The 57086-nt window shown below is 60.1% G+C and carries 51 protein-coding genes and 2 pseudogenes; 30 read left to right on the forward strand and 23 right to left on the reverse strand.

What is annotated here, in order from left to right:
• A pseudogene (locus tag AC1DM5_RS16010) lies at positions 1-637 on the forward strand (DUF5054 domain-containing protein); the annotation flags it as partial.
• Here AC1DM5_RS16010 and AC1DM5_RS16015 read toward each other — a convergent pair.
• Together AC1DM5_RS16015 and AC1DM5_RS16020 are read right to left on the reverse strand one after the other, a co-directional pair.
• Positions 634-879, reverse strand: coding sequence for a DUF2934 domain-containing protein (locus AC1DM5_RS16015; RefSeq protein ID WP_477823312.1), 246 nt, complete (start codon positions 877-879; stop codon positions 634-636). The pseudogene AC1DM5_RS16010 and the gene AC1DM5_RS16015 overlap by 4 nt on opposite strands.
• 239 nt (positions 880-1118) lie before the next feature.
• Positions 1119-1325 carry a hypothetical protein gene (locus AC1DM5_RS16020; protein WP_477823313.1) on the reverse strand — a complete coding sequence of 69 codons (207 nt, stop codon included), beginning with the start codon at positions 1323-1325 and terminating at the stop codon, positions 1119-1121.
• A gap of 321 nt (positions 1326-1646) precedes the next feature.
• Between AC1DM5_RS16020 and AC1DM5_RS16025 the strand changes: the two genes are divergently transcribed.
• Entirely contained in the window at positions 1647-2030 is a 384-nt protein-coding gene (locus AC1DM5_RS16025; protein WP_037099761.1) for a BRA0787 family protein, read from the forward strand.
• Positions 2031-2126: 96 nt separating this feature from the next.
• Positions 2127-2534 carry a DUF4174 domain-containing protein gene (locus AC1DM5_RS16030; RefSeq protein WP_477823314.1) on the forward strand — a complete coding sequence of 136 codons (408 nt, stop codon included), beginning with the start codon at positions 2127-2129 and terminating at the stop codon, positions 2532-2534.
• Positions 2535-2538: 4 nt separating this feature from the next.
• Here the strand turns inward: AC1DM5_RS16030 and AC1DM5_RS16035 are convergent, their stop codons facing one another.
• Entirely contained in the window at positions 2539-3249 is a 711-nt protein-coding gene (locus AC1DM5_RS16035; RefSeq protein ID WP_477823315.1) for a GntR family transcriptional regulator, read from the reverse strand.
• Positions 3250-3516: 267 nt separating this feature from the next.
• Between AC1DM5_RS16035 and AC1DM5_RS16040 the strand changes: the two genes are divergently transcribed.
• The 7 genes from AC1DM5_RS16040 to AC1DM5_RS16070 all read left to right on the forward strand — a co-directional run bounded on the left by AC1DM5_RS16040 (position 3517) and on the right by AC1DM5_RS16070 (position 9922).
• Positions 3517-4605 (forward strand): ABC transporter ATP-binding protein, encoded by a 1089-nt coding sequence (locus AC1DM5_RS16040; protein ID WP_477823316.1) that lies wholly within the window; start codon positions 3517-3519, stop codon positions 4603-4605.
• A gap of 29 nt (positions 4606-4634) precedes the next feature.
• The gene (locus AC1DM5_RS16045) at positions 4635-5933 is read left to right on the forward strand and encodes an ABC transporter substrate-binding protein (RefSeq protein ID WP_477823317.1); all 1299 of its coding nucleotides are present in this window, start codon (positions 4635-4637) and stop codon (positions 5931-5933) included.
• Between the two features lie 163 nt (positions 5934-6096).
• On the forward strand, positions 6097-7008 hold the full coding sequence (locus tag AC1DM5_RS16050) for an ABC transporter permease (RefSeq protein WP_477823318.1): 912 nt from the start codon (positions 6097-6099) through the stop codon (positions 7006-7008).
• A gap of 1 nt (position 7009) precedes the next feature.
• The gene (locus AC1DM5_RS16055) at positions 7010-7831 is read left to right on the forward strand and encodes an ABC transporter permease (protein ID WP_477823319.1); all 822 of its coding nucleotides are present in this window, start codon (positions 7010-7012) and stop codon (positions 7829-7831) included.
• Between the two features lies 1 nt (position 7832).
• Entirely contained in the window at positions 7833-8576 is a 744-nt protein-coding gene (locus AC1DM5_RS16060) for an aspartate/glutamate racemase family protein (RefSeq protein WP_477823320.1), read from the forward strand.
• Between the two features lie 110 nt (positions 8577-8686).
• On the forward strand, positions 8687-9175 hold the full coding sequence (locus tag AC1DM5_RS16065) for a heme-degrading domain-containing protein (protein WP_477823321.1): 489 nt from the start codon (positions 8687-8689) through the stop codon (positions 9173-9175).
• Between the two features lie 123 nt (positions 9176-9298).
• A complete protein-coding gene (locus AC1DM5_RS16070) occupies positions 9299-9922 on the forward strand; it encodes a DUF2799 domain-containing protein (protein ID WP_477823322.1) in 624 nt (207 codons plus the stop codon).
• Between the two features lie 10 nt (positions 9923-9932).
• Here the strand turns inward: AC1DM5_RS16070 and AC1DM5_RS16075 are convergent, their stop codons facing one another.
• Positions 9933-11177: an AGE family epimerase/isomerase gene (locus tag AC1DM5_RS16075; RefSeq protein ID WP_477975253.1), complete on the reverse strand. Its 1245-nt coding sequence runs from the start codon at positions 11175-11177 to the stop codon at positions 9933-9935.
• Positions 11178-11350: 173 nt separating this feature from the next.
• Between AC1DM5_RS16075 and metH the strand changes: the two genes are divergently transcribed.
• Positions 11351-15124, forward strand: a complete 3774-nt coding sequence (metH, locus tag AC1DM5_RS16080; RefSeq protein WP_477823324.1) for a methionine synthase — start codon at positions 11351-11353, stop codon at positions 15122-15124.
• A gap of 115 nt (positions 15125-15239) precedes the next feature.
• Here metH and AC1DM5_RS16085 read toward each other — a convergent pair whose 3' ends face one another.
• Together AC1DM5_RS16085 and AC1DM5_RS16090 are read right to left on the reverse strand one after the other, a co-directional pair.
• Positions 15240-16004, reverse strand: a complete 765-nt coding sequence (locus AC1DM5_RS16085) for a GntR family transcriptional regulator (RefSeq protein WP_477823325.1) — start codon at positions 16002-16004, stop codon at positions 15240-15242.
• A complete protein-coding gene (locus tag AC1DM5_RS16090) occupies positions 16001-16885 on the reverse strand; it encodes a glucosamine kinase nucleotide-binding domain-containing protein (RefSeq protein ID WP_477823326.1) in 885 nt (294 codons plus the stop codon). The genes AC1DM5_RS16085 and AC1DM5_RS16090 overlap by 4 nt, the downstream gene beginning before the upstream one ends.
• A gap of 530 nt (positions 16886-17415) precedes the next feature.
• Between AC1DM5_RS16090 and AC1DM5_RS16095 the strand changes: the two genes are divergently transcribed.
• From AC1DM5_RS16095 to AC1DM5_RS16115, 5 genes are all read left to right on the forward strand, one after another.
• Positions 17416-18675 carry an ABC transporter substrate-binding protein gene (locus tag AC1DM5_RS16095; RefSeq protein WP_477823327.1) on the forward strand — a complete coding sequence of 420 codons (1260 nt, stop codon included), beginning with the start codon at positions 17416-17418 and terminating at the stop codon, positions 18673-18675.
• A gap of 215 nt (positions 18676-18890) precedes the next feature.
• Positions 18891-19838, forward strand: coding sequence for a carbohydrate ABC transporter permease (locus AC1DM5_RS16100; RefSeq protein WP_477823328.1), 948 nt, complete (start codon positions 18891-18893; stop codon positions 19836-19838).
• A 14-nt stretch (positions 19839-19852) separates the two neighbouring features.
• Positions 19853-20695, forward strand: a complete 843-nt coding sequence (locus AC1DM5_RS16105) for a carbohydrate ABC transporter permease (RefSeq protein ID WP_477823329.1) — start codon at positions 19853-19855, stop codon at positions 20693-20695.
• Positions 20692-21759 carry a Gfo/Idh/MocA family protein gene (locus AC1DM5_RS16110; protein WP_477823330.1) on the forward strand — a complete coding sequence of 356 codons (1068 nt, stop codon included), beginning with the start codon at positions 20692-20694 and terminating at the stop codon, positions 21757-21759. Before AC1DM5_RS16105 ends, AC1DM5_RS16110 begins: the two co-directional genes overlap by 4 nt.
• Positions 21760-21769: 10 nt before the next feature.
• Positions 21770-22771, forward strand: coding sequence for an ABC transporter ATP-binding protein (locus tag AC1DM5_RS16115; RefSeq protein ID WP_477823331.1), 1002 nt, complete (start codon positions 21770-21772; stop codon positions 22769-22771).
• A gap of 69 nt (positions 22772-22840) precedes the next feature.
• Here AC1DM5_RS16115 and AC1DM5_RS16120 read toward each other — a convergent pair.
• The 7 genes and pseudogenes from AC1DM5_RS16120 to AC1DM5_RS16150 form a co-directional block, all read right to left on the reverse strand.
• Positions 22841-23716, reverse strand: a pseudogene (locus tag AC1DM5_RS16120) (DMT family transporter); the annotation flags it as partial.
• Between the two features lie 184 nt (positions 23717-23900).
• Positions 23901-24206 (reverse strand): NIPSNAP family protein, encoded by a 306-nt coding sequence (locus tag AC1DM5_RS16125; protein ID WP_439015962.1) that lies wholly within the window; start codon positions 24204-24206, stop codon positions 23901-23903.
• Positions 24207-24431: 225 nt separating this feature from the next.
• On the reverse strand, positions 24432-25493 hold the full coding sequence (locus AC1DM5_RS16130) for an ABC transporter ATP-binding protein (protein ID WP_477823332.1): 1062 nt from the start codon (positions 25491-25493) through the stop codon (positions 24432-24434).
• Between the two features lie 12 nt (positions 25494-25505).
• Entirely contained in the window at positions 25506-26294 is a 789-nt protein-coding gene (locus tag AC1DM5_RS16135) for an ABC transporter permease (protein ID WP_113324551.1), read from the reverse strand.
• Positions 26291-27184: an ABC transporter permease gene (locus AC1DM5_RS16140; protein ID WP_310389255.1), complete on the reverse strand. Its 894-nt coding sequence runs from the start codon at positions 27182-27184 to the stop codon at positions 26291-26293. The genes AC1DM5_RS16135 and AC1DM5_RS16140 overlap by 4 nt, the downstream gene beginning before the upstream one ends.
• Positions 27185-27258: 74 nt before the next feature.
• Positions 27259-28362 (reverse strand): ABC transporter substrate-binding protein, encoded by a 1104-nt coding sequence (locus tag AC1DM5_RS16145; protein ID WP_477975255.1) that lies wholly within the window; start codon positions 28360-28362, stop codon positions 27259-27261.
• A 188-nt stretch (positions 28363-28550) separates the two neighbouring features.
• Positions 28551-29423 (reverse strand): MurR/RpiR family transcriptional regulator, encoded by an 873-nt coding sequence (locus tag AC1DM5_RS16150; protein ID WP_113324548.1) that lies wholly within the window; start codon positions 29421-29423, stop codon positions 28551-28553.
• A gap of 177 nt (positions 29424-29600) precedes the next feature.
• Here AC1DM5_RS16150 and AC1DM5_RS16155 point away from each other — a divergent pair, with 177 nt between their 5' ends.
• The 7 genes from AC1DM5_RS16155 to AC1DM5_RS16185 all read left to right on the forward strand — a co-directional run bounded on the left by AC1DM5_RS16155 (position 29601) and on the right by AC1DM5_RS16185 (position 38390).
• Complete coding sequence (locus AC1DM5_RS16155; protein WP_477824119.1) at positions 29601-30371, forward strand: N-formylglutamate amidohydrolase; 771 nt, start codon at positions 29601-29603, stop codon at positions 30369-30371.
• Positions 30372-30492: 121 nt separating this feature from the next.
• Positions 30493-32040 carry an amino acid permease gene (locus tag AC1DM5_RS16160; RefSeq protein ID WP_477824120.1) on the forward strand — a complete coding sequence of 516 codons (1548 nt, stop codon included), beginning with the start codon at positions 30493-30495 and terminating at the stop codon, positions 32038-32040.
• A 146-nt stretch (positions 32041-32186) separates the two neighbouring features.
• On the forward strand, positions 32187-33551 hold the full coding sequence (locus AC1DM5_RS16165; protein ID WP_477824121.1) for a glutamine synthetase family protein: 1365 nt from the start codon (positions 32187-32189) through the stop codon (positions 33549-33551).
• A gap of 100 nt (positions 33552-33651) precedes the next feature.
• Entirely contained in the window at positions 33652-35037 is a 1386-nt protein-coding gene (locus AC1DM5_RS16170) for an aldehyde dehydrogenase family protein (protein WP_477824122.1), read from the forward strand.
• Positions 35034-36188, forward strand: coding sequence for an iron-containing alcohol dehydrogenase (locus AC1DM5_RS16175; protein WP_477824123.1), 1155 nt, complete (start codon positions 35034-35036; stop codon positions 36186-36188). The genes AC1DM5_RS16170 and AC1DM5_RS16175 overlap by 4 nt, the downstream gene beginning before the upstream one ends.
• A gap of 246 nt (positions 36189-36434) precedes the next feature.
• The gene (locus AC1DM5_RS16180; RefSeq protein WP_007824085.1) at positions 36435-37145 is read left to right on the forward strand and encodes a ParA family protein; all 711 of its coding nucleotides are present in this window, start codon (positions 36435-36437) and stop codon (positions 37143-37145) included.
• 129 nt (positions 37146-37274) lie between these two features.
• Positions 37275-38390 carry a helix-turn-helix transcriptional regulator gene (locus AC1DM5_RS16185; RefSeq protein WP_477975257.1) on the forward strand — a complete coding sequence of 372 codons (1116 nt, stop codon included), beginning with the start codon at positions 37275-37277 and terminating at the stop codon, positions 38388-38390.
• Positions 38391-38396: 6 nt separating this feature from the next.
• On the opposite strand, the gene AC1DM5_RS16190 is transcribed toward AC1DM5_RS16185, so the two are convergent.
• The gene (locus AC1DM5_RS16190) at positions 38397-39782 is read right to left on the reverse strand and encodes a L,D-transpeptidase (protein WP_477975259.1); all 1386 of its coding nucleotides are present in this window, start codon (positions 39780-39782) and stop codon (positions 38397-38399) included.
• 255 nt (positions 39783-40037) lie between these two features.
• On the opposite strand from AC1DM5_RS16190, the gene AC1DM5_RS16195 reads away from it, so the two are divergent.
• The 3 genes from AC1DM5_RS16195 to AC1DM5_RS16205 all read left to right on the forward strand — a co-directional run bounded on the left by AC1DM5_RS16195 (position 40038) and on the right by AC1DM5_RS16205 (position 41718).
• Entirely contained in the window at positions 40038-40877 is an 840-nt protein-coding gene (locus AC1DM5_RS16195; RefSeq protein WP_477975261.1) for a DUF4432 family protein, read from the forward strand.
• An 82-nt stretch (positions 40878-40959) separates the two neighbouring features.
• The gene (locus tag AC1DM5_RS16200; protein ID WP_477824127.1) at positions 40960-41298 is read left to right on the forward strand and encodes a protein tyrosine phosphatase family protein; all 339 of its coding nucleotides are present in this window, start codon (positions 40960-40962) and stop codon (positions 41296-41298) included.
• 75 nt (positions 41299-41373) lie between these two features.
• Positions 41374-41718 (forward strand): RidA family protein, encoded by a 345-nt coding sequence (locus AC1DM5_RS16205; RefSeq protein WP_477824128.1) that lies wholly within the window; start codon positions 41374-41376, stop codon positions 41716-41718.
• 59 nt (positions 41719-41777) lie between these two features.
• Here AC1DM5_RS16205 and AC1DM5_RS16210 read toward each other — a convergent pair whose 3' ends face one another.
• Genes AC1DM5_RS16210 through AC1DM5_RS16225 form a run of 4 tightly spaced genes read right to left on the reverse strand, consistent with a single transcriptional unit; the run spans position 41778 to position 46610 of the window.
• Positions 41778-43436, reverse strand: coding sequence for a thiamine pyrophosphate-binding protein (locus tag AC1DM5_RS16210; RefSeq protein ID WP_477824129.1), 1659 nt, complete (start codon positions 43434-43436; stop codon positions 41778-41780).
• 13 nt (positions 43437-43449) lie between these two features.
• Entirely contained in the window at positions 43450-44649 is a 1200-nt protein-coding gene (caiB, locus tag AC1DM5_RS16215) for a succinate--glutarate CoA-transferase (RefSeq protein ID WP_477824130.1), read from the reverse strand.
• A 58-nt stretch (positions 44650-44707) separates the two neighbouring features.
• Positions 44708-45664 (reverse strand): DMT family transporter, encoded by a 957-nt coding sequence (locus AC1DM5_RS16220; protein ID WP_477824131.1) that lies wholly within the window; start codon positions 45662-45664, stop codon positions 44708-44710.
• Between the two features lies 1 nt (position 45665).
• A complete protein-coding gene (locus AC1DM5_RS16225) occupies positions 45666-46610 on the reverse strand; it encodes an alpha/beta fold hydrolase (RefSeq protein ID WP_477824132.1) in 945 nt (314 codons plus the stop codon).
• A gap of 170 nt (positions 46611-46780) precedes the next feature.
• Here AC1DM5_RS16225 and AC1DM5_RS16230 point away from each other — a divergent pair, with 170 nt between their 5' ends.
• The 4 genes from AC1DM5_RS16230 (at position 46781) to metF (ending at position 51363) form a co-directional block, all read left to right on the forward strand.
• Entirely contained in the window at positions 46781-47518 is a 738-nt protein-coding gene (locus tag AC1DM5_RS16230; protein WP_477824133.1) for a ribonuclease T2 family protein, read from the forward strand.
• A gap of 108 nt (positions 47519-47626) precedes the next feature.
• Positions 47627-49276 carry an energy-dependent translational throttle protein EttA gene (gene ettA, locus AC1DM5_RS16235; protein WP_113322247.1) on the forward strand — a complete coding sequence of 550 codons (1650 nt, stop codon included), beginning with the start codon at positions 47627-47629 and terminating at the stop codon, positions 49274-49276.
• A gap of 158 nt (positions 49277-49434) precedes the next feature.
• Positions 49435-50460 carry an ArsR/SmtB family transcription factor gene (locus AC1DM5_RS16240; protein ID WP_477823735.1) on the forward strand — a complete coding sequence of 342 codons (1026 nt, stop codon included), beginning with the start codon at positions 49435-49437 and terminating at the stop codon, positions 50458-50460.
• The gene (metF, locus tag AC1DM5_RS16245; RefSeq protein ID WP_477823734.1) at positions 50461-51363 is read left to right on the forward strand and encodes a methylenetetrahydrofolate reductase [NAD(P)H]; all 903 of its coding nucleotides are present in this window, start codon (positions 50461-50463) and stop codon (positions 51361-51363) included.
• Positions 51364-51791: 428 nt separating this feature from the next.
• Here metF and AC1DM5_RS16250 read toward each other — a convergent pair whose 3' ends face one another.
• The 5 genes from AC1DM5_RS16250 to AC1DM5_RS16270 form a co-directional block, all read right to left on the reverse strand.
• Positions 51792-52685 (reverse strand): DMT family transporter, encoded by an 894-nt coding sequence (locus AC1DM5_RS16250; RefSeq protein WP_477975263.1) that lies wholly within the window; start codon positions 52683-52685, stop codon positions 51792-51794.
• Positions 52686-52792: 107 nt separating this feature from the next.
• Positions 52793-54019 carry a lytic murein transglycosylase gene (locus tag AC1DM5_RS16255; protein WP_477823732.1) on the reverse strand — a complete coding sequence of 409 codons (1227 nt, stop codon included), beginning with the start codon at positions 54017-54019 and terminating at the stop codon, positions 52793-52795.
• Positions 54020-54102: 83 nt separating this feature from the next.
• Positions 54103-54900 carry a glycoside hydrolase family 25 protein gene (locus AC1DM5_RS16260; RefSeq protein ID WP_477823731.1) on the reverse strand — a complete coding sequence of 266 codons (798 nt, stop codon included), beginning with the start codon at positions 54898-54900 and terminating at the stop codon, positions 54103-54105.
• A 121-nt stretch (positions 54901-55021) separates the two neighbouring features.
• Positions 55022-55675 carry a class I SAM-dependent methyltransferase gene (locus AC1DM5_RS16265; protein ID WP_477823737.1) on the reverse strand — a complete coding sequence of 218 codons (654 nt, stop codon included), beginning with the start codon at positions 55673-55675 and terminating at the stop codon, positions 55022-55024.
• A gap of 14 nt (positions 55676-55689) precedes the next feature.
• Positions 55690-56934: a BtaA family protein gene (locus AC1DM5_RS16270; protein ID WP_025669489.1), complete on the reverse strand. Its 1245-nt coding sequence runs from the start codon at positions 56932-56934 to the stop codon at positions 55690-55692.
• Positions 56935-57086 lie beyond the last annotated feature (152 nt).

A 57086-nucleotide genomic window follows, 5' to 3' on the forward strand; every position in this document is an offset into this window, starting at 1 on the left:
CTACGACGCTGCCGACGTCAACAGGCATATGGATAGCTATCTGACGCATCGGCAGGAATGGGCAGTTCTCGATCACGACAAGCCCGGGCTTGGCCGTTCGGGTGCTGCACTTTCGAAGGTTTTTGTGCCGAGCCTGGAAGGTGCGCGCGAGGGTGAGGTTCTCTTGTCCATGCCGCCCGAAGCGGTCGAGCGGTTTGGGGCGCCACGCCAGCTCGCCGTGGAGTTCTCGGCTGATGACAGTGCCCTGCAACTGCGGCTCTCAATGCGCGACAAGCCGGCCAATCGCATGCCGGAGGCGAGTTTCCTGTCGTTCACGCCTGATGGCGCAAAGGACTGGGTCTTCAGGAAGATGGGACTGTGGCACCGGTCCGGCAATTTCGCCAGGTCCGGAGGCGCGCAGCTACAGGCGGTCAACGCCGTCAGCGGCGTATCAGGGGACGCCGGAGCGCTCGTCATCGAGCCCTTGGATACGCCGCTGGTTGCGCCGCAGAGCTGGGATTTCATGTCCTTTTGCAAGGGTTTGCCGGATTTCGACGATGGAATCCGCTTCAACCTGCACAACAACAAGTGGGGAACCAACTTCCCTATGTGGTGGGAAGGTGATTTCTCCGCTCGTTTCAGGATTATTCTGGATTAACCGGCGCGCGACAGCCTCTGGTGTGGGGTGGCGGTAACTGCCGGGCCGGGTGCTTGGGGCGTTTTCGGGAATTTGACGAGGACTTCATTGCCATCCGTCGAGGCACGCGTACGTTCCAGCCGTTCGCGTTCGGCTGTTGCCTGGAGCCAATGTTCGGCATCGCGGCCATACGGCTTGCCTTCCATTTCCCAGATTGCGTAGGCTCGCTTGCATATCCACTCATGCGGGGAGGTGTTGCTCATCGTTCCGTCCTTCTTGCGCCGATCTTTTCCCTCCAATCGATTCCACACGGATGGCCTCCGCCGAAGCGGTACCTCAAGCTCATCTTGTAGAAGGGGTCGGCAATCTGCCGGCATTTTCGATGGGGGCGGCATGGCGTTTTGCCATGCCTACCGGAAGAACGATTTCACCTGACATGTGTTCCCGACACATTTTGTGAAATTTTGTCGCAGAGCGCGGAGACGATTGTCTGGGCCTCGCCTCATTCGCTGATGTGATCTGGCAACATTGGTGGACGGCGTTTGGCGGCCATCAGCAGGTCCAGTTCGACGGAGGAGGGGCCGAAGCGGGTGTACAGGCTTTCTGCCTGCTCGTTTCTCAAGCCATATTTGGCGGCGAATTCGTGAAGACTGTAGGGGCGTCCGCGCAGCGTCCGGCTGCGTCGTTCGGGTTGGCGAATTTGCGTCATTGCATTTCTCCCCAGGCTGATTGCCGAGGTAAAACCGACCAGCACGTTAAAGGTTCCAGATTTGGCCTTTCGGCAGGAGCCTACAGCTGAAAATGCCGGTTTTGCGCGCTGCGACTGCAAAAAAATGACTGTAAGTCTCAATGAATTTCAATCGGTTAGATGTTGCGGCCGGGTGGGGTGGGCAGAAATGGCTTTATCACACGTGTGTTACTCTATAAAATGAATCGTGTATCCGGTCCGAAGGAGGAGCCGAGCGTTGTTTCCGCGTCGATCCGGGCCGGATCTTGAGGAAGCTGGCTAAATCCATCAGAGGAGACAGACATGATGAATGCACTGCCGCCACTTCACAACGGACATGCACCGTTTACCCTGCAGCAGCTCTTCCGTGAGGCGCTTTACGCCTATGAGGAATGGGACAGCGAATTGACGGAGCCGATCGTCACCTATGAAGGTAGGGTCATCCCTATCAGCTTCGTTTTCGAAGCCATGCGCGAATGCACCGATATCGTCCCAGCCAATATCGTCAGCGCCGTCACGGAACGGCTGACCAAGCCCTGGGAAGGCGAGGGACCACTGGACCAGATGACCTTCTCCACGGCGGCGCGCGTCATGCGCGTTCTGGTGCGCAAGCGCCTTCTTGCCAATGGCACGCCTGATATCGTTGCGCTTTCGACGCGCGCATCCGAAGCGGAACCCCGCGAATAGGCCTTTCAGGATCGCGGCACTGGCCGCGATCCTATTCCTCGCGGGGAACCCTGCTCATTTCCAGCCGTTGAAACAGGCAGAGAAGGAATGAGCACCATGTTGAGATCCATTCTACACGAAATTATGGGAACGGGCGTTCGCGAGGCCCAGCTGCCGCGATCGCTGGAACAGTTTCTCGGTGAGAAGAACGTGCTGATCGTCTTTGCGGATGCCGAGGACGACAGGCCGATCGTTCAGGACGAATTCCTGCGCAAATCACAGATGCGGCTAATCGAAGATGATATCGAGGTCTTCACGATCGCCGGCGGCGGCGCATTCTCGCTTTTCGAGGATGGGGGCGACCTTGATGCCGACGAGCTGCGCGATGAGCTTCAGGGGCCGCTCAGCGGCGAATTCGGGCTCGTGCTGGTCGGTATTGACGGCAAAGTGAAGTTGCGCTCCAGCGAGCCGATGAGTGTGGAGGAGATCAGCCGCGCTGCAGCCATCGCTCCGCTGGGCCGCTAACCCCTCAGAGTTCGAATGCTTCCTTGAGGCCGAGGCTCTTGCGTTCGCGCAGATCGAGGTCCGCCTCGATATGAGCGATATGGTGAAGCATCAGATGGCAGGCACGGTCGAGTTCGTTGCTCTCGATTGCTTCGATGATGTCGCCATGTTCGGAATGGCCGCAGCTTGAGACCGTCGACTGGCCGTAGAGGGCAATCACCAGCGACGACCGGGCGACCAGTTCTTCCATGAAGCGCTGCATGATGGCATTGCCGGAGATCGCGGCGAGCGTCAGGTGGAAATCGCCTGATGCCTTGATTTCGGCCCGTCTGGCGGTCTGGCCGCGCTCGCTCATCAGCCGGCCTTCTTCCAGAAGCAATTGCTTGAGATGCTGGATATCCGAGGGAGTGATGCGGGCGGCCGCGTCCCGTAGGATGCCGGGCTCGACCAGACGGCGGGCGGCAAAAATCTGCCGGGCCTCTTCCGGTGAGGGATAGGCGACGAAGGCGCCGCGGTTTTTCTCGACGCTGACGAGACCTTCGTAGGAAAGTGCCTGCAAGGCGGCGCGCGCCAGCGTGCGGCTAACATTGAAGAGATTGCCGACATCGCTTTCCGACAGTTTCGTGCCGGGTGACAGGCGCCGTTCGACGATAGCCTCCCTGATTGCATCGCGGATCTGCGGGACGCCCGTTTCCTGGGTGTCGTCGTGGCTCATGGCGCTGGCGGCGGATTTCATGAAATCGGTTTCCTTGATGTCAGCAAACCATAGCCGCCTTCGTCTCAAAAGTTAAATAGAATGTGTTCTCATAACAGAGGTCAAATTGTATACGATTTTCTGCACGAATTGAGGACGAAAGCCCATTTTGTGTGCAGTGCGAAAAGTGCCCGAGATTTCGCCGATCGGTATGCTGTCATGAAAAGTTCATGATTTGCAAGGGTTTGAGATGCGGTGATCAAATTGGCACGGCAGATGCATCATCTTTCTCGAACAGGGGAAGACACGATGTCGAAAGCGGCAGAGATCGATATAGCATCCGTTTCCAAGGTCTATGGCGCGACCACTGCGGTACATGCCATCAGCCTTAAAATCCCGGCTGGCTCCTATTGCTGCTTCCTGGGTCCATCCGGTTGCGGCAAGACCTCGACGCTGCGCATGATCGCCGGCCACGAGAGCATTTCGTCCGGCGATATCCGTCTCGGCAATGTTGTCGTCACCGACTTTCCGCCGGCAAAGCGCGGCACGGCGATGATGTTCCAGTCCTACGCGCTTTTCCCGCATCTCGACCTTATCGACAACGTCGCCTTCAGCCTGAAGATGAAGGGTGTCGATAAGGATGAGCGCCGGGCCAAGGCGCTTGATATGCTGAGGCTGATGCAGATGGAGGCCTATGCCACCAGGCGTCCGGCACAGCTTTCCGGCGGTCAGCAGCAGCGGGTTGCGCTGGCGCGCGCCTTGATCACCGATCCGGACGCGCTGCTTCTCGACGAGCCGCTTTCCGCACTCGACCCGTTCTTGAAGATCCGCATGCGGGCGGAACTGAAGAAGCTGCAGAAGACGCTCGGCATCACCTTCGTGCATGTGACGCACAGCCAGGAAGAGGCGATGGCGCTCGCCGATATCATTGTCATCATGAATGACGGCAAGATCGAACAGGCGGCGTCACCGCGGCAAGTATTCGAAAAACCGGCAACCGCCTTCGTCGCCCGCTTCATGGGCGATCACAACGTGCTCTCCGGCCGCGTCACATCGAGCGAGAATGGCGTGATCGTGATGACGGTGCCGGAAGGGCAGAGCTTTTCCGTACGCGGGACGGGCAGGGAGGTCGGCGAGCCTGTTGATATCGGCATCCGCACCGACCGCGTACGCCTTCAGGTGGCGACCGAGTGGACCCTCGGCTTCAACGGCATCGTCTCCAATATCGAATATCGCGGCTCCTCGGTGAAGATCACCGTCTTCGGAGCTGGCAGCGACGATTTCACCGTCATCGCAAGCGACAGCGATTACTTCGCCAGCCCGGTCTCGGTCGGCGATGCGGTGGCTCTGAGTTGGGCTTTGGAGGATGCCGTCCTCCTTGGCCGCGTTTCCGCATGAACTTCAGTATCAAGAAAAGGGGAACTGCCATGACGACTGAAACGAAAACCACCAAGGCGGAAAAGGGAATTTCCCGCCGCTCGCTTCTGAAGACGGGTGCTGCCGCCGTCGGCGCCATTGCCGGCTCGGGCGCCATTACCGGCTTCCCGACCATCTGGGCGCAGTCCAACATCACGCTTCGCCAGTTCGGCACCGGCGTTTCGAACATCAATGCGATCGCCGAGAAGTGCAAGCAGGACCTCGGCATCACACTGGAGATGACCGCGACGGATTCCGACGCCGCCGCCCAGCGCGCTGTCACCCAGCCTGACAGCTACGACATTGCCGATATCGAATACTGGATCCTGAAAAAGGTCTATCCGGCCGGCGTCATCCAGCCGATGGATGTGAAGAAGCTGAAGCATTACGATCAGGTCGTGCCGCTCTTCAAGAACGGCAAGCTGAAGCCAGACAGCGTCATTGCCCAGGGCACAGCGCCGCACACCGTTGGCTATGTTGAAAGCAAGGATGCCAAGACTTTCGCCAAGGGGGAGACCGAGCTCTTCACCATGATGCCGACGATCTACAATGCCGATACGCTCGGCATTCGCCCCGACCTCGTCGGCCGCGAGATCACCACCTGGGCTGATATCATGGATCCGAAGTTCAAGGGCAAGACCTCGATCCTCAACATCCCGTCGATCGGCATCATGGACGCCGCGATGATCATGGAAGCTCTGGGCAACATCAAATATGCCGACAAGGGCAACATGACCAAGGCGGAGATCGACAAGACGATCGAGTTCCTGATCAAGGCAAAGCACGACGGCCAATTCCGCGCCTTCTGGAAGAGCTTCGACGAGTCGGTCAACCTGATGGCATCGGGCGAAGTCGTCATCCAGTCGATGTGGTCGCCGGCCGTCGCCGCCGTTCGCTCCAAGGGCATTGCCTGCAAATATCAACCGCTCAAGGAAGGCTATCGTTCATGGGGTGGCGGTCTCGGCCTCGCCGCGCACCTCAAGGGCGCGCAACTCGACGCCGCCTACGAGTATATCAATTGGTACACCTCTGGCTGGGTCGGTGGCTATCTCAACCGTCAGGGCTACTACTCCGCTTGCATGGATACGGCCAAGAACTTCATGACGGCAGACGAATGGGGCTACTGGATCGAAGGCAAGCCGGCACAGGGCGATATCCTCTCGCCGGAAGGCAAGGTCATGGAAAAGGCTGGCGCTGTTCGCGATGGTGGTTCGTTCGAAGAGCGCATGGGTCATGTGGCGTGCTGGAACTCCGTCATGGACGAGGACCGCTACATGGTCCGCCGCTGGAACGAGTTCATCGCGGCGTAAGGCTAAGTCGGCGTTTGCCGCTTTCCCCTCCATAACCCTCCCCACAAGGGGGAGGGAACGTGATGAGGGTGCGGCAGAAAAACTCCCTCCCCCCTTGTGGGGAGGGTTGGGGAGGGGTCTTTGCGACCTCTCCTTTCCACTTCGATGAAGGAAAGGACCAAGCATGGCCACGATCGCTTCAGAGCAGACGATATCGGCAGCGGAGGCGCCCAAACGCGCCTTACGGCTTGCGCCGTGGGCGATCTCCTATCTGCAGGCCACGCCGCTGATCGCCATTCTCGGCTTCTTCTTCATCCTGCCGATCCTGATGATCGCGGTCGTCAGTTTCTGGGATTATGACTTCGCCGGCCTCTATCCCGACTTCCTGACCATGAACTATACCGACACGCTTGGTTCATGGGTGACGTGGAAAACCTATCTCAACACCTTGAAATTCACCGTCATCGTCTTGGCGCTGACGCTCTTTATCGGCTTCTGGGTCGCCTATTTCCTGGCCTTTCATATCCGCAAGACTTCGACGCAGATGATCCTCTTCCTCGTCTGCACCGTGCCCTTCATGACATCGAACATCATCCGCATGATCTCGTGGATCCCGGTGCTCGGTCGCAATGGCCTCGTCAATTCGGCGCTGGTGGAGATGGGCATAGTGCCTCAGCCGGTGGAATGGTTGCTCTATTCGGATTTTGCCGTGGTGCTCGCCATGGTGCATCTCTACACGCTCTTCATGGTGACGCCGATCTTCAATACGCTGATGCGCATCGACCGTTCGCTCTTCGAAGCGGCGCGTGATGCCGGTGCTTCCGGCTGGCAGGTTTTGTGGAATGTGGTGATCCCGCTTGCCAAGCCCGGCATGGCGATTGGCACGATCTTCGTCGTCACGCTTGTCATGGCGGATTTTTCCACCGTGCAGGTCATGTCGGGCGGGCAGAGCGCTTCGGTGGCGCTGATGATGAAGAACCAGATGTCGTTGCTGCAATATCCGGCGGCTGCCGCCAATGCGGTCGTGCTGCTGGGAGTGGTGCTCACGATGGTCGCTGCGATCCTGCGCGTCGTCGATATCCGTAGGGAGCTCTGAGATGAACCGTGAAAAACGCTCCCTTGAATTCTATGTGCTGGCACTCTTCTTTGCCGTCTTCGTGTTCTTCCTTTACGGACCGCTTTCGGCGATCGTCATCCTCTCCTTCCAGGGGCCGGATGGCGGCCTGACTTTCCCGCTGAACGGCGTTTCGACGCACTGGTTCTTCAATCTCTTCGAGAAGCAGGCGGTCGGCGATTTCGGCGCTTCGTTCCAGCGCTCCTTCATTCTCGGCCTGATGGTGATGGTCGTCACCGTCGTGGTCTCGCTGATGGCAGGCCTTGCCTTCCGCCGGCGCTTTCGCGGCTCATCGGTGCTGTTTTATGCGACGGTCGCAAGCCTCGTCGTGCCCTCGATCATCATCTCGCTCGGTATTGGCGTCGTCTTCCAGCAGGGCGGTTTGCGGCCAGCCTGGTATTCCTCGGCCTTCGGTGCGCATCTGACCTGGACGCTGCCGTTCGGCGTGCTGATCATGTTTGCCGTCTTCAATCGCTTTTCTCCGGCCTATGAAGAGGCCGCGCGCGATCTCGGGGCGACTTCCTGGCAGACCTTTCGCCATGTCGTGTTGCCGATGATCGCGCCGAGCCTGATCGGCGTCGGACTATTCGGCTTTACGCTTTCCTATGACGAATTCGCCCGCACGCTGATGACGTCTGGCACCTACAATACGCTGCCGCTCGAAATCTACGGCATGACCACCAACGTCACGACGCCAGTGCTCTATGCACTCGGCACCGTCACGACACTCTTCTCCTTCACCATCATTCTCGTCGCGCTCGGCATCATGACGATGCTTGGCCGACGGCAGGCAAAGACCCGCTGACATGCGCATATTGATCGTTAATCCCAATACCACCGCTTCCATGACCGAGAAGGCGGCAACCGCCGCGCGCGCGGTCGCCGCTGCAGGCACGGAGATCATCGCCGCGACCTCGCGCATGGGACCTGTTTCCATCGAGGGGCACTACGACGGGGCTCTCGCCATCCCCGGCCTACTGACGGAGCTGAAAGAGCGGCAGGAGGCCGGCTACGATGCGGCGATCGTCGCCTGCTTCGATGACACGGGGCTCGACGCTGCGCGCACCTTCGCCGACGTGCCCGTTCTCGGGCTCTGCGAATCCGCTGTCGCTACCGCAGGCTTCCTTGCCCAGCGCTTTACGGTGGTGACGACGCTGGAGCGGTCCCGGGTGCTGATCGATAATCTCGTGCGCCGTTATGGCATGGGCAGTCGTGCGAAGGTGAGGGCATCGGATATTCCGGTGCTGGAGCTGGAAGACGCTGCATCTGGCGCGATCGGCAAGCTGAAGGCGGAAATCGAACGGGCGCTTTCGGAAGATGGTGCGGAGGCGATCGTGCTCGGCTGCGCTGGCATGACGGATCTGGCGCGCGAACTGCAGGCCATCTACCGCGTGCCCGTCATCGATGGGGTCGCAGCCGCCGTCAAGCAGGCGGAAGCGCTCGTGTCGCTCGGTCTTTCGACCAGCAAGCGCGGCTCCTACGCCTCACCGCTGCCTAAACATTTTGCTGGCGCGATGAGCGGTTTTGCGCCGATCCGGGTGGTCGGCTGAGCATCGCACCGATGCTCTTGACGGTGCATAGTGCCAAGTTTCTGCTTTACTTTTTCCCCTCGCGTGAGAATTGTCACAGCCGATCATCACGCTGAGAGGAGAGCCGTGCCATGTCGATCGACGAGGATCTGATCCGTATCGCGGAACAGGAAAAGGCACTGAGCTTCGATGCCTTCGATCTGACGACTGCGTGGCAGCTTGGCAAGCTCTTGCAGGAACTTGCTACCGAACGCGGCCTCGGGATTGCCATCGATATCACGCTGCATTCCATGCCGGTCTTCTATGCGGCCTTGCCGGGTGTGACGCCTGATAACGTCAATTGGGTCCGCCGTAAGCGCAACATGGTGTTCCGCTATTTCCGCAGCAGCTACGCTTCCGGCCTCAAGCTGCAGAAGGAGGGCAAGAAGGTGGAGGACAATGGGCTTTCTCCCGCCGATTATGCCCCGCATGGCGGCAGCTTCCCGATCAATGTCAGAGGCACAGGCTGCGTCGGTGCAGTCACCGTGTCAGGTCTGCCGCAGCGGGACGATCACAATCTTGCGGTCGAAGCCTTGGCGCTGATCCTGGCGAAGGATCTCGAAAGCCTGCGGCTTGCATGAGGCCTGCCGCATTTTTGACAAATAAAAGCCACGAAAACTGCAAGATCGCGATCCGTTCCCGGTGACGGTTATAATTCGTGACGATAAGGTGCGCCCGGTTTTGTGACTTGCTGCCGGGACATCATGTTACGTTTTCTCTTTGCCTTTGCTGCCATTGGTTTCAGCCTTTTCCTCGCCTCCTGCAATACGCTTTCGAAGGAAGAATGCGTCGCCGCCGACTGGCGGGTGATCGGTGAATCCGACGGGGCTGCCGGATACGAGCCGCAGGAGCGTTTTGCCGCGCATGCCAAATCCTGCGAGCGGGTGAAGATCGTGCCCGACCAGACGATCTGGTATCAGGGTTATCAGGCGGGTCTCGTGCGCTATTGCACGCCGATGAGCGGCCTGATGCACGGGCAGGCGGGTCACGGCTACTCCAATGTCTGCCCGCCGGAGACGGCGGCAGGCTTCCTGCGCGGCTATACGCTCGGGAACCGCCAGCATTCGCTGCAATCACGGCTAGACTCGCTGCAGAGCGATTACGGATCGAAAGAAGCCGAGATCGACGACCTGTCGCGCAAGCTCAAGGATGCGCCGGATGCTGACCGGCATGATATCCGCCGGCGGATGGACGATCTCGAAGACGATATGCGCCGCATCCGCAGAGAGCAGCGCGATGTGCAGGATGAACTCGACGATGCCAGCGCTGAGGTGCAGTGGTTCCAGCAGAACCCGAACGCAGCGCCGCCGGTGATGCCCGGCTACTGAGGCTTTCGCCTCAGAGCTTGCCGTCGGCTTCGATGATGCCCTTGGTCAGGCTGCCGGTTGCCGGGAAGAGCGGGATGAGGCAGGCCTGCAGGGCGTGGTAGATGTCGCCCTTGCCGGGGAAGAGCGAGTGTGAGGGCACGAGGTCTTCCGTCAGTTCCTCGTGCCAGCCGCCATTCTTATGGTCGATGAAGCAGCGCTCGATGACGTTCCAGATCTTGCGGTAGCTTTCCTCGTGGTAATCGCTCGGCAGATGCTCGTTGAGGAAGTGCGCCGCAGCAGCGCCCTCGCAGGCCGGCCACCAGAGCTTGTTGCGCTTGGCCGGTTTATCGGCCCAGTCGAGCGTATAGAAGAAGCCGCCCTTGTCGTTGTCCCAGCCGAGCACCATGGATTGCTCGAAGAGGGCCTTTGCCGCATCCGGCATCCATTCTATGCGCTTGCCGCCGAGCGCCCAGAGCTGAAGGATGAGGCGGGTCCATTCTAGCCAGTGGCCAGGCGTCGTGCCGGCCGGGCGGAACATTTCGTTCGGATGGTAGTAATCCTTGTCGAGGTTCCATTCGGCATCGAAATGTTCGGCGACGCGCCAGTCGACGGAGCCAGCCGAACGGCGGATGACGAGGTCGGCGATGCTTTCGGCCTTGGCGAGGTAATCTCGATCGCCAGTCGCTTCGAATGCGGCCATCAGCGCTTCGGTGAGGTGCATGTTGGAGTTCTGGCCACGATAGGTGCCGCCATCGAGCGGCTGCCAGTCGGCGGTGAATTCCTCTGCGATGGCACCGTGCTTGGCTTCCCAGAACCTCGTGTTCAGGACCTCGGTGATATCGGCGAGCATGCCGTCTGCCAGGGGATGGCCGATCGTCTTTGCCGAGGCGGCGGCGAGCAGCACGAAGGCGTGGCCGTAACCCTGCTTGTTGGAATCAACCGGGCCTTCATTGTTCAGCGACCAGAAGTAACCGCCATTCTTGCGGTCGCGGTGGTGGTTCCAGATGTAGTTCATGCCGTGATCGACCACATCGGCGGCACCCGGGCGGCCGAGAAGCGTGCCGATCGAGAAGCAGTGCACGGCGCGCGAGGCAATATGGAGCGGCCGCACCTGGCCTGCGGCATTGAGCGGCTTGCCGGCATCGTCGAGATCGTAGAAACCGCCCTTGGGATTGATGGAATTGTGCTGGAAGAAATCAAAGAGGCCGTTGGCCTGCGAAAGCAGCCAGCCGCGATGATAGGCGCGAGTGGACCAGTTGCCGAGTGCAGGTGCCATGATACTCCTCCGAATTCGTGCACAATGCCTTTAGGAAAACGCCTATATAGAGGTCGGGCGAGTCTGTCATCCGCCAAGGCTTGCAATGGCCTAAACCGATAGGCATATGTTGACATAAAGATATCTTTATGTGATTTGTCGTTTCCGATCTTATGACGTCAAGGAGCCTTCCCGTGTTTGATAACCTTTTTGGTCCCGAAGGGGGCAAGCGTGATGGCAGTGAAGTGTTTGCGGCGCTTAAGAAAGCAGCCAGCGAGCGCATCCTCGTTCTTGACGGCGCCATGGGCACGCAGATCCAGGGCCTGGGCTACGATGAAGACCATTTCCGCGGTGACCGCTTCATTGGCTGCGCCTGCCATCAGAAGGGCAATAACGACCTGCTGATCCTGTCGCAGCCGGATGCGATCGAGGARATCCATTACAAATATGCCAAGGCCGGCGCCGATATCCTCGAAACCAATACCTTCTCCTCGACCCGCATCGCGCAGGCCGATTACCAGATGGAAGGCGAGGTCTATGCGCTGAACAAGGAAGGTGCGGAGATCGTGCGCCGCGCCGCCCAGCGCGCCGAACGCGAGGACGGCAAGCGCCGCTTCGTCGCTGGCGCCATCGGCCCGACGAACCGCACCGCGTCGATCTCGCCCGACGTCAACAATCCGGGCTTCCGCGCCGTCACTTTCGACGATCTGCGCGATGCCTATGCCGAACAGATCGACGGCCTCATCGATGGCGGCGCCGATATCATCCTGATCGAGACGATCTTCGATACGCTGAATGCCAAGGCTGCGATCTTTGCCTGCGAGGAGCGCTTCGAGGCCAAGGGTATCCGCCTGCCGGTCATGATCTCTGGCACGATCACCGATCTCTCGGGCCGCACGCTCTCCGGCCAGACGCCGAGCGCCTTCTGGAACTCGGTGCGCCACGCCAACCCGTTCACGATCGGCCTCAACTGCGCGCTCGGCGCCAATGCGATGCGCCCGCATCTGCAGGAGCTTTCGGGCGTTGCCGATACCTTCATCTGCGCCTATCCGAATGCCGGCCTGCCGAATGAATTCGGCCAGTATGACGAGACGCCGGAACTGATGGCCGCGCAGATCGACAGCTTCGCACGCGAAGGCCTCGTCAACATCGTCGGCGGCTGCTGCGGCTCCACGCCCGAGCATATCAGGATGATTGCGGAGACGGTGGCCAAGTACAAGCCGCGCCCGATTCCCGAACATCGCCCCTTCATGTCGCTGTCGGGTCTTGAGCCCTTCGAGCTGACCAAGGATATTCCCTTCGTCAATGTCGGCGAGCGTACCAACGTCACCGGTTCGGCCCGCTTCCGCAAGCTCATCACCAATGCCGATTTCACCGCGGCACTCGATGTCGCCCGTGACCAGGTCGAGAACGGCGCGCAGGTGATCGACATCAACATGGACGAAGGCCTGATCGATTCCGAAAAGGCGATGGTCGAGTTCCTGAACCTGATCGCCGCCGAGCCGGATATCGCCCGCGTGCCTGTGATGATCGATAGCTCGAAGTTCTCGATCATCGAATCCGGCCTGAAGCGTGTTCAGGGCAAGGCGATCGTCAATTCGATCTCGCTGAAGGAAGGCGAGGAGAATTTCCTCGCCCAGGCGCGTCTGCTGCACAATTACGGTGCGGCTGTTGTCGTCATGGCCTTCGACGAGACGGGGCAGGCGGACAGCTACCAGCGCAAGGTGGACATCTGCACGCGCGCCTACAAGCTGTTGACCGAGAAGGTCGGCTTCCCGCCCGAAGACATCATCTTCGACCCGAACATTTTCGCTGTCGCGACCGGCATCGAGGAACACAACAACTACGGTGTTGATTTCATCGAGGCGACGCGCACGATCCGCAAGACCATGCCGCTCGTCCATATCTCCGGCGGTGTGTCGAACCTTTCCTTCTCCTTCCGCGGCAATGAGCCGGTGCGCGAGGCGATGCATGCCGTGTTCCTCTACCACGCCATTCAGGCGGGCATGGACATGGGCATCGTCAATGCCGGTCAGCTCGCCGTCTACGACCAGATCGATCCGGACCTGCGTGAAGCCTGCGAAGACGTGGTGCTGAACCGTCGTCCCGACGGAACCGAGCGGTTGCTGGAAGTGGCCGAGCGTTTCCGCGGAGCTGCCGGCAAGGAAGGCAAGGTACAGGACCTGTCCTGGCGCGAGTGGAGCGTGGCGAAGCGCCTCGAACATGCGCTGGTCAACGGCATTACCGAATATATCGAGGCCGATACCGAGGAAGCCCGCCAGGAGGCGGCTCGTCCGCTACACGTCATCGAAGGCCCGTTGATGGCCGGCATGAATGTGGTCGGCGATCTCTTCGGCTCGGGCAAGATGTTCCTGCCGCAGGTGGTGAAGTCCGCCCGCGTCATGAAGCAGGCCGTTGCCGTGCTTCTCCCCTACATGGAAGAGGAGAAGCGGCTGAATGGCGGCGAAGAACGCAAGTCTGCCGGAAAGATCCTGATGGCGACTGTCAAGGGTGACGTACACGATATCGGCAAGAACATTGTTGGTGTTGTGCTCGCCTGCAATAATTACGAGATCATCGATCTCGGCGTCATGGTGCCGGCAACGAAGATCCTCGAAACGGCTGTTGCCGAGAAGGTCGATGTCATCGGTCTCTCCGGACTGATCACACCGTCGCTCGACGAGATGGTGCATGTGGCGGCCGAAATGGAGCGGCAGGGTTTCGACATTCCGCTTCTGATCGGCGGAGCGACGACCAGCCGCGTGCATACGGCCGTCAAGATCCATCCGGGCTACAACAAGGGCCAGTCGATTTACGTGACGGATGCCAGCCGCGCCGTTGGCGTCGTGTCCTCGCTGCTCTCGCCGGAAAATCGCCAGGGCTATATCGACGACATCAGGGCCGAATATGCGAAGGTCGCCGCCGCTCATGCGCGCAGCGAAGCCGAAAAGGTGCGCCTGCCGCTTTCGCGCGCCCGCGAAAATGCGCAGAAGGTCGATTGGGCAGCCTATAAGCCGACCAAGCCGAGCTTCCTCGGAACCAAGGTATTCGAAGACTACGATCTGGCCGAGCTTGCAAAGTACATCGACTGGACACCGTTCTTCCAGACCTGGGAGTTGCGTGGCCGCTACCCGGCGATCCTCGAGGACGAGAAGCAGGGTGAAGCTGCGCGGGCGCTCTGGAACGACGCCCAGGCGATGCTGAAGAAGATCATCGACGAGAAGTGGTTCCGTCCGCGCGCCGTCATCGGCTTCTGGCCGGCTGGTACCGTCGGCGACGATATCCGCCTCTTCAAGGACAATGCGCGCAAGGAGGAGTTGGCGACGTTCTACACGCTTCGCCAGCAGCTTTCGAAGCGCGACGGGCGCCCGAACGTGGCGTTGTCGGACTTCGTGGCGCCGGTCGACAGCGGTGTGCAGGACTATGTCGGCGGCTTCGTAGTGACGGCCGGCTTCGAGGAGATCGCCATCGCCGAACGTTTCGAGCGTTCGAACGACGACTATTCCTCGATCCTCGTCAAGGCGCTCGCCGATCGCTTCGCCGAAGCCTTCGCCGAGCGTATGCATGAGCGTGTGCGCCGCGAATATTGGGGTTATGCCAAGGATGAGACGCTCTCCAAGGAGGATCTCATTACCGAAGCCTATGCCGGTATCCGCCCGGCGCCCGGCTATCCGGCTCAGCCCGACCACACCGAGAAGAAGACGCTGTTTTCTCTTCTCGACGCGGAAAATACCGCTGGCGTGAAGCTGACCGAGAGCTATGCGATGTGGCCAGGTTCGTCCGTGTCAGGCATCTATATTGGTCACCCGGACTCTTACTATTTCGGTGTTGCCAAGGTGGAGCGTGACCAAGTGGAAGACTATGCCAAGCGCAAGGGCATGGACGTGACCGAGGTCGAGCGCTGGCTCGGTCCGGTGCTCAACTACGTGCCGCGCAAGATCAATGAAGAGATCGAAGATGCGGCCTGAAACCTGAGTCTTTCCCGTCGCTTAAAGCGGCAGGCTCAGTGATCGATTCAATGAGTGGAAAAGCCGGGAAGTGATTCACTTTCCGGCTTTATCCTTCTGAATTGAAATGAAAAATTTAGCTCACTCCAATCGTCAGCTCGGCGACGAAGTCATAGGCGTCGCCACGATAGAGCGAGCGGGTGAATTCCACCGCGCGGCCGGAGCCGAGATAGGAAATACGCTCGATGGAGAGCCCGGCCTGGCCGACGGGCACGCCGAGCAGGTGGGCGTCGGCTTCCTTCATGTTGGTCGCGGAAATCCGCTGGACGGCGCGCACTGGGCGGACGCCGCGGCGTTCCAGCTCGGCATAGAGCGAATTGGTGACGGCAGAGGGATCGGGCAGGAATTCGCCTGACACGCTCGCATGTTCGATCGCCAAGGGCTCGTCGTCGGCTATGCGCAGGCGCGAGAGGCGCGAGACCTTGATGTCGGTGCCGAGGCCGAGGATCATCATCTCGTCGGGTGAGGGCGTGTGGATGCCCTTGTGCAGCCATTCGGAGCGGGCGGTCATGCCGCGCCGGGCCATGTCCTCGGTGAAGGAGGTGAGCTGCGACAGGCGCTGTTCGACTTTCGAAACCGGCTTTGCGACAAAGGTGCCGGAGCCGTGGCGGCGCACGAGCAGGCCGTCGGCCACGAGCTCGTCGATTGCCTTGCGTACGGTCACGCGGCTGACGGCGGCAAATTCGGCGATGTCGCGTTCGGGGGGCAGGGCATCGCCATGGGCGAGCGTGCCAGTACGCACGGCATCTTCGAGTGTGCGGCGCAGCTTCACGTAAAGTGGGCCGGTGCCGCCGGCCTGCAAGCGTTCGGGCGAAAGGATGGAGGCGAGATCGTCGGTCATGCCGCACCTCTCTGCCGTTCGCGCAGGAGCTTGACGGCAAGGTCGACGGCGCCCTGCAGCGCATCGGCCTTTGGCTCTACGAGGAGCGCCTTGTGCCGATCGGCGAGCCACGGATGGTAGGCTTTGGCCAGTCCGCCAAGCAGGCAGATGGACGGGCATTCCGCCCATGAGAGTGCATCGAGGCTTTCACCGATGGCGCGCGCTGCATCCTTGACGATCTCGATTGCAGTGACATCGCCGGCCTGAGCGCCTTCGAAGACCATGGGTGCATAACGGGCGAAGTCCGTCGGCCGGGCCGTATGGGCAAATTCGGCGATGCGTTCCGGATCGTTGCCGTATTCGGCCATGACCTCTTCCGTCAACGGTGAGGCAGGGCGAACTTTATCATAGGCAAGCAGGGATTTTTCCAGGAGATCGCGGCCAAGCCGGGCGCCGCTTGCCTGATCGCCGACGATCGAACCCCAGCCGCCGATCCCGTGCAGTTTGCCGTCCCGGCGGGCATTATAAACGGAGCCGGTTCCGAGAGCGCCGACAATGCCGTCGCCGTCACCGAGCGCGCCCTGCAGCGAAATCAGCGCATCGGTAACGACCTGGCCGTTTCTGAAGGGAAGAGCCTTTTCTATGCGCTTGCCGTAATCGCCGACATTGGCCCCGGCGACGCCGATGACTGCGGTGGCGGTGGAAACGGTTTCATTTTCAAATCCTGCATCACGCAGAGCCTGACGAGCGGATTCGACGATATTGACGAGAGAGTTTTCCAGATCGGAAAGGATGTTGGCAGGGCCGGCCTTGCCGCGGCCGATGACATTGCCCATTCTGTCCGCAACTGCTGCCCGGCAGCTTGTTCCACCACCATCTATACCGATTGCAAGTTCCGTCATCGGACCTCCGGATACGCCGTTCCCTTGTGTTTTTAATACAATACCAAAAAAATACCATTTACCAAGCAGAAATGATCGGGAAATTCCCCGTTTTTAACATATTGATTTTAAACAATAAAATTTTTTAATGAATTTTCTCTCGTCCATAAGTTAATTTCGGCTGGACAATTGGTATTTTTTTGGCCTTAATTCCGGAAAAGGGAACAGCGTATCGAGGCATGTGAAAACCGGCAAAGAAAAACAGCGCCGGCCAGGTTTCGAGAAAGGTGCAGGCAACGATCCGCAGGAGCCGACATGGCTCGCGGAAGCGCGGCATCTTTCCAGGTTTTCCCTTATTTTCTGGCGCCCGGTTCAGTGTATCGGGAGGGCGCATCGTCCGGCCGGGGGCTATCGTCTTCCGTGTCGACAGAGCTTCGGAGCCGGCAATCTTGGCGGCTCTAAAAGGGGCGTTGGGGTGTTTCCTCAGACACGCCAACTGCTTGTTTCAGATCGAAAACAGCGCCTAGCGGCGCTCAAAACAGGAGAGGGAAATGAAAAACACTGCTCTGAAAAGCTTGCTGCTTGCCTCCAGCCTGCTGTCGTCAGCCGGCCTCGTTCATGCCGCTGACGTGACGCTTACCGTTGAAAGCTGGCGTAACGACGACCTGCAGATCTGGCAGGAAAAGATCATCCCGGCTTTCGAAGCCAAGAACCCGGGCATCAAGATCGTCTTCTCGCCGACCGCTCCGACTGAATACAATGCTTCGCTGAACGCCAAGCTCGACGCCGGTTCCGCAGGCGATATCATCACCTGCCGTCCGTTCGACGCATCGCTCGAACTCTTCAACAAGAAGCAGCTCATCGATCTGACCAGCCTCACCGGCATGGAAAACTTCTCGCCGGTCGCCAAGGCTGCATGGTCGACGGACGACGGCAAGTCGACCTTCTGCGTGCCGATGGCTTCGGTCATCCACGGCTTCATCTATAACAAGGATGCCTTCGATAAGCTCGGCATCGCCATTCCGAAGACGGAAGACGAGTTCTTCGCAGCCCTCGACAAGATCAAGGCTGACGGCACCTATATCCCGCTCGCCATGGGCACGAAGGATCTCTGGGAAGCCGCTACCATGGGCTACCAGAATATCGGCCCGAACTACTGGAAGGGTGAAGAGGGCCGCGACGCTCTTATCGCCGGCAAGCAGAAACTGACGGACGCCGACTGGGTCAAGCCCTATGAAGAGCTTGCCAAGTGGAAGCCCTATCTCGGCGACGGTTTCGAAGCCCAGACCTACTCGGACAGCCAGAACCTCTTCACGCTCGGCCGTGCCGCTATCTATCCGGCAGGCTCCTGGGAAATCTCGCTGTTCAACACGCAGGCGCAGTTCAAGATGGGCGCCTTCCCGCCGCCGGTTCCGAAAGCTGGCGACCAGGGCTACATCTCCGACCATCCCGATATCGGCGTCGCCCTGAACGCCAAGAGCACGCACCAGGAAGAAGCCAAGAAGTTCCTCACCTGGGTCGCTTCGCCTGAATTCGCAGACATCTATGCGAACTCCCTGCCGGGCTTCTTCAGCCTGAACTCCAACCCGGTCAAGATGAGCGATCCGCTCGCTCAGGAATTCGTTTCCTGGCGCGGCCCGTACAAGTCGACCGTCCGCTCGACCTATCAGATCCTGTCGCGCGGCACGCCGAACCTCGAAAACGAGACCTGGGTTGAATCGGCAAATGTAATCAACGGCACGGACACTCCGGCCGCTGCTGCCGAAAAGCTCCAGAAGGGCCTCGACAGCTGGTACAAGCCGGCGAAGTAAGGTTTTGAAGGTGAGGGGCGGTCCATCAGGCCGCCCCTTATCGACCTGCCGGCCATCCTGTCCCGTAAGGGGCAGGAGACTCGCAGCCGCCTCTTAGCCCGTGGTTTTCAGGTATGGGCACGCCTGCTCTCCGAACAGAGGGAGAAGGGGAGTGAGGGGCAAGTTTTCCACCTGCGCTGCGCCCCCGGCCCAGCCAATAAAAACAGGCAAAAGCCATGAGCGAAGCCGACAACGCAGTCGACCTGATCCCGATCAAGCGGCCCATACGCTGGCATATCGGTGTCTTCCTTCTTCCGGCCCTTATCGTCTATTCGGCGATCATGATCCTGCCGCTGATCGAAACGCTCCGGCTTTCCTTCTACAATACAGTTGATGGCGCGCCGGCCTTCGTCGGGTTCGCCAACTACAAGGTTCTCTTCGGTGATGCCCGCTGGGCGCACGACTTCTGGAACGCGCTTCGCAACAACCTGATCTTCTTCGCCATCCATATGTGCGTGCAGAATCCGATCGGGATTGCGCTGGCAGCACTTCTGTCGACGCCGCGGCTGCGTTTCGTCGCCTTCTATCGTACGGCAATCTTCCTGCCGACGCTGCTCTCCTTCGTGATCGTCGGCTTCATCTGGAAGCTGATCCTCTCGCCGATCTGGGGTGTGGCGCCCTGGCTGATGAGCCTCGTCGGCATGAAATGGGCCTTCGCGCCCTGGCTCGGCCAGTCCGGTCCGGCGCTGGTCGCCGTGTCGCTGATCTCCAACTGGCAGTATATCGGCATCCCGATGATGCTGATCTATGCGGCGCTTCTCAGCATCCCCGAGGAGGTGATCGAGGCTGCCGAATGCGACGGCATTACCGGCTGGGCGCAGTTCTGGAAGATCAAGCTGCCACTGATCCTGCCGGCAATCGGCATCATCTCGATCCTGACCTTCGTCGGCAATTTCAATGCCTTCGACCTGATCTACACGGTGCAGGGCGCGCTTGCCGGCCCCGACATGTCCACGGATATTCTGGGTACGCTGCTCTACCGCACCTTCTTCGGTTTCCAGCTGCAACTCGGCGACCGGTCCATGGGGGCGACGATCGCGACGGTGATGTTCCTGATCATCCTTGCCGGCGTCTCCTTCTATCTTTTCGCCATCCAGCGGCGCATGCGCCGCTACCAGTTCTGAGGAGTGTGAGCCCCATGTCGAACAGAGCGCGCACATCCCCCATCCGTGCCGGCCTCGTACATCTGGCGCTGATCGGCTACACGCTGATCGCCATCTTTCCGGTGTTCCTGACGATCGTCAATTCGTTCAAGGATCGCAATTCGATCTTCCGGTCGCCGCTGCAGGTGCCGACACCTTCGACCTTCAGCCTCGTCGGTTACCAGACGGTACTGGGGCAGGGTGACTTCGCCACCTATTTCCAGAACAGCTTCATCGTAACGATCGTTGCAATCTTCCTTGTGCTGCTGTTCGGAGCGATGGCCGCCTTTGCGCTGTCGGAATACCGTTTCCGCGGCAATACGGTGATGGGCCTCTACATGGCGATCGGCATCATGATCCCGATCCGCCTCGGCACGGTCGCAATCCTGCAGGGTATGGTCGCGAGTGGCCTCGTCAATACGTTGACGGCGCTGATCCTTGTCTATACGGCGCAGGGCATCCCGCTTGCGATCTTCATCCTGTCGGAATTCATGCGCACCGTTTCCGATGACCTGAAGAATGCCGGTCGTATCGACGGGCTCTCGGAATATTCGATTTTCTTCCGCCTCGTGCTGCCGCTGGTGCGGCCGGCTATGGCGACGGTCGCCGTCTTCACGATGATCCCGATCTGGAACGACTTGTGGTTCCCGCTGATCCTGGCGCCATCCGAAGCCACCAAGACCGTGACGCTCGGTTCGCAGATCTTCATCGGCCAGTTCGTCACCAACTGGAATGCGGTTCTGGCAGCACTGTCGTTGGCGATCCTGCCGATCCTCGTTCTCTACGTCATCTTCTCGCGGCAGCTGATCCGCGGCATTACCTCGGGAGCCGTCAAGTGAGCCAATCCGAAAAGCCGATCCGTGTTCTCGTTGCCGGCCTCGGCAATATGGGCCGCAGCCATGCGCTCGCCTATCACAACAATCCGGGCTTCGAGATCGTCGGCCTCGTCAACCGCTCGAAGCCGTCGCAGCTTGCGCCGGCGCTCGATCAGTACACGATCCATCCTGACTTCATGACGGCGCTTGCCGAGCTGAAGCCGGATCTCTGCTCGATCAACACCTATTCCGACAGCCATGCCGATTACGCCGTGGCGGCCTTCGAGGCCGGCTGTGACGTCTTCGTCGAAAAGCCGCTGGCAACGACGGTTGCCGATGCGGAGCGCGTCGTGGCTGCGGCGAAGAAGGCCGGCAAGAAGCTGGTCATCGGTTATATCCTTCGCCACCATCCATCCTGGAAGAAGCTGATCGAGGAGGCGCGGAAGCTCGGCGGCCCCTATGTCTTCCGCATGAACCTCAATCAGCAGTCCAGCGGCCCGACCTGGGCGACGCACAAGTCGCTAATGCAGACGACTTCGCCGATCGTTGATTGCGGTGTCCACTATGTCGACGTCATGTGCCAGATCACTGATGCCAAGGCGGTCGAGGTGCGCGGTATGGGTCTGCGGCTGTCGAACGAGATTGCGCCCGACATGTATAATTACGGCCACCTGCAGGTGCTCTATGAAGACGGTTCCGTCGGCTGGTACGAGGCCGGCTGGGGGCCGATGATTTCCGAGACCGCCTTCTTCGTGAAGGACGTCATGTCGCCGAACGGCGCGGTTTCGATCGTCATGGATCCGAAGGCGAAGTCGGACGATATTGACACGCATACCAAGACCTCCGTCATCCGGCTGCATACGGCAGAGACCGGCCCGGACGGCAAGTTCATCCGTCCCGATCAGGACATGACGATGGAAGGCGAGCCCGGCCATCAGGCGCTTTGCGACCTGGAACAGGCCTTCGTGCTGCGCGCTGTCAGCGAAGATCTGGACCTTACCCGCCATATGGATGACGCCGTGGCCTCGCTGCGCATCTGCCTTGCCGCTGACGAAAGCGTGCGCACCGGCCGACCGGTTAGACTATAAGGAAAGACTAGTGGGATCGCTTCAACTCAAATCCATCCGCAAGGCCTATGGCACGCATGATGTGCTGAAGGGCATCGACCTCGAGGTCAAGGACGGCGAATTCGTCATTTTCGTCGGCCCTTCCGGCTGCGGAAAATCAACCCTGCTGCGCAGCATTGCCGGTCTGGAGGACGTGACCTCGGGCGCCGTCATCATCAACGGCCGCGATGAGACGCTGACCCCGCCGGCCAAGCGCGGCATCGCCATGGTGTTCCAGTCCTACGCGCTCTATCCGCACCTGACGGTCAAGGACAATATGGGCCTCGGCCTGAAGCAAGCCGGTACGGCCAAGGACGAGATCGAGAAGCGGGTGAGCAAGGCGTCGTCGATGCTGTCGCTCGAACAATATCTGGCGCGTCGTCCGGCCGAGCTTTCCGGTGGTCAGCGCCAGCGCGTGGCGATCGGCCGTGCGATCGTGCGCGAGCCGGAACTCTTTCTGTTCGACGAGCCGCTCTCCAACCTCGACGCGGCGTTGCGTGTGCAGACGCGCCTCGAAATCGCCCGCCTGCACCGCAGCCTCAAGGCCACGATGATCTACGTCACCCACGATCAGGTCGAAGCCATGACGCTCGCCGACAAGATCGTGGTGCTGAATGCCGGCGCAATCGAGCAGATCGGTTCGCCGATGGAACTCTATAACCGCCCGGCCAATACATTCGTCGCCGGCTTCATCGGCTCGCCGCAGATGAATTTCATTGCCGGCGACAAGGTCGGCGACGCGGACGCGAAGACGGTCGGCATCCGCCCCGAACACCTGACGCTGTCTCGCGACAGCGGCACCTGGAAGGCGAAGACTGTACATGTCGAGCATCTCGGCGCCGACACAATCGTCTATCTGGAATCCGACCAGTGCGGCCTGCTGACCGCGCGTCTCTTCGGCGAACACAAGTATGAACCCGATGAGATTGTCTATGCGACGCCCGATGGCGGCCACGTCCATCGCTTCGATGCGAACGACCAAGCGATCCGCTGATTGCCACCTGAATGAAAAGCCCCGCCATCGAGCGGGGCTTTTTCTTTCGAGCGACAGGTAGATGGGTCCGCGCCGAAAAAGCCGTCTATCGATGATGATCAGGCTCGTCATGATCAGGATCATCCCGCCGAACTCGAACGTTTCCAGTCTTTCGCCGAGAAAGACCGTGCCTAGCAGTATCGCGCTGACGGGCACCAGCAGCGTCACCAGCGAAGCATTGGTCGCTCCGGCCGAGGCGATGAGATCGAAATAGAGAATGAAAGCGAAGGCGGTGGTCAGGATCGCGAGAACCAGCACGGCCATCCATATCGGAATATTCGATGTGACGATCTCGGCCGGGCTGTAGAAAAAGAAAACGATCGGCAGCATGAGGATGGTCGCGCCTGTTAGTTGGCCGGTCGCGACCACCGTCGGGCTTATGCCTTTGAAGCGCTTGGCGTAGACGACGGCGAAGGCATAGGAGACAGCGGCTCCGATGACTGCGATTTTTGCCCATGTGGGGCCGCCAAGATTGGATAGAAGCCCAGGGCCGATCATGACGGCGGCGCCTGCGATGCCGATCGCGACGCCCGCGATCTTCACGGTTGAGATCTTTTCATCCGGTGTCAGCGCGTTTGCTACGAGGATCGTCCAAAGAGGTGTTGTTGCGTAGAACACCGAGGCGAGGCCTGCGCCGATTTCCGTTTGGCCAGTGAAGATCAGCGAGAAGGGGATGACGTTGTTGAGCAGGGCGAGACGCAGGAAAGAGCCGGGCCGGGCGAGAACGGGCGCGAAGGAAATGCCGCGCAGCTTCAACCAGAGATGCAGGACCAGCGCGGCGATTGCCACGCGATAAAGGACGAGGGCCAAAGGAGGAATTTCGGATACGGCTATGCGGGCGAAGAAGAAGGACCCGCCCCAGAGGGCGCCGAGCAGCACGAGCTGGCCCCAATCCTTCGCCGACATTGATTGTGTCATCGCTTCGGTGCGCAAAGCCGTCGTCCAATAGATGGAGATACGCTTTGCACTCTATCCCCGGCCGAGGCGGCCGACAGCAACGGAACAATCCGGATATCCGAATTCTATGGAATCTGGTGCTGTCTTATCCCGATCGGCCGGATTGATATGTCTGGACTGAATTCCAGGTGGATCAGCCGAGAACCGGGCGCATGAAGCTGCGCTCATAGCTGATGATGCTCCGGTTACGCTTGTCGAGCTCGAAGGCGGCCTGGCATTCCGGGTCGCTTGCCATACGGGTGCGATAGTCCTCATAGGCGGCAAGGCTTGGGAAGGAAAACAGCGCAACGGCAATGTTGTTTGCGCCCTCGGACGGCAGGAAATAGCCGTGATGGGCGCCACCCATCCTGTTGACGATGGGGATCCAGAGCCGGGCGTATTGTTCGAATTCGGCAAGCTTGTAAGGGTCGATGACGTATCGCAGATGGCAGGTAATCATTGAAAGACCCCGTTGTGGAACGACCGGGCGGATGGCCGTCCGATCTGTATTGCTTGCCCGGATTCGAGGCAAGCCGTTGGTCAGTTCCTTTACGCTGCCTTCCGTTTCGATGCTATCTCCCTGGCCTGGATATTCAGAGGGGCGGGGGCTCATGAAAATTAGGTAGCAGGCATGCAAAAGGCGCCGCGTTGGCGGCGCCTTCGTTTGATTTCAGTCCGTTTTCGATCAGTCGCGGATGACGAGCAGGTCGGCAGCCATGAAGCGGAGCGTTACGGTTTCGCCAGCGGCCGGCGGGGTGACGCCAGGGCTGTTGAACATGTCGAAGGAGATGACGTTGCCGCCAACATTCATCCGGGTGCGGATGACCGAACCCAGAAAGTGGGCGGAGACGACCTGACCGGTCAGCGCAGTGTCGCTCTGGGTGCCTTCGGCGAGCGAACCGGCTTCCGGGCGGAGCGCTAGCTGAACGGTGTCGCCGGCCTTGTAGGTCTGGACGGACTGTTTCAGCGTCACACCCTGATCGCCGATCTGGATACGATTGCTATCCGGGTCGACTACCTTGGCTTCGATGAGGTTCAGCGTGCCGACGAAGGAGGCGACGAAGCGCGTTGCCGGCGTGTTGTAGATCTCGAAGGGCGTGCCGATCTGGTCTGCCTTGCCGCCATTCATGACGACGATGCGGTCGGAGATCGAAAGCGCTTCTTCCTGGTCGTGCGTCACGAAGACCGTGGTGATGCCAAGCGACTGCTGGATCTGGCGGATTTCTTCGCGCAGCGACACGCGGATCTTGGCATCGAGAGCAGACAGCGGCTCGTCGAGCAGCAGGACCTGCGGCTTGACGGCAAGGGCGCGGGCAAGAGCAACGCGCTGCTGCTGGCCGCCGGACATCTGATAGGGGAAGCGGTCTGCCAGATGATCGAGCTTGATAAGGCCGAGCATTTCCTTGACTCGGCTGTCGATCTCCGGCTTCGGAGCACCCGCGACCTTCATGCCGAATGCGACGTTGTCATGCACCGTCATGTTCGGGAACAGGGCGTAGGCCTGGAAGACCATGCCGATGTTGCGCTGGTTGGGCTTCAGCGCGCGCTGGTCCTTGCCGTCGATCGTCAGCGTGCCGCCGGTCGGCGTTTCAAAGCCGGCGATCATGCGCAGGACGGTCGTCTTGCCACAGCCCGATGGGCCGAGGAAAGAGACGAATTCCCCTTTCTCGATGTTCATGTTGAAGTTCTTGACGACCTGCGTCTGGCCGAAGGATTTCTGAATGTTGGTCAGCGTAAGAAAAGACATGAGCCAAATACCTTATACCCTAGCCGGGCGGGCTTTGCCAAAGCGGGAAACGAGATTGAGCAGGCCCATGCTGAGCCAGGTGATCGAAAATGCGATGACGGCGAGCGCGGACGGCTCATAGGCCTGGTTGGCGCCGACACGCTGCAGGTAGGGGCCGAAAGCAGGGCGGCCGAGCAAGGCTGCCATGGTGAATTCGCCCATGACGATCGCGAGCGTAATGAAGGCACCCGAAAGCACGCCGCTCATGACGTTTGGAAAAATGCACTTGAACATGATCGTCGTCCACCTCGCGCCAAGGCTTTCGGCTGCTTCCGTTAGCGTGCGGACGTCGATGGCGCGCATGGCGGTATCGACGGCGCGGTACATGTAGGGCAGCGAGAGCGTGATGTAGGAGAACATCAGCAGGATGTTGGTGCCCGTCGTGGAGCCGGTCAGCGGCAGATACGAGGAGGACTTGTACATCTGGATATAGCCGAAGACGATGACGATCGCCGGGATGACAAGCGGCAGCAGCGTGATGAATTCGACGACCTGACGCATCTGCGGCAGGCGCAGGCGTACCCAATAGGCAGTCGGTACGACGAGCAGCATGCCGAAGACGATGGTCAGCGCGGCCATCATCATGGAGTAGCCGAACGTCTCGCGGAAACTGGCGTCTGAAAAGACAGACTGATAAGCGTCGAACGAATAGGCGTCACGACGCTTGCGCAGGGAGAATTCCAGCGTGCCGAGRAGCGGTACGATGAAATAGGTTGCACCGATGATGATGGCGATCCAGGCGCCGATACGTTGTCCCTTCATTTTTGCCACCGTTCAGCGCGCATGCGCAGCATGAGATAGAGAACATTCGAAACGCCCGTGATGACGATCATGCCGAGCGCGATCGCGTAGCCGAGATTGGCGTTATGAAGCACGTCGCCCTGGATCTGCGCGTAGAGCAGGATCGGGACGATGTTGAGCGACGAGCCGGTCAGCGCATAGGCGGTTGCAATGGCACCGAAAGCGTTCGCAAACAGAAGCAGCGTCGTGCCGAGCAGGCTCGGCCAGAGGATCGGCAGGGCAACCATGGTCCAATACTGGCGGTTGGTGGCGCCAAGGATCTGCGAAGCTTCGCGCCATTCCTTCTTCATGCCGTCGAGCGCCGGCGTCAGGATCAGCACCATCAGCGGGATCTGGAAATACATGTAGGTGATGGTGAGGCCGAAGAAGGAGAGAAGGTTGAAGCCGGTGCCGTAAAGGTTGAAGCCGAACCAGTCGCGCAGGAAGAGGGTCACAAGGCCGGTCCGGCCAAGCGTTGCCAGGAAGGCGAAGGCGAGCGGCACGCCGGCAAAGTTCGAGGCGACGCCCGAGAATGTCAGCAGCGTTGCGCGGACCCCGCTCGGCAGCCCGCCGAGCACGACGGCCCAGGCGAGAAAGAAGCCGATCAGCGCGCCACCAAGAGCGGATGCGACCGAGACGCGGATACTGATCCAGTAGGCGCTCATAATGGATGGGGTGAAAAGATCGCTGATATTTTTCAGCGTTAAATCGCCATCGGGCGTCAGAAACGCGCCCGCCACAAGATACAGAGTGGGGATGATCAGGAATAGCAGAGAAAAAATAATGAAGGGTGCAATGCCCAGCCAGTCGATCACACGGTCTTTGTTGATCAAGGGGGCAGTGCTTACCATAGGCGTTGAAACGGTGCTCATGGAAAAGCTCATCCTGGGGCGTCGGAGTGAGAAAAGCCTCCCCGCCTTTGTAGGCGGGGAGGCGAGGTCAGATATTACTGAACGTTGGCGCCGACGACGCTGTCCCACTTGGTGGTGATTGCGGTCTTGCCCTTGTCCTGCTCGTCGAGCGTCGGGAAGACGGCCTTTGCATAGCCTTCAGCCGGCGGCAGCTTGTCGAGCAGTTCCTTCGGAACCTTGCCCTTCTGAGCGAGGTCGTTGAAGCGGATCGGGTGGCAGTAGCCCTTCAGCCAAGCGAGCTGGCCTTCGTCCGAATAGAGATATTCCATCCAGAGCTTGGCAGCGTTCGGGTGCGGAGCGAAAGCGGAGATCGCCTGAACGTAGACGCCTGCGACAACGCCGGTCGAGGGAACGACGACTTCAACCGGCGGGTTGCCGGCAAGGCTGTCGCGCCATGCGAGACCGTTGTAGTCCCACGCGACGACGATCGGGGTCGAGCCCTGAGCGAGCGAAGCGGACTTGCCGATAACCGGAACGAGCGCGCCGGCCTTGTTCAGCTCTGCGAAGTAAGCGAGACCRGCTTCACCAGCCTTCGTCGCGTCCTTTGCACCGGTTGCGAGGCCGGCCGCGTAAACGGCCTGAACAGCCTGGTTCGAAGCGCGCGGATCACCGGCGAGCGAAACGGTGTTGGCATATTCCGGCTTCTTGAGGTCAGCCCAGTCCTTCGGGACGTTCTTGACGATATCGGTGTTCACGACGAAGGAGAGAACGCCGTAGTAATCGCCATACCAGTAGCCGTCGGCATCCTTGGCGCTATCCGGAATGGAAGCCCAGGTGGAAACCTTATAAGGCTGGATCAGGCCGTCCTTCTTGGCGGACGGACCGAAGGAGAGGCCGACGTCGACGACGTCAGGAGCCTGCGGGCCGGTGTTGCCCTTGTTGGCCTTGATTGCTTCGATTTCGTCGCCCGAACCTGCATCCGGGTTCAGTTCGTTGACTTCGAGGCCGTACTTGGCCTTGAAACCTGCGATGACGTCGCCGTAGCCGCACCAGTTATGCGGGAGAGCGATCGTGGTCAGCGTGCCTTCCTTCTTGGCGGCAGCGATAAGATCAGCGCTCGGCTCAGCTGCTGCGATCGCAGTCGAAGCAACGATCATCGCAGTAGAAAGCGAGAGCAGTCGAGAAATGTTAGAGATCACTGTTGTTCTCCTTCGGGTTTTCAGTGTCCGATGTGCTGTTACTGGCGTTAGATGAAGCTTGTATGACAGTTGAATGACGTTAATTTTGTCATGAATAGCAGGCGCTTGCGGCAATGTTTCATTTGCGACAAGCTGTCCTGTTTCCGCGAGATCCGTCATTGTTTTTGCCCTTTTTTTATTTGTCCCTCCTAACCGGGTTTGCGGAAAAGCCGGGTCTGTTCGAACAGGCCTTCCAGCGTTTTCATGCGCTCCTTCGTTTCGTCCCAGGTCGAGTTCTGAACCGCCTCGATGAGCGCCTCAACGATGAAGAGTGTGACGACGGAGGAATCCCAGGCCGACGGCGCCTCGATCTGCACGCGAAAGGCGTGACGGGCGAGCTTGGCGGCGGGCGAAGCCCACTGGTCGGTGAAGACGATGATTTCGGCTCCGCGCTTGCGGGCGGCGGTGGCAAGGCTCACCATCTCCTGCTCGTAGCGGCGGATATCGAAGATGATGAGCAGGTCGCCCGGATTCATATTGAGGACGTATTGCGGCCAGCTCGACGAATTGGAAGAAAGCAGCGCCGTGTTCGGGCGGATGACCTGCATATGGGTAAAGAAGTATTCGGCGAGTGCGCCGGTGATGCGTCCGCCGACGAAATAGAGCGTGCGCTTGCGGTCCGAGAGCAGGGCAGCGGCGTTGTCAAAGGTAGCCGTATCGAGATCGGAGAGCGTTTGGCGCAGATTGCCCATGATGGCGTCGGCGAAACGGTTCAATATATGGGTGCCCGGCGCGTTCTGGGCCCATCGGTCATGCTTGGCGATCGGGTTGGAGATCGTCGCCTCGACTTCCTGATGCAGGTGCTGCTGGAAATCCGGATAGCCCTTGTAGCCGAGCTTCTGGACCATGCGCACGACCGTCGGCGTGGAGACGCCGGCATTTTCGGCAATGGTGGTGATGCTGCCGAGACCGGAGACGGGGTAGTTGTCGAGCAGGCTTTCGGCCAACTGCTTTTCGGCGCGTGTGAGCACGCCGAGATGTGAATGAATGACGTCCGAAACGGTCTTAGCCGCGACACTCACGTGATTTTGCTCCCCGGGATGGTCTGATGCCACTTTCCCACTGAAAGTTAACAACGCTGTCACAATCCATGTCAACAAGTGTCATGAAAAGAAATTTTCAGAACGCGCTTGACACTGCCGTGAACCTGAAGAATTCTTTTCTTGTAAAGATTTTATTAAGCCATGGGAGAGGTGCTTTTGGTGCTGGCCCAGCCCCGAATTCTCAGCGAAGCGGACGGTGATTGCGTCGCAATCGAACGCGTCCACGGCAAGAGTCCTGTGCTCATCATCTGCGAGCACGCATCCCGCACGCTTCCTGAACATTTCGGTAATCTCGGCCTCTCCGAAGAAGCGCTTTTAAGCCACATCGCCTGGGATCCTGGTGCGCTTGCCGTTGCCCGCGGCATTTCGGCTGCTCTCGATGCGACGCTCATCTACCAGCGCTTCTCCCGGCTGATCTATGACTGCAACCGGCCGCCGAGCTCGCCAGGCGCCATGCCCGAGGTCAGCGAGATCTACACGATCCCCGGTAACAAGGATTTGACCGGGGAAGAGCGCCTTGCGCGCACCGAAGCGCTTTACCAGCCGTTCCACGATGCCGTTCGGGCGCTGATCCGTGACCGCCAAGCGAGGGGGCAGGATAGCGTCATCGTGACGATCCACAGCTTCACACCGGTCTATAATGGCAAACAACGCGCCGTCGAGCTCGGCATCCTCCATGATGAGGACAGCCGTCTTGCCGACCGCGTGCTGGAGTTTGCGGCCGAGGCGCCGCTTTACCGCACCGAACGCAACGAGCCCTACGGGCCGGAGGACGGCGTGACGCACACGCTGATCCTGCACGGCATTTCCAACGGGCTTCGCAATGTCATGATTGAGGTCCGAAACGACCTCATCGCAGATGATACCGGCCAAGGGGTCGTGGCCGACTATCTCGCAAGGCTCATCCAGGAAAGTCTGGACGCCTGAATAAAACATAAGACCCCGGGGAGCAGTTTAACTGCGAACAGCCCGCAAGGCGAAAAGCCACGGGCACTATTGGCACTGGATCGGCCGCAATTCCGCGGGCGATTGTCAACAGGGGGAAGTCATGTCGGACTATACCGAAAGTGATAAAAAGCAGGATGTGCATATCCTGCATTCCATGGGCTATGCCCAGGAACTCGAACGGCGGATGAGCTCGTTTTCGAACTTCGCCGTTTCCTTCTCGATCATCTGCATCCTCTCCGGCGGTATCAACTCGCTGGCGCAGGCAACCTCGGGTGCGGGCGGTGCCGCCATCGGTATCGGCTGGCCGCTCGGTTGCTTCGTTTCGCTCGTCTTCGCCGTCGCCATGGCGCAGATCAGCTCCGCTTACCCGACCGCGGGCGGCCTTTATCACTGGGGCTCGATCCTCGGTAACCGTTTCACCGGCTGGCTGACCGCCTGGTTCAACCTGCTCGGCCTCGTCACCGTTCTCGGCGCCATCAACGTCGGCACCTATTACTTCTTCATGGGCTCCTTCGGCTCGAGCTATTTCGGCCTGACGGACACCACGCTGGTGCGCATCGTCTTCCTGGTGATCATCACCGGCGCGCAGGCGCTCGTGAACCACATGGGCATTGGGCTCACCGCAAAGCTCACGGACTTCTCGGGTTACCTGATCTTTGCGACCGCGATCGCGCTCGCTGCCGTGTGCCTGCTTGCCGCACCGTCTTATGAGTTCGGCCGGCTCTTCACCTTTGCCAACTATTCCGGCGAAGTCGGCGGCAACGTATGGCCCACGACATCGGGCGCCTGGGTGTTCCTGCTCGGCCTTCTGCTGCCGATCTACACCATCACCGGCTATGACGCTTCGGCGCATACTTCGGAAGAAACCGTCAAGGCGGCGCATTCCGTTCCGCGCGGCATGGTCGCGTCGGTCCTGTGGTCGGCACTTTTCGGCTACATCATGCTGTGCGCCTTCGTGCTCATGCTGCCGAACATGGATGATGCGGCAAAGCAGGGCTGGAACGTGTTCTTCTGGGCGATGGACAGCCAGGTGAACCCGATCGTCAAGGATATCCTGTACCTCGCGATCCTCGTCAGCCAGTGGCTGTGCGGCCTTGCGACCGTGACCTCGGTCTCGCGCATGATCTTCGCCTTCTCGCGTGACGGCGGCCTGCCGGCGTCCAAGGCGCTGTCGAAGGTCAGCCCGAACTACCGCACGCCGGTTGCCGCGATCTGGACGGGCTCGATCCTCTCGGTGCTCTTCGTCTGGGGCTCGTCGCTCGTTTCGATCGGGGATACGCCGGTTTACACGATCGTCGTATCGTGCACGGTCATCTTCCTGTTCTTCTCCTTCGCGATCCCGATTGCGCTCGGCCTCTTTGCCTGGGGCACCTCGAAGTGGGACAAGATGGGCCCGTGGAACCTCGGCGAGGGCATGTTCAAGCTCTTCGCGGTTCTCTCGATCCTCGCGATGATCCTGATCTTCGTTCTCGGCATTCAGCCCCCGAACAGGCCGGCGCTCTACGTGACGGTAGGGTTCCTGGTGCTGACGGGCATCGTCTGGTTCGGCTTCGAAAGCCGCCGTTTCAAGGGTCCGCCGATCGGCGACGAAGTGGCACGGCGCCAGGCCGAAATCGCAGCGGCCGAAAAGGCTGTCGGCGAAAGCTAAGAACTGAGGCTTCCCTCTCACATGGCGGGGCCGCATCACGCGGCCCCATCACGGTTCAACGAAAAGGCATCGGGCGGGTTGATCCCGGCGGTCGCATGCCGTTTCGTTGTCCCGATTTCCCGGTTTCAATTTCAGGCGGATGAATCATGAGCAGCTATACTCTCGACGATCTCAGACAGGACGTTGCCGACGGGCGCATCGATACGGTGCTGGCCTGCCAGGTGGATATGCAGGGGCGCCTGATGGGCAAGCGTTTCCAGGCGGAGTTTTTCCTCGAAAGCGCCTGGAAGGAAACGCATAGCTGCAACTATCTGCAGGCGACCGACATGGAGATGGAGACCGTCTCCGGCTACAAGGCGACGAGTTGGGAAAAGGGCTACGGCGACTATACGATGAAGCCGGACCTTTCGACGCTGCGCGTCATTCCCTGGCTCGAAGGCACCGCGCTCGTTCTCTGCGACGTGCTGGACCATCATACGCATGAGGAAGTGGCCCATTCCCCGCGTGCGATCCTGAAGAAGCAGGTGAAGCGCCTGGAGGACATGGGCATGAAGGCCTACATGGCCTCCGAACTCGAATTCTTCCTGTTCGACCAGAGCTATGAGGCGGCACAGGCTTCCGGATACCGCAATCTGAAGCTCGCCAGCGCCTATAATGAAGACTACCACATCTTCCAGACGACCAAGGAAGAAGAGGTGATGCGGGCGATCCGCAAGGGCCTGCAGGGTGCGGGCATCCCGGTCGAAAATTCCAAGGGCGAGGCTTCCGCCGGCCAGGAAGAAATCAATGTGCGTTATGCCGATGCGCTCACCATGGCCGACCGGCATGCGATCATCAAGAACGGCTGCAAGGAGATCGCCTGGTCGAAGGGCAAGGCGATCACCTTCCTTGCCAAGTGGCACTACAATGCCGCCGGCAGTTCCTCGCATATCCATCAGTCGCTCTGGAGTCTCGAAGAAAAGCCGCTGTTCTTCGACCATGCCGGCCATCACGGCATGACACCGCTGATGCAGAACTATATTGCCGGCCTGCTCAGCCACGCGAGCGAAATCACCTATTTCCTGGCGCCTTACATCAATTCCTACAAGCGCTTCATGGCCGGCACCTTCGCGCCGACCAAGGCGGTCTGGAGCAAGGACAACCGCACGGCGGGCTACCGCCTCTGCGGGGAGGAGACCAAGGCGATCCGTATCGAATGCCGCGTCGGCGGCTCTGACCTTAATCCCTATCTCGCCTTCGCGGCCCTGCTTGCCGCCGGCATAGACGGCATCGAAAAGAAGCTGGAACTGGAAGCGCCCTATGTAGGGGACGCCTATTTCGGCAAGGATATCCGCGAGATCCCGCGCACGCTGCGGGCGGCGACCAAGGCGATGACGGAATCGGAGATGCTGCGCACAGCCTTCGGCGACGATGTCATCGATCACTATACCCGCGCTGCCGAATGGGAGCAGGAAGAATACGACCGCCGCATCACGGATTGGGAAGTGGCGCGCGGCTTCGAGAGAGCTTAAGAACATATCCGAAGCGGAAGGCCGCCCGACTGGATTCTCCCTGCGGAGGATAAGTCGCGGCGCCTCTCCCTGCGGCTCAGAAGAAAACAGGATTTAGATCATGACAATGATCCAATGCATTTCGCCGATTGACGGCTCTGTTTACGCGGAGCGTCCGGCGCTTTCGCTTGAAGCGGCAAAGGAAGCCGTGGCGCGTGCGCGCAAGGCGCAGAAGGCCTGGGCCAAGCGCCCGCTCGAAGAGCGAGTCCAGCTGGTGCTGAAGGGCGTTGCCCGTCTCAACGAGATGTCCGATGTCGTCGTGCCTGAGCTCGCCTGGCAGATGGGCCGGCCGATCAAGTATGGCGGCGAATATCGCGGCTTCAACGAGCGCTCCAACTATGTCGCCTCGATCGCGGCGGATGCGCTTGCGCCGCTCGTCGTCGAGGAGAGCGACAAGTTCGAGCGCCGCATCGAGCGCGAAGCGCATGGCGTCGTCTTCGTCGTCGCCCCCTGGAACTATCCCTATATGACGGCGATCAACACGATCGCTCCGGCGCTGATGGCGGGCAACACCGTCGTGCTCAAGCACGCCTCGCAGACGCTGCTCGTCGGTGAGCGCCTGGTGCAGGCCTTCGTCGAGGCCGGCGTTCCCGAGGATGTGTTCCAGAACGTCTTCCTCGATCATGAGACAACCTCGGCCTTGATTGCTGCCGGCAGCTTTAATTTCGTCAATTTCACCGGCTCTGTCGAAGGCGGCCGCTCGATGGAGCGCGCTGCTGCCGGCACCTTTACCGGTCTCGGTCTCGAGCTCGGCGGCAAGGATCCGGGTTATGTGATGGAGGATGCTGACCTCGAGGCCGCCGTCGATACGCTGATGGATGGCGCGACCTACAATTCCGGCCAGTGCTGCTGCGGTATCGAGCGCATTTATGTGCATGAATCGCTTTACGACGCCTTCGTCGAGAAGTCGGTTGCCTGGGTTTCGAACTACAAGCTCGGCAATCCGCTCGATCCGGAGACCTCGCTCGGTCCGATGGCGCACAAGCGCTTTGCCAAGGTGGTGCGCGAACAGATCGCCGATGCAGTTTCCAAGGGCGCCAAGGCGTTGGTCGATCCGAAGCTTTTCCCGGCCGATGATGGCGGCGCCTATCTCGCACCGCAGATCCTCGTCAATGTCGATCATTCCATGGCCTTCATGCGCGAAGAAACCTTCGGCCCGGCCGTCGGCATCATGAAGGTGAAGAATGACGACGAGGCCCTGGCGCTGATGAATGACAGCCAGTACGGGCTGACGGCTTCGCTCTGGACCAAGGATGCGGAGCGGGCAGGGCGCCTTGGCCGCGAAATCGAAACCGGCACCGTCTTCATGAACCGTGCCGATTATCTCGATCCGGCTCTGTGCTGGACCGGCGTCAAGGAAACCGGCCGCGGCGGCTCGCTGTCGATCATCGGCTTCCACAATCTGACGCGCCCGAAATCTTACCATCTCAAGAAGGTTACAGCATGAGCAGCGCCAACATCACCGCAAACTGGAGCTATCCGACAGCCGTCAAGCTCGGCCGCGGCCGCATCAAGGAACTGGCCGACGCCTGCAAGAGCCTCGGCATGAAGAAGCCGCTGCTCGTCACTGACCGGGGCCTCGCCTCGATGGCGATCACCAAGAACGCGCTCGACATTCTCGAAGATGCCGGCCTCAGCCGGGCGATCTTCGCCGATGTCGATCCGAACCCGAACGAGAAGAACCTCGAAGCCGGCATCAAGGCTTTCCGCGACGGCGGCCATGACGGCGTCGTCGCCTTTGGTGGCGGCTCCGGTCTTGATCTCGGTAAGTGCGTGGCCTTCATGGTTGGCCAGACGCGCCCCGTTTGGGATTTCGAGGATATCGGGGACTGGTGGACACGCGCCAGCGTCGAGGGCATCGCGCCGATCGTTGCCGTCCCGACGACGGCCGGCACCGGCTCGGAAGTCGGCCGCGCCAGCGTTATCACCAATTCCGTGACGCATGTGAAGAAGATCATCTTCCATCCGAAGTTCCTACCGGGTGTCGTCATCGCCGATCCGGAACTGACGGTCGGCATGCCGAAGATCATCACGGCCGGCACTGGCATGGATGCCTTCGCCCATTGCCTGGAGGCCTATTCCTCGCCCTTCTACCATCCGATGTCGGCCGGCATCGCGCTGGAGGGCATGCGGCTCGTCAAGGAATTCCTGCCGCGCGCCTATAAGGAAGGCACGGATCTGGAAGCCCGCGCCAACATGATGTCGGCAGCCGCCATGGGCGCAGTCGCCTTCCAGAAGGGTCTCGGCGCCATCCATGCGCTCTCGCATCCGATTGGCGCCGTCTACAACACTCATCACGGCATGACCAATGCCGTCGTCATGCCGGCTGCCCTGCGCTTCAACCGCTCGGCCATCGAAGAGAAGATCGTGCGTGCCGCTGCCTATCTCGGCATCGCCGGCGGTTTCGACGGTTTCTATGATTACGTGCTGAAGCTGCGTTCCGAACTCAACGTCCCTGACAATCTGACGGCGATGGGAATCACTCCTGATCGGATCGACGAACTGGCGGCGATGGCGATCGAAGACCCGAGCGCCGGCGGTAATCCGGTTGCATTGACGCTTGAAAATACCAAGACACTGTTTGCGGATTGCTTCTGATCAGATAAAGGCGGACCTCTAAACTGGCCCGGAAAGCCTTGGCTTTCCGGGCTTTTTTCTTGCTTTACGCGCTTTAGGGCATCCTCATTTTTGAGGATGTGAGAAATGCGGACCGCAATTTCGGCGGGTCCGTTTACAGTTTGTTAACCACGATTGGCAAGGATGGGTTAACCGCACGATGCTCCGACAGTGCGATTAACAACGAGCGATGCCGGCTCGCGCCATTTCCCTTCGAGGACTAAGAATATGCCAGTCATCACATTCGCAAATACCAAGGGCGGCGCCGGCAAGACCACAGCCGTATTGCTGCTTGCCACCGAGCTCGCCCGTCAGGGCTACCGCGTCACCATCCTCGATGCCGATCCGCAGCACTGGATTTCGCGCTGGCACGAAATCTCCGGCCATGTGGCAAACATCAGCGTCATCGATTTCGTAACGACGGCTTCGCTGCCGCAGCACATCAGCGAGAACAAGCAGAATACTGATTACTTCATCATCGACCTGCCGGGCGCGCGCAATCCGCTGCTGGCAACGGCCGTCGGTCTCTCCGACCACGTGCTGATCCCGATCCAGGGCTGCGCGATGGATGCCCGCGGCGGCGCTCAGGTTCTCGAGCTCCTGCAGTATCTGGAGGAGAAGGCAGGCATCAAGATCGGCCATTCGGTCGTGCTGACACGCGTCAACTCCATGGTCACCACCCGCGCGCTGCAGCTCGTCAAGGCGCTGCTGAACGAGCGCCACGTGCCGGTTCTCGATACGGCGATCATCGAGCGCTCGGCCTTCCGCGACATCTTCGATTGCGGCGGCACGCTGCATACGATGGATCCGATGCGCGTCAGCAACCTCGACAAAGCACGTGAAAACGCCCTCTGTTTCGCAGAAGAGATCATTCGCAAGGTGCCGGGCCGCCTGCCGGTTGCCATTCGCCTGGCAAATGCCATGGGCCGTGCTGCCTGATCAGACTACCGGGGGGTAGGGAAATTGATGCCTCGGCTTCGGCCGGGGCATTTTCCATTTGAAATTACATTTGCTCACTGGTGTAATGGTTGTCAGGTTGTAAAAATCCCTTCACGCGCGAAGCAACGCATGAGCATTACCCGGCAAGTCGACGACAAGCTCATCGATTCCATCTACGGAATTGTTTTTGGCGAAGCGCGATGGGATACGTTTCTGACGGAGTTGAACGGGCTGTTGCCGGGGGCGGGAACCAGCCTTTTCTATCACGACGCCGCGTGGGCGGAAGGTTCGTCGCAATTCCACATCAACATGGATCAGTCGTGGATCGACACCTACACGCGCTATTACTGCCGGCTGAACCCGTGGATATCCGGTCTGGACAGGACACCCACCGGGCAGGGGGCAATCGGCGAGGATTTCATATCCTATGCGGAGCTTTCCAAGACCGAGTTCTTTAATGACTTCTGGCATCGGCATGAAGGTCATGGCGCCGTCGGCATGGCGATCCTGCGGGAGGGCAGCCGGTCGTTCAATCTTTCGATCACCACGACCCGCTGGACCGATCCGAATGAGAGCCGGGCCTGCGCTGCGCTTTTGACAAGGATCGGGCCGCATCTGAGACGGGCCTTCATCGCGGTCGAATCCGGCGGCCGGCAAAAGAGCGATTCAGAGATCAACGGGCGACTGTTCGATGCCATTGGSGTCGGTGTGCTCCTCCTGAATTCAGAGCGRCGACTGGTGTCCACYTCTGGCTTSGGAGAGGCGGTGCTCGAACAGGGAACAGGTGTCTGGCTTTCACCGCTCGGAACGCTGCATCTTGCCGACAAGGATGCCGATGACTGCCTCACACTGATGCTGCGGCATGGAGAGGAGGCGGAGCGTCAGCAGACGGTTCTGACCGAAGGCCGGAAGATCACCTTGCTCAAGCTTGAAAAGAGCCACCAGCCACGCTTCTTCGAAAGGCCTGTTGTCGCCATCCTGATCGAGCCGAAACAAAGGCCCGCGGGGCTGAGTGATGAGAAACTGCGCAACGATTTCGGTCTCACGCAGGCTGAAATCAGGGTCGTGAGGGCGCTGGTTTCTGGAGGCTCGGTTGCGGGCCTGGCTGCCGAAACCAGCCGTTCACGAGAGACGATCCGCTCGCAGGTACGGTCCGTCTACATGAAGACAGGTGCCAGGAAGCAGGTGGAGCTCTTGCGTCTCATCCAGTTCGGCGAGCGCCCGGCGGAGACACCGGGCGAATAGCCTTCCTCAATCGACGAATTCGACCGTCACGCCAGGCTTGACCATCTTTGCAAGCTCCGTCGCATCCCAGTTCGTCAGGCGAATACAGCCGTGGCTCTGGGTGCGGCCGATCCTGGAAGGGTCGGGCGTGCCGTGAATGCCATAGGTGGGCTTGGAAAGCGCCATCCAGACCGTACCAACCGGGCCGTTCGGGCCTGGCGGGATGTCGAGGATCTTGTCGTTGGCGCCTTGCTGGAAGTTGACCTTCGGATTGTAGGTGTAGCCCGGATTGAAGGCGACGCGCTCAACGGTGACGATGCCCGACGGCGAGGGCGTGTCGGTCGAGCCGATCGAGGCGGGGTAGGCAGCAACGAGATTGCCGGCATCGTCATAGGCGAAGACCTGCTTGCGGCCTTTGTCGGCGAGGATCTTCGCGACTGCGCCCTTCTTGTTCTCGCCGGGATTGACGACCTTGATGACGGTGCCGGGAATCGTGAAATCCGCGCCGGGGTTCATTTCCTTCAGGAAGTTCTCGTCCATGTGGAAGCGTTCGGCGAGCGCTTCGGTCACGGATGTGTAGGCGAGGGACGGCAGGAGCGCCTTCTGCGAATAATCTTCTGGGATCTGCGCGACATAGGGGCCGGCCGCATCCGCATCCGTGATCGTGTAGTTGACGACCGGCAGGCCGCCATTCATGCGCAGTTCTTCGAGGATCGCATCCGTATTGTTTGGATCGAGCTTGGTGCCGGTCATCTGTTCATAGGCGTAGATCGCCTTGGTGACATTGGAGCCCATGTGGCCGTCGATGACACCAGGCGAAACGCCGGAGCGATCCAGAAAGACCTGAAGGGCCACGATCTCGGGCTTCGACTTGTCCTTGAGCGTGATCACAGGTTCCTGCGGCACCTGGCGCGGCTCGTCGGCCGGCGGAATCTGTTGATCGGGCTCGACTGCTGCATAGTCGTCCTGACCCTGCTGATCGCCGGGATAGGGCTGATCCTCGAGTGGCCGGCGCTCTATGGCTGCATCTTGCGGAATGGAACCGGTTACCGGGCCGCGCTCGGAATAGCGCGTGTCGCCGTGGCGGTTATCGTCAGGATAATAGGGATCGTTATTGTAGGCGTCGTTATAGACTTCGCGATTTGTGCGCGGCGAATAATAGCCGCGGGCGCGCATCTCGGTGGCGATGATGTTGCCGTAGCGGTCGACCAATACGCGATTGCCGCTGTAGTCACGGGCATAGACGAAGCCGCGGCCGGGCGGGACGTAGTCGAGAATTTCACCGCCTGGCGTCACCAGCACGATATCGCTCCGGTTTCGGCCATATTGCTGGGCATCGGCCTGTGGCGCGACGGCAGCGAGCGCCAACAGCATGGCCGAAAAAGAAAAGGCCGATTTCATAAAGCGATTCACGTCTCACACCTCGATCAGTGGCTCGGCAGACACACACCTGCGAATTTTGACGCTAGTGTGGAATTTCTTAAGCCGTGCTGAACAAAACATAAAAACAACGGTGTTTTGCGTTTACTCATAAACGCTTGCGCGAAGATGACGTTCCTGTGAAGTCGCCGGTTGCGGTGCTCCCTGGCCATTTCATCGGTCCCGATTGACGAGGGTGATTGCACGACCTAACGCTACCGCAACCAAGATTCCCCGGGAGGACAGCCGATGATCGAATTTGCCGCCGCAAGCGGGCCGCGCCTGATGCTGGACGAAACATCGGTGCTGGATATCGCCGGCTGCATTATCGAGGGTGTGGATATCGCGCCCAAGCGGGCCATTCCTGACGATGGCGACCCGCGAATCGATCACTCGCTGGAAGGCTTCCTCTTCACCTGCGGTCCTGATCATATCCGCCACCGGCAGCCCATTCCCGGCACTGATGGCAAGATCTATCCGCTGCACGGCTCTGCCTCCGGCCATCAGGCCAAGGTGCTGTGGACGAGGTTCGAAAACGGCAATGCCGAATGCCGCGCCGATATCGACATCACTACGGTCGAGGGCTTGCCGCAGCGCATCGAGCGGCTGTGGCGGATCGACGGGGCGACGGGCGAGGTCTCGCTCGAAGATCGCGTCGTCAATACGAGCAGCGAGACGGTGCCGACTTTCCTGATGTACCATATGAACACCGGCGGCAAATGGCTCGACGCGGCGACACGGCTCGAAGGCCGGATGCTTGATGGAGGTGGCTTTCCCTGGACCTTCGGCGAGGAGCCGGGCAGCATTTTATGCGTCGAGTCTCTGGCCACTGAAGACGGTTTCGCCGAAGTCCGGCTCGGGCCGATTGCTGCGATCGGCGGCAAGACGCTGAGGGTGCGGTTCCGGGCCGATACGCTGCCGCATTTGCAGATCTGGCGGAGCCAGAAAGCGCCGGCGCATATTATCGGTATCGAACCGGTGTCGCACCGCTGGGTGCCGCGCCACGAGTTGGAGGCGGCAGGTGAGTTCAACTGGCTGAAGCCGGGTGAAAGCCGCAGCTACGGCCTGCGTTTCGCTTTCGTCGAATGAAGGGCGTTCGGCGAAGACGTGTTGACGCCTACGGGAGTGCGTCGTAGACCTTCAGCCCACCATTTTCGAGGAGATTGAGACGATGGATATCCGCCAGATCGACGATGAATACTCCGTTTCCGGCCAGATCACGGTTGACGAACTCGACCAGATCAAGGCGCTCGGCTTCAAATCCATCGTCTGCCATCGTCCGGATGGCGAAAGCCCGGACCAGACGCCTTTTGCCGTCATCGAAGCCCGTGCCAAGGAGCTTGGCCTTGCGATCACCCATGTGCCGGTCGGCCCGATGGGCGTGACCGAGGAAGCTGTGCAGGGCATGGTCGACGCACTCGACGAATTCGAGCGCCCGATGCTCGGTTACTGCCGCTCCGGCGCACGCTCGACGGCGATCTATCAGAAGACGCACCACATCCGCGCTTAGTCTTCAGTTTGGAAGGCTGAATATTCCGATGCCGCCTGAAGGCGGCGTCTTTCATTTGATGAACAGGAGAACACGATGAGCATCAAGCGTATCGACATCGGCGCCCGCATGAGCGGTGCCGTCATCCACGGCAACACCGTCTATCTCGCAGGCCAGGTCGGCGAAGGCGAAAGCGTTGCCGATCAGTGCAAGTCTGCGCTCGGCGAAGTCGACCGCCTGCTTGCCGCTGCCGGCAGCAACAAGTCGAAGATCCTGCAGACGATCATCTACCTTTCCGACATCGCCTATTTCGCCGAGATGAACGCTGTCTGGGAAGGCTGGATCGATCCGGCAAACCCGCCGGCCCGCGCCACCAGCGAAGCCAAGCTCGCTGCGCCGAAGTACAAGGTCGAATTCATCGTCACGGCCGCTCTCGACTAAGAGCGTCCTTCCGCGACCAATCAAAGCCGGTGAGATGTGAACTAGATTAGTTCACGGACTCACCGGTTTTTTGTTTGGGCGATTTCCGAGAGAGTGCGCGTCGGCGTGATCGCCTCGGGATCGAGTTTTACTTCGATGATCGCCGGCTTGCCGCTGTCGCGTGCCCGCTCGAAAGCCGGGGCGAAATCCTCGGTCTTTTCCACCGTCTCGCCGTGGCCGCCATAGGCGCGGGCGAGCGCTGCAAAATCCGGATTGGTGAGGTCTGTGGCGCTGATGCGACCAGGATATTCGCGCTCCTGATGCATGCGGATCGTGCCGTAGATGCCGTTATTGACGACGACAGCGATGATCGGCAGGCCGTAGCGTACGGCGGTCGCAAATTCCTGTCCGTGCATCAGGAAACAGCCATCGCCGGCAAAGCAGATGACTTGCCTGTCGGGAAAGAGCCGTTTGGCGGCAACGGCGGCCGGCAGGCCATAACCCATGGAGCCTGAGGTTGGCGCCGCCTGCGTGTTGAAGCGGCGAAAGCGGTGGAAGCGATGCACCCAGGTGGCATAGTTGCCGGCGCCATTGGTGAAGATCGTATCCGGCTTCGTATTGGCCTCCAGCCACTCCATGATCGGCCCCATATGGACGGCGCCCGGACCTGTTACCGGCGGCTTCGACCAGGAAAGATAGGCCTGATGCATGCGCTCGGTGCGTTCGCCCCAGCGAGGCTCGGCGGGTGCTTCGAGATCGGCAAGTGCTTCGACGAAATCGATGGGGCTGGCGCAGATGGCAAGGTCAGGGCGGTAGACGCGGCCAAGCTCCGACGAGTCCGGATAGATGTGAACGAGCGACTGGGCCGGGTAGGGGATATCGATCAGCGTATAGCCCGAGGAGGGCATCTCCGACATGCGGCTGCCGAGCAGGATGAGCAGGTCGCTCTCCTTGATCTCCTTCGCCAAGGTCGGATTGATGCCGATGCCGACATCGCCGGCATAGGAAGGATGCAGGTGATCGAACAGCATCTGCCGACGGAAGGAACAGCCGACCGGCAGGCTGAAACGCTCCGCGAAGGTCTGGAAATCGGCGACGGCATCGGCATCCCAGCGGGTGCCGCCGAGGATGACCGTCGGCCGCTCGGCCTTCAGGAGGCGCAGGTAGAGATCATCGATCTGGCTGCGGCCGGGATGGGCCTCGACGCGCGTATGGCGCTTGGCGCGGGGCGCTTCCACCTCGTCGCGCAGCATATCTTCGGGCAGCGTCAGCACGACGGGACCTGGGCGGCCGGATGTGGCGATCGCAAAGGCGCGGGTGACGAATTCCGGAATGCGGGCGGCATCATCGATCTCGCCGACCCATTTGGCAAATTCGGTGAAGGCGCGGCGGAACTCGACCTCCTGGAAGGCTTCGCGTTCACGCGCTTCCCGCTGCACCTGGCCGATGAAGAGGATCATCGGGATCGAATCCTGCCTTGCGATATGCAGGCCGGCCGAAGCATTGGTGGCGCCGGGACCACGGGTGACCATGCAGATGCCGGGTTCGCCGGTCAGCCGGCCCCAACAATCGGCCATCATCGCCGCGCCGCCTTCCTGGCGGCAGACGATGACGTCGATATCGCTGTCGTGCAGGGCGTCGAGTACGGCAAGGAAGCTTTCTCCCGGCACGCAGGAGAGGCGCTTGACGCCATTTGCCTTCAGCGCTTCGACGATCAGTTGTCCGCCTGTCCTCTTCATGGCCCCATCCTTCTCACGGCGACGTCTTCCTCTCCCATTCCTGAAGTTCGGCCAGAACTTCGTCATTGTGCTCGCCAAGGCGTGGGCTCGGCCGCTCGTAACGCAGCGGCGTTTCAGACAGCACGACAGGCGTACGTACACCAGGGATCATGGTGCCTACGGCATCCGGCAGGTCGATGCGCAGGCCTCGTGCGACAATCTGCGGATCGGCAAACATTTCCTCGATCGTGTTGATGGCGCCGACCGGCACGGCATTGTCCTCGCAGGCCTTCAGCAGATCGGCCTTCTGCCATTTCAGCGTTTCGGTGGAAACCATCCGGCGCACGGCATCCCTGTTGGCGACGCGGGCCTTGTTCGTCGCGAAGTTCTCATCCTCGCCGATAACGAGGCCGAGGATCGTGCAGAGACGGCGGAACTGGCCGTCATTGCCGATGGCAAGGATCAGATAACCGTCGGCCGTCGGCACGACCTCATAGGGCGAGATATTCGGATGGGCATTGCCGAGGCGCACCGGAGCGCGGCCGGAGACCAGATAGTTCATGTTCTGGTTGGCGAGCACGGCCGATTGCACATCGAGCAGGGCCATATCGATCAGCTGGCCTTCGTCCGTCTTCAGTGCATGGATGAGGGCCGCTTCGATCGCCGAGACGGCGTAGATGCCGGTGAAGATATCGGCGATTGCGACGCCTGCCTTCATCGGCTGTCCCTCGGGTTCGCCTGTTATCGACATGAAGCCGGACATGCCCTGGACGATGTAGTCATAGCCGGCGAGACTGGCGTAGGGGCCGGTCTGGCCGAAACCGGTGATGGAGCAATAGACGAGGCGCGGATTGATCGCCTTCAGGCTCTCATAATCGAGACCGTATTTGACGAGGCCGCCAAGCTTGAAATTCTCGATCAGCACATCGGCGGTGGCGACGAGACGACGCACCAGCGACTGGCCCTCCTCGCTTTTGAGGTCAGCGGTAATCGAGCGCTTACCGCGATTGGTGGAATGATAATAGGCGGCCGAGAGGTTTTCTCCATCGGCGCCTTCGACGAAGGGTGGCCCCCATTGCCGCGTGTCGTCGCCGCCATCAGGGTTTTCCACCTTGATGACATCGGCGCCGAGATCGGCCAGCATCTGCCCTGCCCAGGGGCCGGCCAGCACGCGCGCAAGTTCGATCACCCTGATGCCTGCAAGCGGCGGCTTCTTCTTCGCGTTTTCCGTCATGTTCCTCCCGAGTTTCTCCCAAGTCCTCCCAAATTCCTCCGACGGGGTGCGGCGGATTTCAGGGCGCCCGCGTTGCCTCAGATGTATCGGATACGGGTTTGGAAGCAAAGCGCTGCTCGCGCCAGATGATGTAGAGGCCCGACGCGATGACGATGAGGATGCCGAGCCATTTCAGCGCGTCCGGGAAATCGGCGAAGACCAGCCAGGCAAAGACCGTGGCCGAGACGATTTCCAGATATTGCAGCGGCGCAAGCGTTGAGGCCGGGGCGGCGCGATAGGCGTAAGCCGCGAGAATACCCGTTATCGCTGCGGCAATGCCCGTACCCAGCAAGTAGCCGAAGGCGGGAAGATCGGGCATGGTCGTGTCGAAGATGTCGGAGCCGCTGCCATAACCGAAGAACAGGATGACGGTGCAGAAGAAGATGCCCCAGAGGCCGGTCTGGAACTGCATGGCCCAGGGATCTTCCCGGTGTGACAGCACGCGTGTCATCAGCGCGAAGACGGCGATGCAGAAGGCGCTGACGACGGGCAGCAGGGCGATATAGCCCACCTGCTCGAAGCTCGGCTGGATGATCAGCATGGCGCCCAGGAAACCGACGGCGCAGGCGCTGTAGCGGCGCCAGCCGATGGTTTCCTTCAGGAAGATGCTGCCGAGGATCGTCAGGATGATCGGCTCGACGAAGAAGATGGCGATGGCATCGGCAACCGCCATGACCTTCAGCGTTGTGACGAAGCAGATCATCGAGATCGTGACCATCGCGCCGCGAATGGCATGATACCAGCTCTGCTTCAGCGAAAACTGGATCTTGGCACCGCGCAGGAAGATGAAAGGCAGCATGGTGAGCGCCTGGATGACGAAGCGGAAGCCGGCCACCTCTGTGGAGGAGATCGTTGTCGTCGCCAGCTTCGAGAAGATGTCGATCAGCGGCGAAATCAGCACGGAGAGCAGCATGAAAAGCAAGCCGAACGTCACCTCGGATGAGGCGGGATGGCGGGTGGAACTCAGGCTCGTCATCTCAGGTCCTTTCGCTCGGGACCGTGCGGATCGCCTCGTCGCACCAACCGGCGAAATCCGCAATTGCCGTTTCCGCGCCGATCTCGTTCAGCGTTTCATGCCGCATGTCCTGATATATCTCGGTGCTGATACGGGAGAAGCCTCGGCTTTTCAAACGCTTTGACAACCAGAGCACGGCTTTTCCATTGCTGGTTGCCGGGTCCTTGCCGCCGCCGACCAGATGGATCGGCATGTTCTTCGGCAGGCTCTCGAGCCGCTCCTTCTCGATGCCGCGGAAGGTGAGGGCGAAGACATCGAGCCAGAGCGAGGCCGAAGCATCGAAGCCGCAAAGCGGATCGGCAATATAGGCGTCGACTTCGGCCGGATCGCGCGACAGCCAGTCGAATTCCGTGCGGTGATCGGGAATGGATTTGCCCCAGGCGGAAAATGTCAGCCTCGGCAGCATGTCACTCGGCACATCGGAGCCTTTCAGCATGCGTTCGGCAAGGAGGATCGCCTGTGCAACGCGGCCGGAAAGACCGACGGCGAAATTCGAATTCCAGACGGCAAGAGCTGCGAAACGGCCGGGGAGATCAGCGGCGGCATTCAGCGCGATCAGGCCGCCCATGGAGTGACCGAGCAGAATGACGGGCAGGCCTGGGTGACGGCCCGTGGCAAAGGTGTGCATGGCGGCGAGATCGCTGATGACACTCTCAACACCGTTGCGTCTCGCAAAGCGACCGAGCGGCGCATCATCGGCCGTTGTCTCGCCGTGGCCGCGATGGTCATGCGCATAGACATGGTAGCCTCTTGCCGCCATGGGCTCGGCAAAGCGGCGGTAACGGCGGGAATGTTCGGCAAGACCGTGTGAAATCATCAGGATGGCGCGCGCTTGCCCCACGGCGGGCTGGTGATGATAGGCAAGCGAAGCCGCGGCGTTTCGAAGCCGCAATGTCTCGGAAAACATGCATTCCTCCCACGCCCAAAAGACCAGATATCAAGGCAAATGCAATATTGCGGTTTCGCTCATACATAAGAAAAGCATGCTTGCCCCTGCGATTCAGGGTTGCGCAAACTTCGGCTTCATGCTTGTTTGTTCCTGTATTGTTCTTTGTCGGAGCTATTTCGGGGCTAATAATGGGCAAGTTTCTACTCTCGGTTTCCATCCTGTTCCTTTCGCTGTCGTCAGTCGGTTCCGTATCCGCACAGGAAAGCGGGCGCACACGGTTCATCCTTGCGGCAAGCTGGCAGCCGGCATTCTGCCAGACCAACCAGAAGAAGGCCGAATGCGCCAGCCAGAGCGGCGACCGCTATGACGCCACCAACTTTTCTCTCCATGGTCTGTGGCCGATGCGGAAGGACTATTGCGACGTATCCGCCGATCAGAAAGCCGCCGACAAGGACGGCCAGTGGACGAGCCTGCCGGCGGTGAATCTCTCAGCCGAGACGAAGAGCGCGCTCGACAAGGCGATGCCCGGCACGCAATCGGCGCTTGAGCGGCATGAATGGATCAAGCACGGCACCTGCACGAAAATGAGTGCCGACGATTATTTCGCCACCGCCATTCATCTGATGGGCGATCTCAATGCTTCGGCCGTGCGCGATCTCTTTGCCGCCAATGTCGGCAAGACGCTGAAGGCCGATGCGATCAAGGCGGCCTTCGACAAGAGCTTCGGCGCAGGCGCCAGCGACCGCGTGAAGATGAGCTGCCGGCGCGTCGGCAATAAGCGGGTGATCAGCGAGTTGACGATCGGGCTTTCGCAGGATGCCGTTTCGGCTCAAGCGAAGGAGAAGGGCCTCGGTGGCCTCATCCAGAGGGCAGGGCAGACTTCCTTCGGCTGTGACGAAGGCATTGTGGATGCTGCTGGCTTCTGACGGAAACATGCCGAAATCCTGACGAAACAGGGTTTCGGCGTTGCCCGCGGGCGTGGTTTCGCCTACATAGCGGCCACGATTTCAAGTTTCCGCCCGGAGCATCCCAGCATGGCACGCCAGTTCATCTATCACATGTCCGGCCTCAATAAGGCCTATGGCAACAAGAAGATCCTCGAGAATATCCACCTTTCCTTCTATCCCGATGCCAAGATCGGTATCCTGGGTCCGAACGGCGCCGGTAAGTCCACCGTGCTGCGCATCATCGCCGGCCAGGACAAGGAATATACCGGCGAAGCCTGGCTCGCCGAAGGTGCGACTGTCGGCTACCTGGAGCAGGAGCCGAAACTCGATCCCAACAAGACGGTGTTCGAGAACGTCATGGAAGGCGTTGCCTCCAAGACGGCTGTGCTCGAGCGCTACAACGAATTGATGATGAATTATTCCGACGAGACGGCGGACGAGGGCGCGAAACTTCAGGACATCATCGACAGCCAGAACCTCTGGGATCTGGAAAGTCAGGTCGAGATGGCAATGGAAGCCCTGCGCTGCCCGCCGCGCGACGCCGAAGTCACCAGCCTTTCGGGTGGTGAACGCCGCCGTATCGCACTTTGCCGCCTGCTGCTGTCGCAGCCGGATCTGCTTCTGCTCGACGAACCGACCAACCATCTGGACGCCGAAACCATCGCCTGGCTCGAAAAGCATCTGCGCGACTATCCGGGCGCCGTGATGATGATCACCCACGATCGCTACTTCCTGGACAACGTCACCGGCTGGATCCTGGAACTCGATCGCGGCCGTGGCATCCCCTACGAAGGCAACTACTCGGCTTACCTGCTCGCCAAGGCCAAGCGCATGCTGCAGGAAAACCGCGAAGAGGCAGGCCGCCAGAAGGCGATCAGCCGCGAACAGGAATGGATTGCTTCCAGCCCGAAGGCCCGCCAGGCCAAGTCCAAGGCGCGTATCAAGTCCTACGAGCAACTGGTGGAGGCTGCCGAGAAGCAGCGTCCCGGCGACGCGCAGATCATCATCCCGGTCAGCGAACGTCTCGGCCAGGTGGTCATCGAAATGGAAGGCATCACCAAGGGCTTTGAAGGCCGCACACTGATCAACGACCTGTCGATCAAGCTGCCGCCGGGCGGCATCGTCGGCATTATCGGCCCGAACGGCGCCGGCAAGACGACGCTGTTCAAGATGATCACCGGCCAGGAAAAGCCGGATGCCGGATCGGTGCGCATCGGCGAAACCGTGCATCTCGGTTATGTCGACCAGAGCCGTGATGCTCTCGACGGCAACAAGACCGTCTGGGAGGAAATCTCCGGCGGCGCGGAAATCATCAAGCTCGGCAAGTTCGACATGAACTCGCGCGCCTATTGCGGCGCCTTCAACTTCAAGGGCGGCGACCAGCAGCAGAAGGTCGGCAATCTCTCAGGTGGTCAGCGCAACCGCGTTCACCTTGCTAAGATGCTGAAGGCCGGCGGCAATGTTCTGCTGCTCGACGAACCGACCAACGACCTCGATACGGAAACGCTGGGCGCCTTGGAAAGCGCCCTGGAAGCATTTGCCGGCTGCGCCATCATCATCAGCCACGATCGCATGTTCCTCGACCGTCTGGCCACGCACATCCTCGCTTTCGAAGGCGAGGGCCATGTCGAATGGTTCGAAGGCAACTTCGAGGACTATGAGCAGGACAAGGTTCGCCGTCTTGGCCCTGACGCCCTGAACCCGGGCAGCCAGGCCCACAAGCGCCTGACGCGCTGATCGGCTCTTTGCGCTTTTCGAAAGCCCCGGCTGGTCCGGGGCTTTTTTGATGTCTGCTGTCGTTATCACCACAGGCAAGTTCGCAAATCGGTAAAATGCCGCTTGCTTCAGCTATCCAAATCACATAAAGATATCTTTATATCTTGATTGGGTAGAATATGAGCGAACCCTTAAGGCTTGGACTGGATGCGCTGGTGGACGTCTTGAAGGCGGCCGGCGAACCGACGCGCCTGCGGCTGCTGGCGCTACTGGCGGCGGGCGATCTCACCGTGACAGATCTTACGGAAATTCTTGGACAATCCCAGCCCCGTATCTCCCGGCACCTGAAGCTGCTTGGCGAGGCGGAATTGATAGACCGCTATCAGGAAGGCGCCTGGGCCTATTTCCGGCTGGCGCAGGAGGGCAAGGCCGCTGCCCTGGTACGGGCCTTGCTGAAGCATGTCTCCGAAAACGATCCTGTCGTCCAGCGTGACGGCGAGCGTCTGGCGTCCGTCAAGCGCCAGCGTGCCGAGCGGGCGCAGGCCTATTTCAGCCGCAACGCCGCCGAATGGGACGAGCTTCGCCGTCTGCACGCCGCTGACGAAGAGGTGGATGCGGCCGTCATCAAGCTGCTCGGAGCCAATCCGATCGATTCCCTGCTCGACCTCGGCACCGGCACCGGCCGCATGCTGGAGCTTCTCGCCGGCCGTTATCGCCGGGCGATCGGCGTCGATGCCAGCCGCGACATGCTGAGCGTGGCGCGCGCCAATCTCGACAAGTCCCGCATCACCACGGCTTCTGTACGCCACGCTGATATCCTGAACCTGCCTTTCGAGGGGCAGGATTTCGATCTGGTGACCATCCATCAGGTGCTGCATTTCTTCGATCAGCCTGACATCGCGATCACGGAAGCCGCGCGCATGCTGCGGCCGGGCGGACGCCTCGTCATTATCGATCTGGCGCCGCACAACCTCGAATATCTTCGCGACGAACATGCCCATGTGCGTCTCGGCTTTTCGCATCAGGCCATGTCGGACTGGGTGCGCAAGGCTGGGCTCGATATAGAGCAGGTCGTCGACCTTCATCCGGGTCAGCAGGGCGAGCAGGGCCTCACGGTCACGGTCTGGCTCGTACGCGACCCAAGGCGCCTGATGGCCTCGCTGGAGACCGAAGGCGCCGCACCTACATTTGCCGGGAGAGAATAAATGACCCAGAAAAACGACGCCCGCCGCCGCGATATCAGGATCTCCTTCGAGTTCTTCCCGCCGAAGTCCGAGGAGATGGAGGGCCAGCTCTGGAACACCGTCCGCGACCTGCAGGACTGGAACCCGGAATTCGTCTCGGTGACCTATGGCGCCGGCGGCACCACAAAGGCGCCGACGCTTTCCACGGTCACGCGCTTCCTGACCGATACGCCGCTTGCGACTGCGTCACACCTGACCTGCGTCAGCGCCACGAAGGAAGAGACGCATCAGGTGGTCGACAGCTTCCGCAAGGCAGGCGTCACGCATTTCGTGGCGCTGCGCGGTGATGCGCCTGGCGGCGTCGGTGCGCCCTACCAGCCGCATCCGGGCGGGTATGCCAATGCAGCCGAACTGGTGGCAGGCCTCAAGCAGATCGGCGATTTCGAAATCTCCGTCTCGGCCTATCCGGAAAAGCATCCGGAAAGCCGCGACCAGGCGGCCGACATCGAGATGCTGAAGCGCAAGGCCGACAATGGCGCCGACCGCGCCCTGACACAGTTCTTCTTCGACAATGACAATTTCGAGCGTTATCTCGAAAAGGTGCGTGCCGCCGGCGTCAAGATCCCTGTCGTGCCGGGCATCATGCCGATCCAGAACCTGACGCAGCTGAAGCGATTTGCCGGCGCCTGCGGCACGGTCATCCCTGATTTCCTCGACGAGCGTTTTGCCGGATATGACGACAAGCCGGAGGAGCGCGCCAAGGTTGCCGCCGATGTCGCAGCCGAGCAGATCGAGGATCTCGTCCGTCGCGGCCTCAACGAGTTCCATCTCTATACGATGAACCGTGCGCCGCTGGTTTCTGCCGTTCTCGCCAACCTCGGCCTTTCGCGACAGACGGCGAGAAGCGCCGGCGCTGCCGCCTGATCGGACAGATGCCGTTATCGGCATATAGGAAAAGCGCATGCCGGGCGGGGCATGCGCTTTTCAATATCTGGGGCTGATTGTTTCAGGAGTTCGGTATTCAGTCTTTACGCTTCGTATCGGCTCAAATGAAGAGCATGGATACGACGAATGCGAACGCTGCACTGACCAACAGGACATTCAAGGATTGCGTAAGTCCCATGTCTGCCTCCTCGCGTTAACCGGCTAATAATATGTCGGAAATGTGTTAGTTGGAAAGCGCTTCTTGTGCTGCACTGCCGAAGAGGGCAGTGGATAAGTCTACCAACTATCCTGCAAGCTACTGAAATATATTTAGAAAATTCAGCTCTCAAAATTTAACACTTCGTTACAAACCGATAGCGCCGATTCACGCTTTTGGCCAAAGAATGGCGCACTGCAGCATAGTCATTTCAGGTTACCGCGCCAAAGCGGGGGTAGATGCGGCCATCCAGTATGACAAGTCCTGCGCCGATCAGCGCCATGCCGGCAATCTCTGTCATTTCCAGTCGCTCACCCAGGAACAGGAAGCCGAGCAGGATCGCGCTCGGCGGCACGAGCAGCGTCACCAGAGAGGCGTTGGTCGCGCCTGCAGCGGCCAGGATACGGAAGTAGAGAATATAACCGAAGGCGGTGGACAGCAGGGCGATTGCCAGGATGGCGGCGACGGCGTTGGCCGAGGGGATGGCGAGTGCCCAGGGATGGTCCATAACGAGCGACAGCGGCAGGGCGATGAGCGAGGATGCCGTCATCTGGCCGGCAGCGATGACGGGCGGCGCCACGCCCTTGAAGCGCTTGCTGTAAGTGGCGGCAAAGCCGTAGGAGACCGCTGCGATTACGGGTAGGAGAAGTGCCCAGAGGGGCAGGTCGCTGCCATCAGTGATACTCGGGCCTATGAGGACGACCGTGCCGAGAAGGCCGGTAAGGCAGCCGATGATCTTGGCCGAGGAGAGCTTCTCGTCTGATGTCAGGTAATTGGCGATCAGCACCGTCCAGATCGGCGTCGTGGCATTGAGAATGGAGGCAAGGCCGGCGCCGATGCGCGTCTGGCCGAAGAAGATCAGCGCATGGGGCAGGGCGTTGTTGAGGATGCCGAGAATGAGGAATTCGCGCCACCGGCTCTTCAGCAGTGGATAGATGCCGAAGCGCCCGCCGATGTAGATATGCAGCGCGACGGCTGCGATGGAGAGGCGCAGGAAGACGAGAGTGAGTGGCGGCACCTCCACAACAGCAATGCGTGCGAAGAAGAAGGAGCCACCCCAGATCAGACCGAGCAGGGCAAGAAGCCCCCAGGTCAAAGCACTCATTTTCTGTTCCACGCCGATCCCTCCCATTTGCTGGCAGGTTTACCCGATCGGCGGATAGCCGCCACCCGATTCATGCAGCCGGGTGGCGAAAGAGCAAACGTGAAGTCTCAGAGGGCGTTCAGTAGGGCCGGTGTTGCCCAGCCGTCGGCCGGTATGCCGAGGCGGAGCTGTTCCTTCTGGATCGCCACACGGGTACCGGAGCCGAGGATGCCGTCGATCTCGCCGACGTCATGGCCGAGCGAATCGAGCTTCGTCTGCAACTGCTTCATCTGGTCGTTGGAAAGGCCCTGCTCGGGCGTGCCCTTCTGATAGGTTGGGGCACCGGAGAGGCGGGTCGCGAAATAGGCGGCAGAGGTCGTGTAGATGAACGACTTGTTCCATTCCAGATAGATCTTGAAATTGGGATAGGCGATGAAGGCCGGTCCAAGGCGACCCTGCGGCAGGACGAGATCGCCTTCGAGATTGGCGAAAGCGGTGTTGCCGTCGCGCGGCTTGACGCCGAGGTTGAACCATTCGCCTGCCGTCATCGTGCCGCCGAGGCCCGACTTTTCCCAGGGCAGATTATCTGGCACGGTGACTTCCTGCAGCCAGGGCTGGCCGCGCTCGAAGCCGAGATGCTGGATGAACTTGGCGGCCGTCAGGATCGCGTCCGGGCCGCTCTGCTTGAGGCGAACATGGCCGTCGCCGTCGCCATCCATGCCATAGGCGATGATATCGCGCGGCAGCATCTGAACCTGGCCGATTTCACCGGCCCAGGCGCCGGTGTTGGTCTGCGGGTCGAGGTCGCCATGCTGCACCATTTCGATGAGGGCGATCAGCTGTGGGCGGAAGAGTTCCGGGCGGCGGCAGTCATGGGAAAGCGTCACCAGCGCGTTGCGCGTGTTGAAATCGCCCTGTACGGCGCCGAAATCCGTTTCCATCGCCCAGAAGGCGGTGATGATGCCGGCGGGAACGCCGAATTCCTGCTCGGCGCGGGCGAAAACATCAGCATATTGCTTCATCTTCTGGCGGCCGATATCGAGGCGAGCCTGGCTGACGGTGCGCTGCGAGAACTCGAGGAAGGTCTGGCGGAAGACGCCCTGGGCGCGGTCGCGGCTCAGGACTTTGGGGTCGATCTCAGCGCCGGCCAAGGCCTGGTCTGCTGCTTCGGCGCTGGCGCCCGCTGCAATCGCCTCTTTCTTGACGCCCTGGAGGAAGGTGGAGAGATCGCCGCCGCAGGGTGCTGCCGGGGCCGAAGCTGCCGCATCCGGAGCCTGCAGGGCGGCAGCGCCTGTTGCTAGGACGCAGGCAAACAGAAGGGCAAGTGCAGAGCAGCTTTTGAGCGAGCGGTGCATGAAACGATCCTCGTAAAATGACATAGAATGCCGCCGATTTCACAGATGAATGTGACGGAAGCAAGAAAGATTAGGACACGTTACTAAGAATTTCTATCCTTGGAAACGTCAGCCACCCAGTTGTTCCAGTTTTTCGCGGAACCGGCGAAGACATTGATATCCGTTGGCCCCTGAATGCCGGGAATGACGCCCGTCGACGTATACTGCCAGAAGGCCCAGCGGCGGTCGGCGTAGGTCACGTCGGGGTGTTTGGCGGTCGAGCGGACCCAGAAATGATAGTCCTGGAAATAGCCGGCGAGATTCTCGCGGTGGAAATCGACAGAGGTGTAGATGATCGGCCGCTTGCCGTAATAGGCTTCTAGGCGATTCATGAAGCGCTGCATTTCAGAACGCACAGTGGCCGGGTCGGGGCGGAAGCGACAGGTCTTCGATTCTGCATTCCACTCGACATCCAGCACCGGCGGCAGACGCATGGATTCCTTCGGAACGTTGCGGATGAACCAGTCGGCCTGGTCGTCGGCGGAGGAGCAGAAATAATAGAAATGATAGGGCGCATGTGGAATGCCTGAGGCGGCTGCCTCGCGCCAATATTCGTCAAAGCGCGGATCGATCCTGTCCTTGCCTTCGGTCGCCTTGATGAAGGCGAAGGCAACGCCGGATTTGCGCACCGTCTGCCAGTCGATATCACCCTGCCATTTGGAAATGTCGATGCCGTGGACAGCGTTTTGCTGCGGACGCTTGGGTCCGAAATCCTGGGGATCAGTATCCTTGAAGCGCGCCTTCGGCTTTATGGAAGCGGTTTCGAGATAATCGTAACCCGTGGAGCTGCAACCGGCGAGCAGCAGGGCAAGCGGCAGGACGCAAAACAGAAGCCAACGCATAAACGTTCCGTCGTGATGATGGATCTGCCCCACAGCCTGACCTTCGAAAACACGCGCCCTGCAGAGGGAATAACCCCCCTTTTCTAATATCAACGTAAAAAAATGGTTATTTACAAGCGAATTATGAGCGCCTGCTGATAATCGCCGCCCGCCAGGCGTAGCCGCCGCCGATCGTCTCGAACGATAGTTGCGCGTTGTTTTCAGCGGCTTGCGCTTCCAAAACCTCGCGCAGATTGGCGCGGGGCGTGACATGAAATTTGGCGAGCCAGGCCTGCAGCAGGCTGCGGAACCAGGCGGGCAGGCCTTCCTGCTGGCCGAAATCGACGATGTGGAGCTGGCCGCCGGGATTGAGCGCGGCAATCGATGCATCCACCGCGCGTTCCCAATCCGGGATCATCGACAGTGCGTAGGAAATCAGAATGCGGTCGAAACCGGTGGTGCCGAATTCGCGCGGCGTGTAGGCCGTGGCATCCGCCACCCGGAAATCAGGGACCGTCGCCTTGGTGGCGAAGGTCTTGCGGGCGGAAATCAGCATTTCCTGGGAAATGTCGAGACCGTAGAGCTTGGCCGTCGGAAAGTGCTTGTGGGCGAAGGCCATGTTGCGGCCGGTGCCGCAGCCGACTTCGAGCAACGTGCCGCCCTTGGGAACGTCGAGATTGCGGATCGTGCGGTCGCGGCCGAGAAGATAATATTTGCGGGTCAGGTCGTAGAAATGGCGCTGGTAGCGGTACATGCCGTCCATCAGGTCGGCATGTTCCTCACTCTTGACGGTCATCTCGTCGACTTTGCTCACGCCTTCTTCCCGTAGATGTGGAAGCCGCCATAAATCGCCGAGCGGTCCTGGGTGGTCATCTCACGCGACTGCTCTTCGAAATAGTGCCACTGGTCGCGAATTTCAGGGGCGAGGCGGCCTTCGATGATGCTCTTTTCGGCGGCCGTGCGGAAGATCACGCGGGCGCCTTCGCGGGCGGTGCGGGTGATCTCACGCCAGACATCGTTGAGCTGCTGGTCGGTCATCCAGTCCTGTGCGTCGAGCAGGATGTAGCGGTCGCGCGAGGCGGCGGGCTCACCAGCCAGAAGCTCCGTGAAGCTTGCATGGTGGACGTTGACGCGATCGACATTGGCGCGGATCACTTCGTAGTGCTCCGGCTTCAGATAGGTCGGCAGCGGGCCTTCTTCGCCATCGGCATAGCGGCGTGCGAAAGCCTGCCAGGCGAAGTAGTTGTCGCGCATTGGGAAATGACAGGCGAGCTTTTCGAGACGGTGTTTCAGAACCGGCGCAATGGAATTGTCGGCGGCAAGGCTTGCCAGTTCGTCATATTGCTGCGGCGGAATGCCAAGACCGAAAAGCGAGCTCTTGCGGTTGGTGATCCAGCGAACGACGGGCTTTTCGAAGAGAGGAGCGATCTGATCGTCGAAGAACTGGCGCTGCTCGCGAATCGTGCGGGCCTTGGTCATTTCCTGCAGCTTCACGCCATGCAGGCGGGCGAGAAGATGAGCGGCACCGATGAAGCGGCCGAGCAGGCCGGTTTCATAAATGTTGCGGTCGAAGACCGTGACGCGCCGGCGGCCGAACTTGCGGGTGTTCCAGTAAGCGCGGGTCGTATCATCGAGATTGGACGACAGATAGCGGTCGAAAACCCGGCTGTTCGATTTCTCGTTCGGCATCGCCAGGAAGCGCACGAGATCCGAATGACCTGGCAGGTTCTTGAAAGCGGCAAGCTTCAACCTGTTCAGCGCAATGTGGTGCGGATTGAGGTCGACCACGTCGATCGAAGCCGGCGCCTTGGAAAGGTAGGCCAGCATGTTGCAGCCGCCCGAACCGATCGTGACGATGCGGTGATTGGGCTTCAGTTCCATCGCCTGCATGTCGAGATCCGGGTCTTCCCAGATCTGCGGGTAGACGAGGCCGGAAAAGAGAAGGCCGAAGAGACGCTCTGAGAAGCCGTCCTTGGAAAAAGCCTTGTGGCGGAGAAGCGCTGCCTTGAGTTTCCGGTTCTTGCGGAAGCCGGTATCCGGTGCAAATTCCGACATGAGTCTGTCACCTTTTTAGCGTTCAGGGCGTGTAACGCGCCTCTGCTACAGTTTGATGACGAGCCCTGTGGGCCAAGGCTTCGACGAAACCCGGCGAAGACTTCCGCGAAATTTGAAGTCGATTGAAACACTTCTTTTCGCTTCTCTCTTTT

The sequence above is a fragment of the Rhizobium sp. 01T437 genome, from assembly GCF_056398505.1.

What these genes read in the sequence shown, in the direction of transcription:
- AC1DM5_RS16195 (WP_477975261.1), top strand. Translation starts at nt 40,038, where the DNA reads ATGATCGAATTTGCCGCCGCAAGCGGGCCGCGCCTGATGCTGGACGAA.
- AC1DM5_RS16200 (WP_477824127.1), top strand. Translation starts at nt 40,960, where the DNA reads ATGGATATCCGCCAGATCGACGATGAATACTCCGTTTCCGGCCAGATC.
- AC1DM5_RS16075 (WP_477975253.1), bottom strand. Translation starts at nt 11,177, where the DNA reads ATGGCACCTGCACTCGGCAACTGGTCCACTCGCGCCTATCATCGCGGC.
- AC1DM5_RS16140 (WP_310389255.1), bottom strand. Translation starts at nt 27,184, where the DNA reads ATGAGCACCGTTTCAACGCCTATGGTAAGCACTGCCCCCTTGATCAAC.
- AC1DM5_RS16040 (WP_477823316.1), top strand. Translation starts at nt 3,517, where the DNA reads ATGTCGAAAGCGGCAGAGATCGATATAGCATCCGTTTCCAAGGTCTAT.
- AC1DM5_RS16030 (WP_477823314.1), top strand. Translation starts at nt 2,127, where the DNA reads ATGTTGAGATCCATTCTACACGAAATTATGGGAACGGGCGTTCGCGAG.
- AC1DM5_RS16180 (WP_007824085.1), top strand. Translation starts at nt 36,435, where the DNA reads ATGCCAGTCATCACATTCGCAAATACCAAGGGCGGCGCCGGCAAGACC.
- AC1DM5_RS16270 (WP_025669489.1), bottom strand. Translation starts at nt 56,934, where the DNA reads ATGTCGGAATTTGCACCGGATACCGGCTTCCGCAAGAACCGGAAACTC.
- AC1DM5_RS16265 (WP_477823737.1), bottom strand. Translation starts at nt 55,675, where the DNA reads ATGACCGTCAAGAGTGAGGAACATGCCGACCTGATGGACGGCATGTAC.
- AC1DM5_RS16035 (WP_477823315.1), bottom strand. Translation starts at nt 3,249, where the DNA reads ATGAAATCCGCCGCCAGCGCCATGAGCCACGACGACACCCAGGAAACG.
- AC1DM5_RS16100 (WP_477823328.1), top strand. Translation starts at nt 18,891, where the DNA reads ATGAGCGAAGCCGACAACGCAGTCGACCTGATCCCGATCAAGCGGCCC.
- AC1DM5_RS16055 (WP_477823319.1), top strand. Translation starts at nt 7,010, where the DNA reads ATGAACCGTGAAAAACGCTCCCTTGAATTCTATGTGCTGGCACTCTTC.
- AC1DM5_RS16220 (WP_477824131.1), bottom strand. Translation starts at nt 45,664, where the DNA reads ATGACGAGCCTGAGTTCCACCCGCCATCCCGCCTCATCCGAGGTGACG.
- AC1DM5_RS16025 (WP_037099761.1), top strand. Translation starts at nt 1,647, where the DNA reads ATGATGAATGCACTGCCGCCACTTCACAACGGACATGCACCGTTTACC.
- AC1DM5_RS16165 (WP_477824121.1), top strand. Translation starts at nt 32,187, where the DNA reads ATGAGCAGCTATACTCTCGACGATCTCAGACAGGACGTTGCCGACGGG.
- metF (WP_477823734.1), top strand. Translation starts at nt 50,461, where the DNA reads ATGACCCAGAAAAACGACGCCCGCCGCCGCGATATCAGGATCTCCTTC.
- AC1DM5_RS16105 (WP_477823329.1), top strand. Translation starts at nt 19,853, where the DNA reads ATGTCGAACAGAGCGCGCACATCCCCCATCCGTGCCGGCCTCGTACAT.
- ettA (WP_113322247.1), top strand. Translation starts at nt 47,627, where the DNA reads ATGGCACGCCAGTTCATCTATCACATGTCCGGCCTCAATAAGGCCTAT.
- AC1DM5_RS16085 (WP_477823325.1), bottom strand. Translation starts at nt 16,004, where the DNA reads ATGACCGACGATCTCGCCTCCATCCTTTCGCCCGAACGCTTGCAGGCC.
- AC1DM5_RS16070 (WP_477823322.1), top strand. Translation starts at nt 9,299, where the DNA reads ATGTTACGTTTTCTCTTTGCCTTTGCTGCCATTGGTTTCAGCCTTTTC.
- AC1DM5_RS16250 (WP_477975263.1), bottom strand. Translation starts at nt 52,685, where the DNA reads ATGAGTGCTTTGACCTGGGGGCTTCTTGCCCTGCTCGGTCTGATCTGG.
- AC1DM5_RS16020 (WP_477823313.1), bottom strand. Translation starts at nt 1,325, where the DNA reads ATGACGCAAATTCGCCAACCCGAACGACGCAGCCGGACGCTGCGCGGA.
- caiB (WP_477824130.1), bottom strand. Translation starts at nt 44,649, where the DNA reads ATGACGGAAAACGCGAAGAAGAAGCCGCCGCTTGCAGGCATCAGGGTG.
- AC1DM5_RS16205 (WP_477824128.1), top strand. Translation starts at nt 41,374, where the DNA reads ATGAGCATCAAGCGTATCGACATCGGCGCCCGCATGAGCGGTGCCGTC.
- AC1DM5_RS16255 (WP_477823732.1), bottom strand. Translation starts at nt 54,019, where the DNA reads ATGCACCGCTCGCTCAAAAGCTGCTCTGCACTTGCCCTTCTGTTTGCC.
- AC1DM5_RS16060 (WP_477823320.1), top strand. Translation starts at nt 7,833, where the DNA reads ATGCGCATATTGATCGTTAATCCCAATACCACCGCTTCCATGACCGAG.
- AC1DM5_RS16170 (WP_477824122.1), top strand. Translation starts at nt 33,652, where the DNA reads ATGACAATGATCCAATGCATTTCGCCGATTGACGGCTCTGTTTACGCG.
- AC1DM5_RS16015 (WP_477823312.1), bottom strand. Translation starts at nt 879, where the DNA reads ATGAGCAACACCTCCCCGCATGAGTGGATATGCAAGCGAGCCTACGCA.
- AC1DM5_RS16225 (WP_477824132.1), bottom strand. Translation starts at nt 46,610, where the DNA reads ATGTTTTCCGAGACATTGCGGCTTCGAAACGCCGCGGCTTCGCTTGCC.
- AC1DM5_RS16065 (WP_477823321.1), top strand. Translation starts at nt 8,687, where the DNA reads ATGTCGATCGACGAGGATCTGATCCGTATCGCGGAACAGGAAAAGGCA.
- AC1DM5_RS16130 (WP_477823332.1), bottom strand. Translation starts at nt 25,493, where the DNA reads ATGTCTTTTCTTACGCTGACCAACATTCAGAAATCCTTCGGCCAGACG.
- AC1DM5_RS16240 (WP_477823735.1), top strand. Translation starts at nt 49,435, where the DNA reads ATGAGCGAACCCTTAAGGCTTGGACTGGATGCGCTGGTGGACGTCTTG.
- AC1DM5_RS16050 (WP_477823318.1), top strand. Translation starts at nt 6,097, where the DNA reads ATGGCCACGATCGCTTCAGAGCAGACGATATCGGCAGCGGAGGCGCCC.
- AC1DM5_RS16090 (WP_477823326.1), bottom strand. Translation starts at nt 16,885, where the DNA reads ATGACGGAACTTGCAATCGGTATAGATGGTGGTGGAACAAGCTGCCGG.
- AC1DM5_RS16230 (WP_477824133.1), top strand. Translation starts at nt 46,781, where the DNA reads ATGGGCAAGTTTCTACTCTCGGTTTCCATCCTGTTCCTTTCGCTGTCG.
- AC1DM5_RS16160 (WP_477824120.1), top strand. Translation starts at nt 30,493, where the DNA reads ATGTCGGACTATACCGAAAGTGATAAAAAGCAGGATGTGCATATCCTG.
- AC1DM5_RS16045 (WP_477823317.1), top strand. Translation starts at nt 4,635, where the DNA reads ATGACGACTGAAACGAAAACCACCAAGGCGGAAAAGGGAATTTCCCGC.
- AC1DM5_RS16095 (WP_477823327.1), top strand. Translation starts at nt 17,416, where the DNA reads ATGAAAAACACTGCTCTGAAAAGCTTGCTGCTTGCCTCCAGCCTGCTG.
- AC1DM5_RS16210 (WP_477824129.1), bottom strand. Translation starts at nt 43,436, where the DNA reads ATGAAGAGGACAGGCGGACAACTGATCGTCGAAGCGCTGAAGGCAAAT.
- AC1DM5_RS16125 (WP_439015962.1), bottom strand. Translation starts at nt 24,206, where the DNA reads ATGATTACCTGCCATCTGCGATACGTCATCGACCCTTACAAGCTTGCC.
- AC1DM5_RS16260 (WP_477823731.1), bottom strand. Translation starts at nt 54,900, where the DNA reads ATGCGTTGGCTTCTGTTTTGCGTCCTGCCGCTTGCCCTGCTGCTCGCC.
- AC1DM5_RS16175 (WP_477824123.1), top strand. Translation starts at nt 35,034, where the DNA reads ATGAGCAGCGCCAACATCACCGCAAACTGGAGCTATCCGACAGCCGTC.